Origin of the sequence: Pseudomonas sp. PA-6-3C (genome assembly GCF_021605825.1) — a bacterium.
In the GTDB taxonomy this organism is placed as follows: Bacteria; Pseudomonadota; Gammaproteobacteria; order Pseudomonadales; family Pseudomonadaceae; genus Aquipseudomonas; species Aquipseudomonas edaphica.
On record NZ_WKDV01000049.1, the window covers coordinates 1 to 49,502 of the forward strand.

The following is a 49,502-nucleotide window of genomic DNA, read 5'->3' on the forward strand; positions in this document are numbered from 1 at the left end:
AGTGTGGATCGAGTAGTGGGGGTCTCAGGCTGTTGATGATGGGCTGTGGTGTTTGCGGAGGCGACAATATCGTCTGCTTTGACTTGCCCATAAGTGCGGATCAGCAAGTTGGCTTTGCCGTCGCCCGTCAGGTCAATCGCCACGTTGCCCTTGCCGCTTTGTTCATCGTAGGTGAGCACCGTCTCACCTGCCTTGCCTGTCATCTCGCTGACGAAGGCCAGGGCGCCGACATTGGCGTTTTTCATGGCCACGGACACATTAATTTTGTCGGTGCCGCTGACAAAATCCATAAGCGTGTCGGGGTTTTCGGGCGTGGAGTCACTGGCACTGTTGTAGTCAAACGTATCCGCGCCGCCGCCTCCGCGCAGCCGGTCACCACCCGCGCCGCCGGTGAGCCGGTTATCGGCATCGTTGCCGATCAGCGCGTCATCGCCTGAGCCGCCGATGGCGTTTTCCATGACCACACCGCGAGCGATGGAAACATTGCCCCTGAGCCCGCCGACATCGGAGTACGAGCCAGCCTTGAGATTAATGGTCTGGTTGGAACGGTAGCCGGAAACGTCCAGAGTATCGTTGCCACCGCCGTCCCATATGCAGAACACGGCAGTGTCCCGGTTGGAATTGAGGGTGTAGTAGTCGCGCTGGCTGTTGGAATTGAACCCGTAGGTGGTGTTGTCCTGACGGATCTGGCGGTTGACGCCATAGAGCGCCTGGATGGCGGAAATATCATCCATCATGGCTGATGCTGGTTGGGCGCCGCCATGGCTTTTGCCGCTGAGTGCCGCCCCGAAATAGCTCATGACGCTATGAGCCTGGGAATCCTGTACGTGACTCCTTCGGTTCTCGTCATAGCCGCCATCGTAGTTGCCGGTATGCGACAACCCCAGGGCGTGACCCGTTTCATGAATCAAGTCGTGGCGCGTGACCCTGGTGGGGTTATACAGGGTGTTGCCTCCTTGGTAATGGTTGCTTGGGTAATAGCCTACGGCGGTGCCGACGGCGTTCGATATGCCAAATGACATTTTGCCCTCTGTGCGTGGCCCATTCTCTTCAAAGGAGAGATTGGACACATCGCTCCATGACTGCATGGCACGTCGTGCCATTTCTCTCTGGCGACCATCGAATTGCCAGGCGGCGCTGTTGAACGAGTAGGAAACAGAGACCTTGCCATCGGCATTTTTGTCGTGCCACTTAAGGTTTCCCCGAGTGAGATTGTTGGTTGCCTGGCGCTCATCGAAAGAGCGCACATTGAGGTTAGCCGCGTAGGGGTCGTTGGCGCGCAGAGTTGGATCTTTGCCGTCCCAGTAGCGTTTGGTGGCGGTGTCGAATGTCGTCGGGTTGGTTGTTGTGGTTGGATTAAATGGCCGCCGTGTGGGTGGCTGAATAGAGGGCTGTACGAACTTACGCACGAAGGGGTGTTTGAGAAATGGCTGCACGAAAGGTCTGAAGACCGGGTGGTTGAGATAGGGTTGGGCAAAAGGCTGAATAAGCGGGCGCAGAAAATGTTGGCTGTAGTTGGGTTGCTGGAAAACAGACGGGCGCAAGTCGATTCTCATAAGAGTAATCCATGTTCTTGTTGTTGGCCTATTCCTTGTGTAGGGAAGTGCATATCCGTGTGCTGGAAATACCTTCGCACCCTATAAGTTAATTTCCAATAGAGTATTTATTTCTAGTGTGTGTCAACAGGCCGGTATGACATGGTTTGCAACGGCTCTTATGTTTATTCGGTTTTTAAATTTCGTGTCAAAGAGTCGGGTTCCCCAAGCATTACGCGTCTTGTTGAAAGCTGATATGTCGTTTGTGTTTAACGTGTTTTTTTTGGAAATATAGAATTGCTTACAGTGTGAGTATTTTCGTTAAGAGCATTCTGGAGTTTCTCGGTAATCGTAAGTTGTTTCGGGCTCGGCATCGTTGAGTGACCTACAGGGCTCGATGCTTCCAGCTGACGCCCGATGGCTTGGTACTCTGTAGGGTAAGCGTGTTGTATGCGTAAATTCCGAGATTTAACCCGAACCCGAAGTGTTTTGCGTCTGAGCCTAGGAACGGATTATTTACTGTTGAGGTTCAACGCCATGTCACATGCTCGTTTAGTGCTGCGTCCCCTTGTCTGCAGCGTTGCGGTTGCCGTACTGGCTTCGCTGGCCGGCTGTGGGCTTTCATCGTCCAGAGAGGTGGCCAAGCCTCTCGCGCCCGCGCCCGCCGAGCCTCAGGCTGAGGGTGCCTTGAGCAAGCAGGCAGCGATGCCTGTGCTGATGGCCGCGCCAATGGCCATGCGCGACGCCGCGGCTTTGGCCTATCGGGCCGAGCCTCACGAACGCTACCAGAACCTGCCCGACAACCCGGTCTACAGCGTTGCACAAACCCCGGTCTCGACCTTCAGCGCCGACGTCGACACCGGCAGCTACGCCAATGTGAGACGTTTCCTCAACCAAGGGCGGCTGCCACCTGACGGCGCCGTTCGACTCGAGGAAATGCTCAATTATTTCCCCTATGACTACGCGCTGCCCACTGATGGCTCGCCCTTTGGCGTGACCACCGAAGTCGCCGCCACACCGTGGAACCCGCACACGCGATTGCTGCGCATCGGCATCAAAGCGTCCGACCGTGCGGTGGCAGACCTTGCGCCGGCCAACCTGGTGTTCCTGGTGGATGTGTCGGGCTCCATGGACCGCCGTGAAGGTTTGCCGCTGGTGAAAAGCACGCTGAAATTGCTGGTGGACCAGCTGCGTGATCAAGACCGTGTGTCGCTGGTGGTCTACGCCGGTGAGTCGCGTGTGGTGCTTGAACCCACCAGCGGGCGCGACAAAACCAAGATCCGCAACGCCATCGACCAACTCACCGCCGGCGGCTCAACGGCAGGCGCCTCCGGCATCGAGCTGGCTTACCAGATGGCCCGTGCCGGCTTTATAGAGAAGGGCATCAACCGCATCCTGCTGGCCACCGACGGTGACTTCAATGTGGGCGTCAGCGACTTCGACAGCCTCAAGCAGATGGCCGTCGACCAGCGCAAAAGCGGCGTGTCCTTGACCACCCTGGGTTTCGGTGTGGACAACTACAACGAGCACCTGATGGAGCAGCTTGCCGACGCCGGCGACGGCAACTACGCCTACATCGACAACCTGCGCGAAGCCCGCAAAGTGTTGGTAGACCAGCTCAGCTCGACCCTGGCGGTGGTGGCGCGGGATGTAAAGTTGCAGGTGGAATTCAACCCCGCCCAGGTCAGCGAATACCGCTTGTTGGGTTATGAAAACCGCGCACTCAAACGTGAGGATTTCAACAACGACAAGGTCGACGCCGGTGAAATTGGCGCCGGGCACACCGTAACCGCGCTGTACGAAATTGTGCCCAAGGGCGAGAAGGGCTGGTTGGAGCCGTTGCGTTACGCCGCCGCGCCTGCGGCCGAAAACACCTCCGCTGAGTTGGCCATGCTGCGCGTGCGCTACAAACCGGCGGCGGGCGGTGCCAGCCAACTGATTGAACGGCCCATCCGCAACGAAACCACCCCGGCCAGCGAAGACTTGCGCTTCGCGGCAGCGGTGGCCGCCTTCGCCCAACAGCTCAAGGGCGATGGCCGCTACACTGGCAGCATGAGCTTAAAGGACACCGCCGCACTGGCGCGCTCTGCTCGCGGCGATGACCCATTCGGGTTGCGCAACGAGTTCGTGCAACTGGTGGAAGTGGCGCAGAGCCTCAAACACTGATCCCGAACATGGCAACAACCAACTGTGGGAGCTGGCAAGCCAGCCCCCACAGTCAATGTGCATCGATCCATCAAAAGGAGTTCGCGACCTACATGGCCGTCCCCGATGACTCACCCAGCGACGAATCGCTGCTGGCCCGCTACCGAACCGGCGACGCTGCCGCGTTCGAAGTGTTGTACGCGCGGCACCGCCAAGGCCTTTACCGGTTTTTGGTGTCACTGAGCAACAAGGCCGAACTGGCTGAAGAGGTGTATCAGGAAACCTGGCTCAGCCTGATCCGCAGCACCACCCAGCCACAGGGCCGGGCGAGTTTTCGTACATGGCTGTTCCAGATAGCCCGCAACCGCCTGATCGACCACTGGCGCAAGCACGGCATCCACAACCCGCTGCACGATAGCTACGACGAACAACTGCACGCCCAGGCCGACGACAGCGCCGGCCCTGAGCAGCAACTGAGCCTGAGCCGCGACCAGGCGCGCCTCGACGCCGCTTTGCAAGACCTGCCCGAAGACCAGCGCGAAGTCTTCCTGCTACGCCTGCACGGCGACCTCGAAGTGCCGCAAATCGCCGCCCTCACCGGCGCCCCGCTGGAAACCGTAAAAAGCCGCCTGCGTTACGCCCAGCAGAAACTGCGCCGCCTGCTGGCCGAGGAGATACTCGTATGAACCACTCCCCACACACACCTGACGACGAGCTGATCCAGCATTTTCGTCAACACGGCACCGGCGAACCGCCTGCGTCCCTCGACGCCTTCATCCTCGCCACCGCCCGCCGCGAAGCCCCGGCGCCGCAACCCAGCCTGTGGCAACGCTGGCTGCAAGCCTGCCGCCAACCGCGCTGGCAAATGGCATTCGCCACCGTCGCCGGTGTGGCCCTGATGATCGGCGTAGTGATGCGCGTGCCCGTGTCGCAACCGGAGATATCCCCTGCGACATTTTCCGCGGCGCCAGCCCCACAGATGTATGCCGCACCTGCGCCCGCACCCATGGCGCGGATGGCAGCAGCGCCGAAAGTTGAGCATGCGCTGGTTCAGTCTGAAGCCCTCGGTGCGTTTGTCGATCAGCCGGCAGAAAAACTCAGTAAGCGCGCACCGCTGGCGTTGCCTTCGTTGGAGGAAGGGCTGCAGGAGATTGTGAACCTGCGCATGGCGGGGCAAGCCAAAGCGGCGGATGAAAAGCTGTTGACGCTGCATGAGCGCTTTCCTGAGGAGGATTTGCCGGCGCGGTTGGAGGCGTTGCAGAAGCGATAAATGCCTTCAAAGAAAGCCCGCCACCGACTACTCGGTGGTGGGGTTTTTAATGGAATCTTGAAAGCAACTTGGCCAAAAATGTGGGAGCGGGCTTGCTCGCGAAAGCGGTGTATCAGTCATACCTGTATTGGCTGACACTCCGTCTTTGCGAGCAAGCCCGCTCCTACATTTTGAGCATCGTTCGCCTGGAAAGGCGCTGGGGGAAATGGGCAGAGATTTATTTACACCGCAGGTCGATTATTTGGAGGTTGAGGATACTTGAAACGCGAGGCATAAAAAAATTGCCCACGAAAAAGCCCTAGGTCTTTCGACTTGGGGCTTTTGTGTGTGTCTGGTGCCCCGGCGGGATTCGAACCCACGACCCCTGCCTTCGGAGTCCTAAAAGTCGACGTTTAGAATCAATACGTTAGCTCGGATTAGCTATAAAATCAAAGAGCTATCATAGCTAAGTGTAGCGGGATTTCGCCCAAGATAGCGGTGCGAGTGTGGCAAATTTGTGGCAAGCTCGGTTGATTCCAGTCCAGCCGAATGTTCCAAATGAACAATCATGTGCATTCGAGTTGATTCGCTGTCGATAATGGATCGACTATGAACGCCCTACAGCTGCCAGTGACGACAGGCAGAAACTTGCAGAAGCGCTCAGCCGCTATCAAACCATCGCGAGCACTAACGTTCAGCATCCAGCACCGCTCGCTGCCTGCTGAACGTTAGGCCCATCGCCATCGAGCCAGCACATCTGCTATTAAGAGTTTGCAGTCGACAACTCGGCTTGGCGCAATACGAGCTGCGTAGCTTTTTCGGATAGATCCGGCGGGTAGCCATACATCGCCAGCAATCGACGCACTTTGCGTCGCAGGTCTGCCCTAACGCTCTCCCGCTGAGTCCAGTCAAGCCGGGGCATCTTCCTGACCATTTCTGCCAGCTCACGAGCCATTAAGCGAAGCTTGTCGGACTTCATGGCCTCCTTGGCTGAACCGTTTTCCGTCAAGGCGTCGTAGAACGCCGCTTCCTCGTCACTTAGCCCGAGGTCTTGTCCATGCCGTTTCGCCTCGCGCACCCACTTCGCAAGCTCCAGCAACTGCATGATCATCTGGGCCGTGGTGATCTGCTTGTTCGTGTAGCTGAGCATCGCCCTCTCCAGTGCCTCGCGGAACTTCTGTGCTTGCACGAGGTTAGATCGTTCACTGAGCTTGATCTGGTCGGCCAGCAGCTTGCGCAGCGTCTCTAGTGCCAGGTTTTTCTGCTCTAGAGCAGACACCCGCTCCAGAAAATCGTCGCTAAGAATGTCCAGTCGTGCCGCGTCGAGCCCGGCGGCGGCGAACAGGTCGATCACTTCGCCCGCATCCACTGCGCCGCCGATCACTTGCCGCACTGCTGCGTCGATGTCGGAGGAGCCGTCGCTTCGACCCTCTGTTGTTTCGCGCTCGTCGGCGAGTCGCTTGCGGATCATTGCGGCTACACGTTGGAAGAATGCCAGGTGCGTCGCGATGTTCTGCGTTTCCTCACGTGGCACGGCGAGCGCAAATGCTGTTGCCAGCTGCTTCACCATACCGCCGAAGCGCTGCCAACCTGTTTCGTCGCCTGCGTTGTGCTTCACGTCCAGTATGTGATTGATTGCACCTAGGTACACACGCAACGCATTCGAAGGATCGGTCTCTAGCGCCGCCTCATAGTTGAATTCGTGGAAGAAGCTGCACAGTTGTTCGAACGCCGATTGCATGGCTGGAATCGCGTCATCCTGCAATTCTTTGACCGGCTTGTCCGTGTCACCCGTCGCGCTCGCATACGTCGACAGAGCGTCGGCCAACGGATCGGCGAGTCCGATCAGGTCTACTATTAACCCGCCCGGCTTTTCACCGTACACGCGGTTCACCCTAGCAATGGCCTGCATCAGGTTATGCCCGGCCAGTGGCTTGTCTAGATACATAGTATGTGCACTAGGCACATCGAATCCCGTCAGCCACATATCCACGACGATCGCCAGCCGAAAGTCGTCGGCCGGACCCTTGAACCGGTCCGCCAAAGATTTTCGCTGTGCTTTGCTCCGCGCGTGCCGCGCTAGGTGCGCGGGGTCGTCCGGGCCGCCGGTCATGATGACCTTCACCACACCCTTCGCATCATCATCATCGTGCCAAGACGGGCGGAGCTTGCAGATCTCGTCGTATAGCCGTGAGGCGATGTCGCGACTCATGGTTACGAGCATTGCCTTGCCTTCCATGGCAGCCCGGCGCTGCTCCCAATGCTCGACAACAAAATTCGCGACGCGCTCTAGCCGCTCGGAGGCGCCGTACAACTCGTGCAGCGGAATGCGAACGCTCTCCGGTGCCTCCTGTCCGTTCTCGTCGCACGTCGCGTACTGCGCGATCTGTGCTTCTGCCTCCTGCACACCCGCTTCGTCGATCGATAGTTTCACGATGCGCGACTCGAAGTAGATGGGCACTGTCGCGCCGTCGGCTACAGCTTGCCGAATATCATAGACGTCGGTGTACTCGCCGAAGACGTGCCGCGTGACCTTGTCGCCCGTCGTCAGCGGCGTACCAGTAAAGCCGACGAAAGTCGCGTTCGGCAGCGCCTTGCGCATCCAACGCGCCCCGCCCTCCACGAACCCGTACTGACTGCGGTGCGCCTCGTCCGCCATCACAACGACATTCGCTCGCTCACTGATCGTGCCGTGCGCTTCGGTAAACTTGTGGATCGTCGTAAACACGACACCGCCGCTAGCCCGGTCGAGAAGTTGCTGAAGATGCTCCCGGCTGTCGGCCTGCACGGGAGCCTGTCGCAGCAGCGCGCGCCCCATTGCAAAAGTATTGAAGAGCTGGTCGTCCAGGTCGTTTCGGTCGGTGACGATCACAACCGTAGGGTTGGCCATCTCAGTTGCTCGCACGAGCGTGCCGGCTAACATCAGCATCGTAAGGCTCTTGCCGCTACCCTGTGTGTGCCAGACCACACCGCCCTTGCCTACTTCCTTATCGTCGTTGCGGTCCTGCGTCTTGATCGCACCGATTACGCTCGCTCGCGCCTTACGTACTGCACGAAACTGGTGATACCCAGCTACCTTCTTGACGATATTCCCTCGCTCGTCCTCCTCGAACGCCACACAGGATTGCAAATAGTCCAGAAGCGCCGCGGGGCTCAGCAGTTCACGGATTAAGGCCTCCAGCGTCGGCATGCCACCATCGACCGGCCGCCAAGGCGTGAACCTCTGCCGGCCACTAGTGATGCTGCCCACCCGAGTCAACAACCCGTCGCTAACGATCAGCAGCAGATTTGGCACGAACAGATCAGGCGCGACTGTCCTGTATCGCACGAGTTGGTCAATCGCAACGTCAAGCGTCGCTGCCGTATTGGCTGGGTCCTTCAGCTCGATCAAGACCAGCGGCAGGCCGTTGACGTAAAGCGCTAAGTCGAGCCGTATGGTCTTGCCGTTCACCCCAGAGACCGTGAGCTGCCGCGCGAGAAGAAAGTCATTGTTGGCCGGATTGTCGAAGTCGATCATCCTGGCTCGCCCGCCTCGGGTCTCGCCTGTAGCCGCGTCCTTGTATTCGATCGGCACACCGTTTATGAGCAGGTCATGCAACCAGCGGTTGTTTTCTACGAGTGTTGAGTACGGCGGATGGGCGAGTAAGGCTAAGACCGTGTCGATCGCTTCAGACGGAATCTGTGGATTGAGTTTGTACGCGGTGACTCGGATGGAATTGGAAAGAGCTTCAGCACGCTGAAGCCCGATGTTTGCGATTGCGAATTGAGCAACTGCAGCATCTTCGATGCTGACCTCAGAGATTCGGGGGGTCATGCGCGGTCCTCCAGTTTCAGAAGGTCGTAAAATCTCGCCATCAAAGCCTCATGAGGGGTATCTAGATCCTCCACTGACTTCGATTCGCCGATGATTTCTAGATTCCACTTCCCATCTTTGTTGAACTTGAAGAAACCGATATGTGTTCGGCGGCCAGTGACATCCTCAAATGCGTAGAAAAATGGAGAGAGGTCAACAAGCCCACCGCCTAAGGAGGCGAGCACTCTGTCGTAAGTTCCAATGGGGGTTGCAGATATCGCAATCAAGCTGGAGGAAGCATCCAAGGGCAGCTCCTTCACTCGTCGGCCTTGAGCGTAACCTTGGAGGCGCTCAGCCTCTGCCTGAGGAGGCGAACCGAGCTTGATCGTCCGCAGCCGAAACAACTCCACCTGTTCCAGATCAGCAAGATCAACAAGTATTTCGCGAAGCAGCGGATAGGCGTCGGAGATGATCTCTTCTGCCTGCTTGTCAGACTTCACCGCCTCATGGGAAAACTCATTTCGAACGGCGTTCAGACGCCGTATTTCTTGTATTAGACCTCGTGAGATGATGCTTGCCATTGAAAGCGGTAGCCCAAGGGTTTGTGCTCGGTCAAGGGCACCCTCGATCAATCCAATACGTAGCGCCAGGCTGTTTGTTTTGAGATCCCCCTTGCTGCATATTTTCGGGGTGTTGGCTTCGCTGTTACGCACATGGAATCCACCGAATGCGGCGCCAGCAGACGCACACTCGGCCAACGTCAAGGCCGCCAGCAGGTGAATCAGGCCTTCCCACGCATCCTTCATATGGAGCATTCGCTTAAGTGGATCAAGTGAGCCGTGAAGAAATGAATTGAAAGGGACTGCGATCGGCGCAGGAAATCGTTCACAGACCTTGTCTTCCACGTCTGCTCTCCAACTAGCACGAACTTCGTCGCGCCCGCGGCGTGCTGCATCGGCTCTGCATGCATCAAGCACTTCTGCGGGGTGAATGATCTCGGGACCGACTTCGACCATGCCGAACGACTCTTCGCACCATCGACGATACCGTTGCTCGTCCTTCTCTCTACGCCATTCGGTAAGACTCTCTGCAGGCGTTAACGATAGGCTCTCTGCAGGATCGCTGAGCTCATTTGCACTCATGGCTTAACCCTTACAGCTCCGCAAAGCAGACGCGGTATCAGATAGTCTCGAAGATCCGTGAGACGATTAGACTGCCGCACATTTTCTTCGATTATGTCGAAAAGGCTCTGCGCGAAACGTTCGAACGCCTCCACCACTATGCGGTCGGGTACTACTGCAGGAATTGGACGAAATGCGGTTTTGCTGATTTCAGGAAACGTTGTGCCGCTTGCCCGTGACTTGATCTCCTCAAGCGCCGATCGCGTCCAGTGTAGGATGTAGTGCGGCGGAAGCGGACCGTCGCAGATCATTGCGATGAACCCTTGGTTGATCGCGACCGGCGTCTTCGCAAGGGCAATGTATCCGACGGGTGCACGTGATGACAGCAGCACCGTGTTCTTCGGCATCACGCCAGAACTGATGGAATCTGCACCTGCGTCGGTAATGCTGCGTCCCGTACTTAGCAGCACGGGGTCTTGCAACCCGGAAAGGTCTTTCGGTGTAGCCCAGAAGTGCTTGCCTCCCTCCCAGTACGCGGGAACTTTCGTACTTGGCGTACCCCCGCCTTTGACCGTAACAAGGTCGCCAATTGGGCGAACCGCCCACCCCTCTGGCACGAAGCCGATGGAGGAGTCGGTCAGGCGGTCTGCGAGGGCGGAAAAGACGGTGGGGGGCATGCCGGGGAAGCTAGATTGCCCGGCGGCCTTAGTCTTGACAGGTTCGAAGTCCACGAACCACGCTCTGAACGTCGCCTGCGCCAGCTCTTCCAACGCCCGGTTCGCCCGGCGGTTCTGCTCGATTTTGTCGTCCAAGGCGCCGAGGACGGAGGCAATGGCCCGTTGGTCTTCGATCGGTGGAATTGCTACTTCGAATTGGCGCTGCGCCGTGAGGCTAACGTAGTCAGCCATGTCAGTTTCGCCTTTACGCGACATCCACTGTTCAACGAAGTCGCGCGACTGCATGTAGTAATAGAGGAAGCGCCGGTCGAGCTGCGACTCGTCGAGCGTGCGCCAAAACGTTGTTTGCGGCGAACAAACAAAAGGCGGGGAATCGAGTGGAGCGACGGCTAGCTTCCCGACCGTACCTTTGTGTGAAAAGAGTACGTCGCCACCCTTGCCGATACCTTTGCGGATGCGTCGAAAGGCCATGTCATTGATCTTCTGCGCGGACTCGAAGAGCACTCGCCCGCCGTCCATATCGGCGGCGCGAATGAAAAAGCAATTGCCGCTCTCTGAGAACTCATCGTGTCGTGGGCGGATTTCGCCGTGATTACCATCTTCAACTAGTAGTAGACCTTCCTTCTGCAGTTCACCTACTGAGCCACGGCGCCATTCAGTTGTCATTGCTTGCCCCCGCCTTCCTCAACCAGAGCGAGTTGCAGGCGCAGGAGCGAAGAAAGCCGTTCACCTGCCGTCAAATGCTCCTCTAGCTCCGCTACCAGCCGTGGGTATTTTTCGGCAAAGGTTTCGGCGTCTTCCTCCTGCTCCTCCGCGCCGACATAGCGGCCAGGAGTAAGCACGTGGCCGTGCTTAGCAATCTCCTCAAGCGTCGCGGCCTTAGCGAAGCCCGGGATTGGTTCGAACGCCCACAGCCCGTATTCGGACTCGTCCCACCAATCCGGGGCAGGCTCGCCGCGCCAACGGCGGTAGGTATAGACGATCCGTCCGATATCGGATGTGGGTAGCGGGTCGCCCGTGCCTTGCACGCACTCTGCGTCCTCGACTCCTGTGAGCGTCCTCAGCACCCGGGTCTGCATCGTGCCGAGCTTGCGGGCGTCAATGAAGAGCGTTTCGCCCGACCTGCCGCCTGAGCGATTCGGAGTGCCGCGGCGGATGTTACGGCCAGTCTTGTCGCGGGTGAGGAACCACAGGCAAACCGGAATGCCGGTGGTGAAGAAGAGCTGTGCGGGCAGCGCGACGATGCAATCGACGAGGTCATCCTCGATGATCTTGCGGCGGATATCGCCCTCGCCGCTGGTATTGCTCGATAAGCTGCCGTTGGCCATCACAAACCCGGCTACGCCGCCGCCCTTGCCATTCGGGTAGGCGAGGTGCTGGATGAAGTGCTGAATCCAGGCGTAATTTGCGTTGCCCACTGGCGGGGCACCGTAAGTCCAGCGCTTGTCACCGCGTAGCAGTTGGCCGGACCAGTCGCTTACGTTGAAAGGCGGGTTGGCGAGCACGAAGTCGGCTTTGAGGTCGGGATGCTGGTCGCGCAGAAGCGTGTCAGCAGGCAACTCACCAAGCTTGGCCTCGATGCCGTGGATGGCGAGGTTCATGTGCGCCAGACGCCAGGTGGTAGGATTACTCTCCTGCCCGAAAATGGAGACGTCCGTGCGCTGGCCACCGTGCGACTCGACGAACTTTTCAGATTGAACGAACATACCGCCGCTGCCGCAGGCAGGGTCGTAGATTCGCCCTTCGTAGGGCTCCAGCATCTCTACCAGCACGCGCACGACGCTGCGGGGTGTATAGAATTCCCCACCTAGCTTGCCCTCGGCGGCGGCGAACTTGCCGAGGAAGTATTCGTAGACTCGGCCGAGCGTGTCACGAGCCTTGCCACGACTGCCCTTGAAGCCGATACCGGCGATCAAGTCGATCAGCCCCTTCATCTTGACTGGCTCGATGCCGCGGCGGGCGTAGTCGCGGGGGAGCTTGCCCTTCAGATTTGTGTTGTCCCGTTCGACGGCGAGGATCGCATCGTCGATCAGCGTCGCAATGTCGGGTCGCGTCGCTTGGTTCTGCAGGTTGGACCAGCGCGCCTCGGGCGGCACCCAGAAAACGCGCTCGGCGGTGTACTCGTCGCGCGATTCGAGCAGTCGTTCGAGCTGTTCGCCCTGAATTCCATCGCTCGTCAGCTCGGCTCGTAAGTCATCGCGACGGCTGTCGAAACTATCGGAGACGTATTTCAGGAAGAGCAAGCCCAGGACGACGTGCTTGTATTCCGCTGCATCCACTTGGCCACGTAGGGTGTCAGCAGCCTTCCAGAGTGTATCTGCGTAGTTAAAGTCGCTGGTGTTTGCTTCTGTACTCGCCATCAATGCTCCGTTTTGGTTTTTTTCATGGTGCTGCGTCCACCCAATTTTATTGGGCGCTACTCGGAAAATCCCACGTTTGGCTGAGGGATGGCCGAAAGCGCAGTTTTTGGACGTGTGGAGTGAGCGAAGCGAACGACTTGAGCCAATTGGATTGACCAGCCGAACACTGGAAAATGAATTAACGGCGAGCTTAACCTGCGGAACGCGGACGTGTCATTTAGGTTGGGGGGAATTTGTAGTGTGCATGCATGGATGAGCGCGTCAGTCGTGGTGGGGAATACTCGTTCGCTCAGCGGGCGCGGTAAATCCTTCGAGACGGTTCCGGCACTTGCGGCTTGGATTATTCCGAGTCAATGCCAAGCGAGGACAATAATTTTTTTGCCGAAACGTCGGAACCAGGCCTATTGAAAGCATCCGCCGCTGCATTGTTGGTCCGGAGTGTATTTATCATCAATATTATAGCCAAGGTGTTTCAGCACTCTTACCTTAAAGCCAAAGCCGTCCAGCCCGCCACCACCTATGTCCGCGAGTGCACCTTCAATTTCTATGTGGTTATGTAATTTGCCTTCAGTTCAATATAAGTCATTGGTATTGGCGTGTTCGAGCATCATTTTCCTGAGCGTACTTAGTTAATCAGGAACCAACGATAGATTGAAATAGTCCGTTTAGAGGCAGCTCTCTTAGCTGTTGAGTGCTGGAGTAGTCCTGTGCCGCACTCGTAAAGTATGCAGTAAAAACGGAGCGAACAGCGGTACGAGAAGCCTGAGTAAAAGCAAGTGGTGTAAACAGAGGTGCGACAACTTTTGACGCGTTCTATTTGGGTGTTTGTTACCTGTCGTATACTCCAAGTGTGACCCTAGCAGAGCTCCAAAAGGTTTGCCTCAATCCTCAATATGCCTAATGGCCTCCGTTATCTTTACTAATACCCTTGCGTACTCCTGGGAACGCACTCCGGTGCCTATCGTAAAGAGATGCTTATGACGTCCGCCTAAGTGCCGTAGTTCATTTATTACGTGTGAGTCAATTCGGCTTCTGGCCTGTCGTTTCACGCGGCTGACAGCATGAACTGACCAGCGCTCATTCCGCTGTCATGGGCCTTCTAACGCAGTTGTGCATCTACTTCCTCGAAACGACGAATTGCCGATAGCAACCTCGTGTCGGCGTTGCGTAATAAGGCTTATGTTTTTTCCTTTTCCAGGTGTTAGGGTGTCGGGGCTCGCCCTGAGCAGGGGAGGTAGGCAAAGCAGAGGGAGTGGAACGACTGGTGCACGCCGGTTGCGAGGCGCCAGGTACTGGCGGTATAGCAAACCCTACCTTGTCCTAGTCTTTCCTTTCCGTATTTAGATAAGTTTTGCATTAATCGTTTACAGCCGGGATGAAAGGGGGATTTGCATGGAGGGGACGCCATGGGTACGAAAAAAACACAAATTCAAAACGATTACATAAGCAAAAAGAACATCATCCATAAGCGCTGAGGATACGACGATTGGATGGTGAGAAAGACGGTAGAGCGACAGCTAGGATTTACCGAATTGCCTTTAGCCTTGAGTGACCTTCTGACACAGAGCTAGGAAACGAGTAGCGTGCGTGCTGGACGTTGATAAGTGTGAGACGATTTTTGGACGGTTGTGGTGATGCGGGAGCGCAAAGGCTAAGGTAACGAATCTAAGAGAGCTATTTGACACTGCCGTGTAGGTCTCCGATGATGCATCTCAAGATGCCTTGGAGGTTGTTATGGAACAATCCAGTGACGACGAAAGTAGCTTCGCCGAGATTATGCGTATGAAGCGCTCCAATCGTGAGCGGTTGATTCGTGCTATCCAGAATGCCTCCCCTGACGAACTTGAGATGTCTGCTCAGCGCATCGAGGACGCTCTGCGTGACTCTGCCGATCCTAGCCAGCGCCGACAGCGTATCGCTCCGCCAGCGTTCATGAGAGGCAAATAGCTCCTCACGTTTTAACGATTTTCGCGAGAAGCGGCATGCGGGTCGCCGTTTTCATCGCGGAGATCGTACGTTTCATAGAGTAGATCGAGGTCATAATCAGTTAATGATCAGGCTGCCCGCTATTGCCCAGGCTCTGCATGGGCGGTAGTAGGCAGCAGTTGTCCTTGGGATTCATTCCACTATGTTTTTTCCTCACAGGGATCATTGTTGACCGATGTGCATCAATTCACCTCGGATGATGTGCTCGAATGATTTATCGGGCTCATTTTGAGCGGCGCTCAAAGTATCAAACGTGCGATATAGCACTGTCGTGAGTTTTCAAATTTCGTGGGCTTCGCGCCTCCAGTGCCGATACTTGTATTGGCTGACCTGTAGGGTACTCCTTTGACAGCTACGCCCATTAGCCAAAGAATAGCGAGATGCAGCTATCTCATCCGGACATCGACCCAACAGAAGCCTTCCAGTTCGTCTTTCGCGAGATTAAGCGTCATGAGGACACGGGTAGGAAAAATTTCGTCGTCCGCGTGCCTGTGGATATGGTCGAGTACCTGTTCTCCGGTATTGCTCTGAGGTCGGGCATGTCCAAGGTCAAGCTGGAGCGATTGCTTACTGAGCTTGGGATTTATGGTTTTAGGGACGCCGACGGTCGAATCCTGCGACGTTATCTGAGCGGCCATTCGCGCATGGCTTGGGATACCTACCATCGGTTGTTGTTTTGGGCATTCGCGAAAGGGTGGATCTCTGAATGGGTTTTTCGCGATCTTCTACTCGGGGCATATCTGCGAGAGGCGGCCCAACTCAGCTCCCGCAAAATTCTGAACAGGCTGAAGCGTCAGATATCGGCGCCAAGCTTGACTCAGGAGCAGATTGTTGAGTGCTTTATCGAGGCGTATCTGGCCAAAGAGGAGGAGCGAGCACAAGCAGTCGCCAGCCGCTTACGGGTAGATTCAGAAGCGAGAGAGCTAGCAAGCTCATTAGGCCTCGAGGTAACGGATTGCTCCGAATAACATGCGACTTACTACATTTGCCCACGCTGGCAACCTTGCGAAAGGAATCCTGATGTCCGTTCCTACATACGACAAATTCATTGAGCCAATCTTGCGTTACCTAGTGGCTAATCCAGAAGGTGCGACAGCACGCGACGCGCATGAAGCTGCGGCCCGGGCTTTGAATTTATCCGAACCACAGCTTCAAGAGCTGATTGCGAGTGGGCAAGCGACCTATAAAAACCGCGCAGGATGGGCTCACGATCGTCTCAAGCGCGCAGGATTATCCTCCAGCGCCAAACGGGGCTACTGGAAGCTAACCGAAGCTGGCGCTGTTTATTCCAAACAGCACCCTTCACCGCTCACTATGGATCAGGTTGAACAACTTGCCATCGGCTTCATGGACGTGAAGCTTAGAAGCGGCTCCGATGCCGTCCCGCTAGATGGACGTGAGCAGGGGGCAGACACACCGCTATCAGCAACTGTGAGCCCAGACGATCGGTTGGAGCAGGCTCTGCGTGAGCTACGCAATGCGACAGCTGCAGATCTACTGGATAACCTGCTACAAGTCAGCCCCAACCGCTTTGAAGTCATTGTTCTCGACGTGTTGCACAGCCTTGGCTACGGGGCTAGCCGAAACGACTTGCAGCGTGTAGGTGGAAGCGGAGATGGCGGAATTGACGGGGTAATTTCGCTTGATAAGCTCGGACTGGAAAAAGTCTATGTCCAAGCAAAGCGCTGGCAAGGCACTGTGGGCCGTCCTGAGTTGCAAGCGTTCTATGGAGCACTTGCTGGGCAAAAGGCCAAGCGAGGGGTCTTTATCACTACTTCGGGTTTCACTGCCCAGGGCATCGACTTTGTTCGCTCAGTGGAAGGCATGGTGCTGGTGGATGGCATCCGCTTGGTCAACCTCATGATGGACCATGAGGTTGGGGTAACGTCTCGGCTCCTCAAACTGCCGAAATTGGATAGCGATTACTTCGACGAGGAATGAGGATTTTTGGCCTCGACATACGTTTCTCTCTGCCGGGGCAGGGCTAGTGCACGGGCGCCGGACACTAGCGCCCCTATGATCAAAAAACCATCACCAATCAGACTCCAGCTCGGTGCTTAGGTGGATACCCATCACCTTAGCTTTGCGGTATTTCAACGGCTCCGCATTTATCTCTAGGGCAACAAGTCGACTAGCAGCGGTGACCAAGCTGTTGAAACGATCATTGTGAACGGCGACATATGCGATAAGCCTACTACCCGTCGCCTGCATGGAGCCGATGCAGAGAGGAACCGACTTGTCGCTTAGGAGCAGTGGATCAACGTATAGGTAGCATTCTAGGGTCGGGTATTTGAATGTTTCGGGGTATCGAACGGAGCCGTAAAGCTTGATCACAGTATGCTCTGAGTAATGGTGGCCGATTGTTCTTGTATCGGACCGCGTGGCCATGCTGAGCGACCAGGACATATCCCAACCCCATATCCGAGCTTGGAGGATTATTCGCTCAACGGCGGTACGACTCCTTCTAGCCATGGCATTCATCCTCCCCGTTTGAGTCGGCTTCAGACAAACCTAGCTCACTTCGTTACCGCCATTCAGATTCTCGGCCAGATACAGAGTTAAGGCCATGGCGTTATGCGGCTTACCTGAAGCAGATTGGTAATTTTCCGCCATCGCGTTGACTACGAGTTGCGGCCTATGTCTAAGTTTTCCGCTTACCTTCGCCTTCACAAGCGCTCTGTGGACATCCGTCCGATGTTCAGGAGGGATTCCTGACATATCCAATTCGTAGGAGGTGGGCAAAGACGTTGGTGTTTTGGTTGAGAGTTTGGGTTGAGGTTTAGTGTTAGGTATGACCTTGGCTGATACGGTATCGATATGGCATCCGTGTGATATCGAGCCCTCCTCTACGTATCGCTTTGAGCGCGGCCGCAGGGATTCATCTATCCAATCCTGCTGGTCGTCGTTCAGTCTTTCTTTGAAGTCATTCAGAAAGTCGTCTAACCACTCGCTTGGGACACGGCGAATTTCTTCCAGCGCTCTGGCTCGTAGTTTTGGCCCTGTCACTTGAGTAGCAGAGTGGTGATCCCACCAGATTTTTACCCAAATGATGAGTCTCACGTTGTCATACCTGGCTAGGTCTTCATCCTGAAGGCGGTGGATGACCTGCAACCACTGATCCGCCGTCCATCCAATTTCTGCTCCGGCAATGCGTGGAACAAGTGGGTATACGCCCGTAATGTTGCTGTCAGGAGCAGTTAACAGGTGCAGCAAAGCAACTTTGTCCTCGGTGGTGCAATTCAGTAAGCGTGGGGAGCGCCAAAAATTCTGGTCCCGAATGGTTCGTTGTCTACTCATGCTCACTACTCCCGGTGCAAAGGAGATGAATCCAGCCAGGACAGGTCATTGTCGCGCCTCCACCTGTGCTTTCTTTGTGGGCCTCCCTGTGCGTTTCGGATGAGAAAAAGGTGCGATGACGGTGGCTGAATCTCGACTCTCGGTGTTGCCGGTGCGCATCCAGGTTCTCAGATCACCCAGTCTCCATCTCAACCTTGACAGTCCCGGTACAGGCTCAAGCCCCGGCAATTTGCGCTGACGGACCGTAAGCACGCTGAAGCCGGTCAGCGCTGCTACTTCAACCACGCCAATCAGAACATCATCGCCAAGCTTCTGTATTTTCTGGATAGTTTCATAATCTACTGTCATCGCTTTATCGCTCGATTGATCTGGTGAGGCCAGCTTTTGCCAATCAGCCGCTCAATCACTAGGACAGCTTTTTAACAGATGACATGTTTTCTGAATGAAGGGCGCCGCAACAACGGGCGATTGTTGACCCGGCAACAGGGCCCCGTGTACCTCTGCTGAGTTCGCGCGGGCGTGTTGCAAGATCAATGGTCAGCTCCAAGCTGACCATTGAGATGTAGCCATAGGTCTGATCAAGCCAGCTTTGCCGCGAGCTCTTCTGCGGTGATGTTGTAGTAACGCTTCAGCATGTTCACCTCTCGATGCCCCGTTACACTGGCAAGCTCGATCAGGTTTGGGAGCTTAGTCGCGAGTCGACAGGTGGCCTCGTGCCGCAGATCGTGAAAGCGTAGATTGATCAGGAAGTCTTCCTGAGGCGTTACCTGCGCCGCCCCACAATCCCCCACGTATTTCAGCCTCGCTCGCTCCAGGCCTCGCACAAAGGCCTTCTTGAGAGCGTCGGCGGTGGTGGGGAAGACTCGACCGCACAGCGAGCGCGGCAAGTCCTTCAGCAACTGAACAGCCTTCGGTGAAAGCGGGACGTTTCTGGGCAGTCCGTTCTTAGTCGCTGGAAGATGCGCAGTCCTGCGATCTAGGTTCACATGCTTCCAGCGCAGCTCGAAAATTTCGCCACGGCGCATGGCTGTCTCAATCGCCAGTTGGACGATGGGCCGTATCCATGGGTTGTGTGAGGCGTCGGCATAGGTGCCGTCAGCACGGCGCTCACGAAGCTCCAGAGCGTTGAGGATGTATTCCTCCTCAATTGGGTCGAGCCGCCGCGAGCGTTCGTCGTTGTAGCTGGGACGGCTGACCATCCTGACTGGGTTCTCGGCAAGATGAATTCCCCATTCGCGGCGAGCGACCTCAATCACGCATTGGAACAGTGCGAGTTCACGTTTCACCGTATTGCCCTTCCGAATCTTCAGGCGCTCGTCGCGGTAGCGTGCAAAATCTGAAGAGGTGAGGGTGGCAACGATGCGTGTCGCCAGCGGATGACGCTTGAGCGCTTCCAGACGTTTGGTTTCCGAATACGCGCCTTTGTGTTTCGGTGCGATCTCGGAAATGTATCGATCAATGAGTTGATGAAAGGCAGTGCGTTCAGCCTCGACCCGAGAGACAAAAATACCCCGGTCGATTTCACTTTCGATCATGCGTGCCCAGGCCTGGGCATCGGCTTTGGTTTCAAAGGTTTTGCGCTGGGCTGGATAGCCCTTACGGCGGATTTGCGCTTCCCACTGATACTCGCCGCGATTCCTGATTGTTGCCATTTCGACCATTCCCGCCACTTTTGAGTGTGGCAAATTTGTGGCAAAAACGACTTTCAGGACTAGGACAGGTTTCTGTCAGGAGCGCTATCCCCTTGTAATACAAGGGAAAGAAGATGGTGCACCCGGCGGGATTCGAACCCACGACCCCTGCCTTCGGAGGGCAGTACTCTATCCAGCTGAGCTACGGATGCTTGTGCGGGCGACATCATACCCATGTCGCCCTGATGCGTCCATTCCAGCGTTTTCGCCGGTAACTGTCGGCCGTTTCCCACCAAAAATGGCTAATCGCCACTCTCATTCACAACTCCCCGCGCCGCACGTCCCTTTGTTTGCTTTGCTCTTGTGGCTTTAAGCCGCTTCCAAGCCGCAATTCCCCAGGTGAACGCATGCATTCCAAAGGAACCGTGATGCTCGATCTCCCGTTGAGACAAACCCTGTTGGCCCGCTCCGATTTGTTTCGAGGTATGCCGGAGCACCTCTTGCGCTACGTTGCCACCCATATGGTGGAGCGCCTGCTGGATGATCGTGAACTGCTGTATTTCAAGGACGACAGCCTCGAATTTATTGCTTTGGTGGTTGAGGGCCGGATTTATTCGGTGGTGCATGGGCCGGACGGCCGGGAGCAGATTATCGGCAGTACCGGGGCCGGGCAGGTGGTGGGGGAGACGGCGTTGATCAAGGATCATGGGCGCGAGTCTTCCACCTTTGCCAGTGGCCCCACGCGGCTGTTGCAACTGGGTAGCCGGCATTTTGGTGTGCTGTTTGAGGAACCGGTGTTTTTGCGGCGCTTGTTGATGCTGATGATGCTGCGCTTGCTGCAGGCCATCGAGTTGCTGGAGTTGGTGTGCCTGCATCGGTTGGAGTCGCGGTTGGCGCGGTTTCTGTTGGCCAACCTGGGCGATATCGACCTGGCGCTGGCCATGCCGAGTGTCTCTTTGCCCGCCAGCCAGGGGGTGTTGGCGTCGATGCTTAACACCAGCCGTCCCAAGCTCAATGTGCAGCTGCAATTGTGGCGCCGCAGTGGGCTGATCAGCGGCAATCTGGAACGCATGGTGATCAACGATCTCGAGCATTTGCGGCGCAAGGCATTTGCCTTGAATTAGTCGTTGCAGTGTTCCGCAGGTAACAGCGCACCCCTGTCCCGCGCTTGCAGACTGGCCCTTCATCAAGGATGCACAGGAGTGCTGGCGATGGGGATGACTGTTCAGTTCAAGGATCAATGGGCCGCCGATGACCGTTTGTTCGAAGCGAGTTGGCGCGCCGTGCAGGGCGAACTCAAGCGGCGCGCGCTGCGGCGGGCCAAGGGCAATCTGGATCAGGGCCAGGAATGGTTGTCGGCCACGGCGATCAAGGCCCTGCTGTTCTTTCGGCGCTCGCCGGAGCGCATTCGCGACCCTCAGGGGTTTCTGTTTCTGGTACTCGACCATGTGTTTCTCGACAGTTTGCGACGCAGCAAGCGCGAGGAGCGGCTGCTCGATGATTCGGTGGACCTCGAGCACGATCACCTGGCCGCACTCGCCGCGCCCTGCGCTTCGGTGCTGGAGCGGGTGGAGTGTTACGAGCGCCTCGAGCTGATCGAGGCGCAGGTGGCGCGGTTGCCGGTGTTGCAGCAGCGCTTGTTTGAGATGCGCTTTGTGGATGACCTGCCGTATCCGCAGATCGCTGCCGCGTTGCAGGTCACGCTGCCGCTGGTGCGCAAGCGTGTGCAACTGCTGCGCAACGCCTTGCGCTGAATTTGATTCACACACGCCGGCGCGGGGCGTTCTAGTTGTATGAGCGCGTCCTGCCGCCACTACCCACGCCCAACCCTGGGTGAATGCCATCAAGGAGAGATGTATGACAGAGGTCAACAGCCAGATCACCGACGCGGTCACCCAAACCAACGTCAAAGTGGTGGCAGAAGCGCCGGCCCAGGCCATCGCGTCGCTGTATCAGGTGGCGAGCAGTGCGGCGGGCCTGTCGTTACAGAACGCGGTCAACAGCCAACAGGCGATGAACCAGATTTCGAATGCGGTGATCTCCAAGGCCGTGGCGCTGATCATGCAGATTGGCGAGAAGGGCTAAGCCCTCGGGAGATCGATTATGTCGTGGTTCAGTAGAAAGAAACCCGTCGCCCCGCAAGCAACGCCCGCCGCCGACCCACCTGCGCCGGCGCCCGCCGCACCGGCCTCGCGCTCGATCATGGCGCGCATGAACGAGCACCTGCTCAACCAGGCGAGCACGCCGTCGCCCGACAGCACCGCTGCCCTCAACAGCCAGATCGTGCAGGCGGTGCAGTTCACCAATTCGCAGAACTTTGCCTATGCGCCGGCGCAGATTGCGGTGCCGGCCGACATGATGATCAGCCAGGCGGCCGGCCTGGTGGCGCAGGCGGCGGCGGGGTATTTCGACGGGGTCAGCAAGATCGCCCTGGCGGCCCAGGCCGTGCTGCTCCAGCAAATGACCGAGAACATCGTCAAGGACAACCTGCCGGCCGCTGCCGAAGACGCCTTGGGCGCCTTGGCCACCGACTTGCTGGTGGGCGCCGCTGCGGCCGTGGCCGCCGCCGCGGGTGCCATGGAAGCCGAAGCCGCCAGCGTGGCCATCGACAAGATCGACCAGAGCATCGCCAAGTACGCCGACACCTTGGCCAACCGGGCTGCGCCAGCGGCCTGAACCGAGCACAACGTTCCAGGGTTCTTCTGGAACGGTGCAACAGCAACTTGAAAGCAACTTTTCTTAAGTGAGGAGCGACATCATGCAGCCTGGAGATATTATTTTTTCGGTGAAGCAAGAAGACGACAGCGCGACGCGCGCGTTCATTCGCGCGGGCCAGTTGGTCAAGGCCAAGGTGTTTTCCCAGGACACGACGTTCCTGAATGTGGTTCATCCGGCGATTGCGGTGAGCGACACCCAGGTGATTGAAAGCGTGGGTGAGGGGCTGTCGCTGACTGACCTCAGCCTTGAAAAGCCCCCGCGTTCGGCGATGGTCTTCTCTTGCGTGAGCAGTGAGTTGGGCGAAGCGGCAGTCGTGGCGGCCAAGCAGTTCTATTTCGACAAGATCAGCGGCGATATCCATGGCCGTTACAGCGTGTGGAACGCGATGATTTCTGCATTCCGGCGCTGGACCTCCAACACCAGCCTGGTCGAGCGCATCAACGAGTCGGTGGCGATTGGCAGCAGCTCGTTCTGTTCCCAGTTCGCGGCCAACTGCTATGAAGTCGGCAACCTCTATAACTCGGCCAACCTGCTGCCGCCGCCGGCGATTTTCGGCAACCAACCCAGCGCCATTACCCCTGCGGAGTTGGCGACGTTCTGTGATGCCTCGGCGTATTTCTACTTCTCGGGCTTCTGGCAGGACAACGTCGAGGTGCGGCTTTAGCGGCCCTTCAGCCAGCAACGTAGTACCCAAGGAGGCCGTCATGGCTCACCCAGCCACACCCTCAGTGCTGTCCAGCGATGATCGCCTGCGGCTGGAAGCGATGCTGCGCAACCCGCAGATCTTCGCCGGAACGCCCCAGGCCATCGTCGACGAAACCCTCAAGCGCGCCAGCCAGGTGCTTGAGCAGTCCAAGGCCAATGAGCAAGCGCTCAAGGCTGCCGCCGAGCAGCGTGAGGCGGCGCTACGCCAAGTGTTGGACGGCGCGGCCCCGGACAAGGACGCGCAACGCAAGGAAGTGCAGGCCCTGATCCAGGGTTTGATTACGCAGATTGAAGCGGCGCTGGGCCCAACTGCGAAACCTTGAGCTCGCGCGTTTCACAGCGCCTGTTTGGCAACGTTCATTCATGAACACGGAATGCACCGTGTACCCCTATAAGGAAATTGATCATGGCATTTGTTAACGAGCAAATTACCGACGCGGTCACCCAGACCAACGTCAAAGTGGTGGCCGAATCGCCGGCGATGGCGATGAGCACTATCTATCAATCCATGGCGCAGGCCACGGCGATTCTGTTCCAGAACGCTGTGTCGGCCCAACAGCAGCAAAACACCCTGGCCCAGGCGGCCACCAACCAGGGCGTCATGCAGATCTACAGCGTCGATACCACCGCCGGTGCGGCGGCCACCGAAAAAGTCGCCCAAGGCGGCGTCTCGGATAACCTCACCAGCCTGTTGACTGTGCTCAAGTCCTTCCAGCCTTAAGCACTCAGCGATAACGGATGTTGTTCTTTCTCACACCAGGAGTTTCAACCATGAGCACAGTCAGCCCGCAAATCACCGATGCCGTCACCCAGACCAACGTCAAGGTCGTTGCCGAATCGCCAGCGATGGCCATGAGCACGATCTATCAATCCATGGGCCAGGCCACGGCGATCCTGTTCCAGAACTCGGTCTCGGCCCAACAGCAACAAAACACCCTGGCCCAGGCCGCCACCAACCAAGGCGTAATGCAGATCTACAGCGTCGACACCACCGCTGGCGCTGCGGCCACCGAAAAAGTCGCCCAAGGTGGCGTGGCCGACAACTTGACCAGCCTGTTGGCCGTGCTCAAGTCGTTCCAACCGTAAGTTGCAAGGCCCAACAGCCCCGGCGCCCAGAAGGCACCGGGGCTGTTGTCGTTTGTGCGCTTGATCTGAAAGATGCATCAAATGCGCCGTTTTCGTTCTTTTTTTCGAACAGACTATTGCCCTGTACCCCCATTGATCCTAGGATTCGTTTGAGATTTCAAACGCTCTGTCTCCCGTGCGCTATTTCACTTATCTCGCGTGCTGGGGCTGATTTCCCTGACGGCAGCCCACAAGGCGCCTTTCAACAACTCTAATTCGCTCCGCGTGCGCGCGGTGCTGTTAAGGAAAGCCGACATGCAGCTCAAAGATACCCAGTTGTTCCGCCAACAAGCCTTTATCGATGGCGCTTGGGTCGATGCGGACAACGGTCAAACCATCAAGGTCAACAACCCGGCCACGGGCGAAATTCTCGGCACCGTGCCGAAGATGGGCGCGGCTGAAACCCGCCGCGCCATCGAAGCCGCCGACAAGGCCCTGCCGGCCTGGCGTGCACTCACCGCCAAGGACCGCGCCAACAAGCTGCGTCGCTGGTTTGAGCTGATCATCGAGAACCAGGACGACCTGGCGCGCCTGATGACCCTGGAGCAGGGCAAGCCGCTGGCCGAAGCCAAAGGCGAAATCGTCTACGCCGCTTCGTTTATCGAGTGGTTCGCCGAAGAGGCCAAGCGCATCTACGGTGATGTGATTCCTGGCCACCAGCCGGACAAGCGCCTGATCGTGATCAAACAACCGATCGGCGTTACCGCGGCCATCACGCCGTGGAACTTCCCGGCCGCGATGATCACCCGTAAAGCCGGCCCAGCGCTGGCCGCCGGTTGCACCATGGTGCTCAAGCCGGCCTCGCAAACCCCGTACTCGGCGTTCGCCCTGGCTGAACTGGCCCAGCGCGCGGGCATTCCAAAAGGCGTGTTCAGCGTGGTTTCCGGCAGCGCCGGTGATATCGGCAGCGAGCTGACCAGCAACCCGATCGTGCGTAAATTGTCCTTCACCGGCTCCACCGAAATCGGTCGCCAGCTGATGGCCGAATGCGCCAAGGACATCAAGAAAGTCTCGCTGGAGCTGGGCGGCAACGCGCCGTTTATCGTGTTCGACGACGCCGACCTCGATAAGGCCGTCGAAGGCGCGATCATCTCCAAGTACCGCAACAACGGCCAGACTTGCGTCTGCGCCAACCGCCTGTACATCCAGGATTCGGTGTACGACGCGTTCGCCGAAAAACTCAAAGTCGCCGTGGCCAAACTCAAGATCGGCAACGGTCTGGAAGAAGGCACCACCACTGGCCCGCTGATCGACGAAAAAGCCGTGGCGAAGGTTCAGGAGCACATTGCCGATGCCCTGAGCAAAGGTGCCAAGCTGTTGGCCGGTGGCAAAGTGATGGAAGGCAACTTCTTTGAGCCGACCATTCTGGTCAACGTGCCCAAAGACGCTGCTGTTGCCAAGGAAGAAACCTTCGGCCCACTGGCGCCGCTGTTCCGCTTCAAAGACGAAGCCGAAGTGATCGCGATGTCCAATGACACCGAGTTCGGCCTGGCTTCCTACTTCTACGCCCGCGACCTGGGCCGTGTGTTCCGTGTGGCCGAAGCCCTGGAATACGGCATGGTTGGCGTCAACACCGGGTTGATCTCCAACGAAGTGGCGCCGTTCGGCGGCATCAAGGCTTCGGGCCTGGGCCGTGAAGGCTCCAAGTACGGGATCGAGGATTACCTGGAAATCAAATACCTCTGCCTGGGCATCTAAGCTCGGCACGGGATTGCAGTAAACGCAGAGGGCACGAGAGCGCTGACCCTTTGCGTGTTTGAAGACGTTATTCGTAGTGGCCGGGAAAGCTGTGGCAGTCGATCATCGCATGCTGCCGTAGTTGCCTCCCCGCCACGTATTCCTTGGACCACGCCACCCGATGAGTGGCGAATGAGGACTTTATGAGCAAGACCAACGCATCCCTGATGAAACGCCGCGAAGCCGCTGTACCGCGCGGTGTTGGCCAGATTCACCCGATCTTCGCCGAATCCGCGAAGAACGCCACCGTGACCGACGTTGAAGGTCGCGAGTTCATCGACTTCGCTGGCGGTATCGCCGTGCTGAACACCGGCCACGTGCACCCGAAAATCATCGCGGCCGTGACCGAGCAACTGAACAAGCTGACTCACACCTGCTTCCAGGTGCTGGCTTATGAGCCTTACGTGGAGCTGTGCGAAAAGATCAACGCCAAGGTGCCAGGTGATTTCGCCAAGAAAACCCTGCTGGTCACCACCGGTTCCGAAGCGGTCGAAAACGCCGTGAAAATCGCCCGCGCCGCCACTGGCCGTGCTGGCGTAATCGCGTTTACCGGCGCTTACCACGGCCGCACCATGATGACCTTGGGCCTCACTGGTAAAGTCGTGCCGTACTCGGCCGGCATGGGCCTGATGCCAGGCGGCGTGTTCCGCGCACTGTTCCCGAACGAACTGCACGGCGTGAGCGATGATGACGCTATCGCCAGCATCGAACGCATCTTCAAAAACGATGCCGAGCCGCGTGATATCGCTGCCATCATCATCGAGCCGGTGCAGGGCGAAGGCGGTTTCTACGTCGCGCCTAAATCCTTCATGAAGCGCCTGCGCGAACTGTGCGACAAGCACGGCATCCTGCTGATCGCCGACGAAGTGCAAACCGGTGCCGGCCGTACCGGTACGTTCTTCGCCATGGAACAGATGGGCGTGGCTGCCGACCTGACCACCTTCGCCAAATCCATCGCTGGCGGCTTCCCGCTGGCCGGTGTGTGCGGCAAGGCTGAATACATGGACGCCATTGCGCCAGGCGGCCTGGGCGGCACTTATGCCGGTAGCCCGATTGCTTGCGCTGCTGCGCTGGCGGTGATGGAAGTGTTCGAAGAAGAGCACCTGCTGGACCGCTGCAAGGCGGTTGGCGAGCGCTTGGTGACGGGCCTCAAAGCCATTCAAGCCAAGTACCCGGTGATCGGCGAAGTGCGTGCCCTGGGCGCGATGATCGCGGTTGAGCTGTTCGAAGATGGCGACAGCCACAAGCCAAACGCCGCTGCCGTGGCTTCCGTGGTGGCCAAGGCGCGTGACAAGGGCCTGATCCTGCTGTCTTGCGGTACCTACGGCAACGTGTTGCGCGTACTGGTCCCGCTGACCTCGCCGGACGAGCAGTTGGACAAAGGCTTGGCGATCATCGAAGAGTGCTTCTCCGAGCTGTAAGCGGAGGCTGACTTGATCGACAGAAAAAACCCGCCTCGGCGGGTTTTTTTGTGCCCGCTGCAGCACATTCAGGCCATGTTCATTGTACGCAGGCGGCGTGATTGTCTAAGGTGCAAGTATTGCCGATGGAGCGTGCTGGATGACTGCTGTTGATTTACCCGCTGTACCCCGCGTGTTGATTGCCGAGGCGGACCCTTGGTCGCGGGACCTGCTCAAGCAAGTGTTGTTGAATGTGCGCTGCGACGCGCGGCTGGATGTGTGTGCCGATGGCCAGGAAGCGGCCACGCTGTTGCGAGACAAAACCTACGACCTGATCCTGGCGGATTGGGAACTGCCGGGCGTCGATGGCCTGAGCCTGCTGCGCAGCGTGCGCCAGAAGCGCCGTTCGCTGCCGTTTATTCTGCTGAGCAGTCGCAATGACAGCGCCAGCGTGCGCGAAGCCTTGCCCCTGGCGCCCACGGCGTATCTGACCAAACCCCTGAACATGGAAGGCCTGACCCAGCGCCTGCAAGACCTGCTGCTCGATGAAGGCGAAAGTGTGTATTGCGAGATACCGCCGCTGGCGCCCGGTATGGCCTTGCCAGTGTTCCTGGAACGCCGCCGCGACGTCTGTGATGGTGCGCCGCTGCGGGTCGATGTGAAAGCCGCCGTGCAACACAGCCTGGCGCCGGACGGCCTGGACCTCAAGCAACTGGAAGAACAGGTAAAAACCGACCCGCAAATCACCGCTGTGCTGATCGCCGCCGCCAACAGCGCCGGCCATCACGGCACGCCGGTGCAGACCCTGGCCGCTGCACTGCAAAAGCTCGCCGCCGGGCAGAGCATGAACCTGATCCTGGGCCTGGCGCTCAAGCACAACGTGGTGCTGGGTGACCCGGCGTTGGTGGCCTACGCCGAGCGCCACTGGCAGTTGTCCCAGGACACCGCCGACTACGGCCGCCGCCTGGCGCGCATGCTGGAACTGGACCACGAACGTTGCTACTGCGCGGGCATTCTGCATCGGCTGGGTGACTTGGCGTTGTTACGCTGCCTGGAAGACTGGCGCCTGGGTGGCGGGGCGCTGGATGACGAGGCAATCGGTGAGTCCCTCGACACCTTTGGCGCCGCCTATGGCTCGGCGTTGCGCACGCGCTGGCGCTTGCCGCTGGAGTTGCGGCAGTTGATTGCGGCGACCTATTCACTCGAGGGCGGGGTGTATTCGCGCGACGCGCTGGTGGTGAACCTGGCGGCGCAAATGGCGCGTCTGACCGAGCATGAGGGGTTGGAAGCGCTGGCCAAGAGCAAGACGGCCAGGTTACTCAAGGTGGGCTTGTCGGAGCTGACGCGGGTGCGCAAAACCTAGCGGGCAACGAAGTTCAGGTCTGGGAGCGGGCTTGTGTGGGAGCCGGGCTTGCCCGCGATAGCATCAACTCGGTACCCCTGATAGACCGAGGTGCCGGCATCGCAGGCAAGCCAGCTCCCACACAAGCCAGCTCCCAACCAGGCCGGTTCCCATTGGTTGATCGAGTTCTAGCCCTCTATGACGCGGTTCTTGCCTTGGCGCTTGGCCTCGTACATGGCGGCATCGGCCCGTGCGAACAGGCTGTCCAGGGTTGAGTCGTCTTCACGCAGGTTGGCCAGGCCTTGGCTGACGGTCACGGTAAACTCCCGGCCTTCATAGCTGAAACTCAGGGCCTGGATTTCCTTGCCGAGCCGTTCGGCTACCTGCAACGCCATGTGCGGCGCACAGCCAGGCAGTACCGCAGCGAACTCTTCGCCGCCAATGCGCCCGAACAGGTCGCCACGGCGTAGCACGCCGCGACCGCTCTCGGCGATACGCCGCAGCACTTGGTCGCCTTCCAGGTGGCCGTAGCTGTCGTTGACGTCTTTGAAGTCATCGATGTCCAGCAGCAGGAACGCCAGCGGGGCGCTTTGGGCGCAGGCGCTGTCGAACGCCTGGTTGGCGCATTCGAAAAAGTGCCTGCGGTTGCTGCTTTGGGTCAGCACATCAGTGGTGGCGAGTCGGTGCAGCTCCAACTCCATGTGCTTTTTTTCGGTGATGTCTTCGGCCATGCCGACCACAATCAACGGCTTGCCGGGTTCGACTTGTTGGTTGATATAGCACTTGTCGCTCAGCCAGCGAATCTGCCCGTCGGCGGTGATGATGCGGTACTCGCGGTCCTCCACGGCGCCGTCTTCCAGCACGCGGGCCAGGCTGTGTTCGGCGTAGTCGAGGTCTTCGGGGTGAATGCTGTTGCGCCATTCGCGGTGGTCGGCGAGCAGTAAACCTGCGGATCGGCCAAACACCCGCTCGTAGGCCGGGCTCACGTACAACACACGCCGGGTTTCCCAATCGATGGCCCACAGCACGGCATTCACGCTGACCAGCAGTGAACTGAGCAGTTGTTCACGCTCACTCAGCCGTTCGACTTCACCTTGGGCATGCATCAGCGCCAGCAGAGTGGCCGCCGCAGCCGGGCGTGGGTGCTCAGCGACGGGCGCATCGGTTGAATAAGGCTTTTCGGGAACCATCGGCACAACTCTCTCTGGGCTCGCCGCAGGATGGAGCAGCGGTCAGTGCAAGGGCCACCATGATGGCGAAGTGTTCCTTGAGAGAGGGGATTTGCGGTGAAGTTCCGTGAACGGGCTGACTAAGAAATGGCGTCAGAAACCAGTATGCAGAGCGCGGGCTTACTGTGGCGAGCAGGCTTGCCCCGCGTTGGGGCGCGCAGCGGCCCCAATAAAAACACCGCGTTCTGCCAGGCAGGGCGCGGTGTTTGGTTTCAGGGCTGCTTCGCAGCCCAACGCAGGGCAAGCCTGCTCGCCACAGCAAGCCCGCTCACCACGAGACCGTGTCAGACCGCTGCAGGGCGCAGCGAGTAGGTCTTCAGTTGGTGGGCAAAATCGCGCAGGGACTGAATACCGCTGGCCTCAGCCTCATGCACCCATTCCTTGATCGCGGCCAGCATGTCGTGGCCATTGGTGCTGGTCTTCAGCCAGATCTGCTGCAGCGCCAGGCGCTTCTCGTAGATCACGGTCAGCGCGTGGCTGTGTTCGAGCATGCTCTGGATGCGCACGTGGTGGCGGTCATCCAGCAGGCTGGTTTCACGTGACAACAGGCGCTTGGCGCGGTGGAACTGGTGGCGTACCGAATGATCGACCTTTTCCAGCTCCTGCTTGACCAGTGGGCCAATCACCAACTTGCGGTACTGGGCCATGATCTGGAAGCGGTTGTTGAGGATCGCCATGGCGGTGTCCATGTCCAGGTGGCCTTTGCCTTCCACGCGGTGCGCGATCGGCGCGACGCGCTGCACCTTGGCCAGCCGCAGGAAGCTGAACACTTTGATCCACGCCCAACCCAGGTCGAACTCCCACTTCTTCACCGACAGCTTGGCCGAGTTCGGGTAAGTGTGGTGGTTGTTGTGCAGCTCTTCGCCGCCAACAATGATGCCCCACGGCACCAGGTTGGTGGCGGCGTCACGGCACTCAAAGTTGCGATAACCGACCGCATGGCCAAGGCCGTTGATGACGCCGGCGGCCCAGAACGGGATCCACATCATCTGGATCGCCCAGATGGTGATGCCAATGGTGCCGAACAGCAGCAGGTCGATGACCCCCATGATCGCCACGCCCAGCAGCGGGTAAGGCGTATAGATTTTGCGTTCGATCCAGTCGTCCGGGCAGTTTTTGCCGTAGATGCGCAGGGTCTCGGGGTTCTCGGCCTCGGCGCGGTACAGCTCGGCGCCTTTGCGCAGTACGGTGGACAAACCCTTGATGACCGGGCTGTGCGGGTCGTCGACGGTTTCGCACTTGGCGTGGTGCTTGCGGTGGATGGCGGTCCACTCGCGGGTGTTCTGCGCCGTGGTCAGCCACAGCCAGAAGCGGAAGAAGTGTTTCAGGCCGGCATTGAGCTCCAGGGAGCGATGGGCTGAATAACGGTGCAGATAGACCGTGACCCCAACAATGGTCACGTGGGTCATCAACAGCGTGACTGCCACCAGTTGCCAGGCTGACAGGTCAAGAAAACCGTTGTACCACATAGGCTGTATGGCCCTCAGATAAAGAAAAAAACAGCTCACGCATTATCACTAAGCCTACAGAGAAAACCAGCCGCCCTTTCAGATAGGAGTGACTGGATGTTTCTTATTCTATAATCCGCAGCGTTTGTAGGGCGATTTTGTTTTTTGGGTAAGGATTACTGACCATATGCTGTTTTCGTACCGAGGTGCCCTGCGGGTGGGGCTGGTATACCTGCTGGTTTCCATTGTGTGGCTCCAGCTCAGCAACCACCTATTGATCAACTTTCTCGATGACCCGAGGCAGTTAGGACGTTGGTTGCAGGCGCGCGGTTATGTGTGGGTGGCCCTCAGCGCGTTGGCCATTTACCTGATCTGTGCCCGTTTTGCCCGCACCCATCGATTGCAGCAACCCTTGAAAGAAAACCATGAACGCCTGCAACAGGCCGCCGCCGTGTTCGATTGCACCCGTGAAGGCGTACTGGTCACCGACGCCCAGGGGCTGATCGTGCATGTGAATCGGGCCTTTATGGAGATCACCGGCTACAGCCGAGAGGACGTGATGGGCGAACGGCCGAGCCTGTTCAAGTCCGGACGCCATTCGTCGAATTTTTATCAACAGATGTTCCAGACCCTCGAACGCACCGGCGAGTGGAGCGGCGAAATCTGGAACCGGCGTAAAAGCGGTGAGATTTATCCACAGTGGCAAACCATCCGAGTTATCCACAATGACCAGGGCAAGGTCAGCCATTACGTCGCGGTGTTTTCCGACATCAGCGCCATCAAGGACTCCGAGCACGAACTGGCGCACCTGGCCCACCACGACCCGCTCACCGACTTGCCCAACCGCCTGCTCTTTACCGACCGCGCCGAGCAGGCGCTGGCCTCGGCGCAAGTGCACAAACGCGGCTGCGCGTTGCTGTTGATGGACCTGGACCACTTCAAGATCATCAACGACAGCCTCGGCCATAATGTCGGTGACCAGCTGCTCAAGGCCGTTGGCGAGCGGTTAAAGGGCCTGTTCGGCCCCGGCGTGACCCTGGCGCGCCTCGGTGGCGATGAGTTCGCCGTGCTGGCCGAAAGTTGTCCACAGGTGGTGCAGGCTGCCGCGCTGGCACAGCGCATGCTCGATGCGATGAAAGAGCCGTTTGTGTTCGACGGCAACCAGTTGTTTATCAGCGCGAGCATCGGCATCAGTCTGTTTCCCAGTGATGCCCTGAGCGCCGAACAACTGCTGCGCAATGCCGACTCCGCGCTGTTCAAAGCCAAGAGCGCCGGCCGCGAAGGTTATGCGCTGTACACCGAAGAACTGACGGCCCACGCCCAGCACCGCGTGGAAATCGCCAGCGAACTGCGCCGCGCCCTCGATCAGCAAGAGCTGCGTGTGTATTACCAGCCCGTGCACGACCTGCAAGACAGTCGTCTGGTCGGCGTCGAAGCCCTGGTGCGCTGGCAACACCCTGAGCGCGGCCTGGTGCCGCCGGGTGAATTTATCCCGATTGCCGAGCGCACCGGGCTGATCGCCGATATCGATGCCTGGGTGATGGACCAGGCCTGCCGCCAGATGGGCCAATGGCTGGCCGATGGCGCGCCGTTGAGCTTTATTGCGGTGAATGTTTCCAGCCGTTTGTTTGCCCGGCGTGAACTGTATGAGCAAGTCGCCCAGGTGCTGCACACCACCGGCCTTGACCCGGCTTATCTGGAGCTTGAGGTCACCGAAAGCGCCGTGATGGAAGACCCCGAAGTCGCCCTTGAGCAATTGCACCGCCTGCGCGAGCTGGGCCTGCGCCTGGCGATCGACGACTTTGGCACCGGTTATTCGTCACTGCTGCGCCTCAAACGCTTGCCGGTGCAGAAGCTCAAGATCGACCAGGGGTTTGTCGCCGGGCTGCCGTGGGATGAAGACGACGCGGCGATTGTGCGCGTGGTGATCGCCTTGGCAAAGAGCATGGGCATGCAGGTGCACGCCGAAGGCATTGAGCAGGTGGAGCAGGCGCGGTTCTTGTTGGAGCAAGAGTGTGATTTGGGCCAAGGGTATTGGTTTGGTCGGCCGGTGCCGGCGCAAGAAATGGATTGGGCCAGGTCACCCTCTATCCGCATGTGAAATACAGGCCAATGTGGGAGCCGGGCTTGCCCGCGATGAGGCACTATCAGTCGAAATATTCAGTGCCTGATGCACCGCCATCGCGGGCAAGCCCGGCTCCTACAGGGTTGCGCGGTGCCTGGGTATCAGTATTTTCACGGCCAAAACCTTCGCAACCCCACGTCCTGTCAGAAAATTCTTTCTGGTTATATAAACATTCTTAAATAGTATTTTTAAGAATATCCGCGCTTATCTACTATCGCCCTCACGCCGCAAGCAGTGCCGCCACTGCCAGGCACTATTCATTTCAGGAGCGAGACCATGAGCGCATCTCTACGTAGCGTCGACGGCCAGGACGAAGCAGCCATTTTGCGTGAGATCCAGAGCGCCTTGCGCGACCTGCGGTTTGGCGCGGTGGAAATCACTGTGCACAACGCCCAAGTGGTACAGATCGAACGCAAGGAAAAATTCCGTTTGCAGAACCCCGGTAACAAACCGAGCTAAGCAACAACGGCGATTCGCATGCTAGACCCGCAACTATAAGAAAAAGCCAACACCCAAGAATTATCAGGAGCTTCTATGTCGTCGATTCGCCGTTACGCCCTGGCCGCACTGGCCAGCGCCGTGTTTGCCGGTTCCGCCGTTGCCAAGGACTACGAGTTGCTCAACGTCTCGTATGACCCGACCCGTGAGCTGTACCAGGACTACAACGCTGAGTTCACCAGCTACTGGAAACAGTCCCACCCTGGCGACAACGTGAAGATCCAGCAATCCCACGGTGGCTCGGGCAAGCAAGGCCGTGCGGTGATCGACGGCTTGCGCGCCGACGTAGTGACCCTGGCCCTGGCTGGCGACATCGATGAAATCGCCAAACTGGGCAAGACCCTGCCGGAAAACTGGCAAACCCGCCTGCCGGATGCGAGCACTCCGTACACCTCGACCATCGTGTTCCTGGTGCGCAAGGGCAACCCTAAAGGCATCAAGGACTGGGGCGACCTGATCAAGAAAGACGTTTCCGTTATCACGCCTAACCCGAAAACCTCCGGCGGTGCGCGCTGGAACTTCCTCGCCGCGTGGGCCTACGGCCTTAAATCCGGCGGCAGCGAAGCCAAGGCGCAGGAATACGTAAAAGAGTTGTTCAAGCACGTGCCGATCCTCGACACCGGCGCTCGCGGTTCGACCATCACCTTCGTCAACAACGGTCAGGGTGACGTGTTGCTGGCGTGGGAAAACGAGGCGTTCCTGGCACTCAAAGAAGACGGCGGCGCCGACAAGTTCGATATCGTCGTGCCGTCCCTGTCGATCCTCGCGGAGCCGCCAGTGGCCGTGGTCGACAAAAACGCCGAGAAAAAGGGCAATACCGAGATCGCCACCGAATACCTCAAGCACCTGTACAGCCCGGCTGGCCAGGAGATTGCGGCGAAGAACTTCTACCGCCCACGCGATGCAAAAGTGGCCGCCAAATACGCCCAGCAGTTCCCGAAACTGGACCTGGTGACTATCGACAAAGACTTCGGCGGCTGGAAAACTGCCCAACCGAAATTCTTTAACGACGGTGGCGTGTTCGACCAGATCTACACGGCGCAGTAAGCCAAATTACCTGTAGGAGCCCGCCTTTCGGCGGGGGCCGGCTTGTGTGGGAGCTGGCTTGCCTGCGATAGCATCACCAAGGTGTGACTGACACACCGAGGTGCCTGCATCGCAGGCAAGCCAGCTCCCACAGAAAGGCAGTGGTGTTTACCCTTTAACCAAGGACTCTTATGTCGCGTCGTATTTCCCCCGTCATACCCGGCTTCGGGCTGACGCTGGGCTACACCGTGGTGTACCTCAGCCTGATCGTACTCATCCCCCTGGCGGCGATGTTTGTACACGCCGCTCAACTCACTTGGGATCAGTTCTGGGCCATCATTACCGCACCGCGGGTGCTGGCGGCGTTAAAACTGAGCTTCGGCACCGCGTTCGTCGCGGCGATCATCAACGGCGTGATCGGCACACTGCTGGCCTGGGTGCTGGTGCGTTACACCTTCCCTGGCCGCAAGGTCATCGATGCGATGATCGACTTGCCGTTTGCCCTGCCGACCGCAGTGGCCGGTATTGCCCTCACGGCGCTGTACGCACCGGCAGGCCTGGTCGGGCAGTTCGCGACCGACCTGGGCTTTAAAATCGCCTACACCCCAATCGGCATCACCCTGGCTTTGACCTTCGTCACCTTGCCCTTTGTGGTGCGTACGGTGCAGCCGGTACTGGCCGATATCCCGCGTGAAATCGAAGAAGCCGCCGCCTGCCTGGGCGCCAAACCCTTGCAGGTGTTCCGCTACATCCTCGTACCCGCATTGCTGCCCGCCTGGCTGACCGGCTTCGCGCTGGCCTTCGCCCGTGGCGTGGGTGAGTACGGTTCGGTGATCTTCATCGCCGGCAACATGCCGATGAAAACCGAGATTCTGCCGTTGCTGATCATGGTCAAGCTCGACCAATACGACTACACCGGCGCCACCGCCATCGGCGTGATGATGCTGGTGGTTTCCTTTGTCCTGCTGCTGCTGATCAACTTGCTGCAGCGGCGCATCGAAACCCCATAAGGAGGCGCGGAACATGTCCCAATCGTCTATTTCCGCTGCGTCCTCGGCCAACGCTGCCCGTCGTGGCAGCGCGGTGTCGCGTCGCATCCTGATCACACTTGGCTGGCTGGTGTTCGCGCTGTTCCTGCTGCTGCCGCTGTTTATCGTGGTGTCCCAGGGTTTGAAGAATGGCCTCGGCGCATTTTTCACGGCGATCCTTGAGCCGGACGCGCTGTCGGCACTCAAGCTCACAGTGATCGCCGTGGTGATTTCGGTGCCGCTCAACCTGGTGTTTGGCGTCAGCGCCGCGTGGTGTGTGAGCAAGTACTCGTTCCGTGGCAAGAGCATTCTGGTCACGCTGATCGACCTGCCGTTCTCGGTGTCGCCGGTGATCGCGGGCCTGGTCTACGTGCTGATGTTCGGCGCCCAGGGCTTCTTCGGCCCGTGGCTGCAAGACCATGACATCCAGATCGTGTTCGCCTTGCCGGGCATTGTGCTGGCGACCATCTTCGTGACGGTGCCGTTCGTGGCCCGTGAACTGATCCCGTTGATGCAGGAGCAGGGCACCCAGGAAGAAGAAGCCGCACGCCTGTTGGGCGCCAATGGCTGGCAGATGTTCTGGCATGTGACCGTGCCGAACATCAAGTGGGGCCTGATCTACGGCGTGGTGCTGTGTACCGCGCGGGCGATGGGTGAGTTCGGCGCGGTGTCGGTGGTGTCCGGTCACATTCGCGGCGTCACCAACACCCTGCCGCTGCACGTCGAGATCCTCTACAACGAATACAACCATGTCGCCGCGTTTGCCGTCGCGAGCCTGTTGCTGATCCTGGCGCTCTTCATCCTGCTGCTCAAGCAGTGGAGCGAGAACCGTATCAACCGCCTGCGCAACAGCGCCGGTGAGGAATAAGTCATGTCGATCGAAGTCCGTAATGTCAGCAAGAACTTCAACGCCTTCAAGGCCCTGAACAGCATCAATCTGGACATCCAGAGTGGCGAGCTGGTGGCGTTGCTTGGCCCGTCCGGCTGCGGCAAGACCACCTTGCTGCGCATCATTGCAGGCCTGGAAACCCCGGACGCCGGCAGCATCGTGTTCCATGGCGAAGACGTGTCCGGCCACGACGTGCGTGATCGCAACGTCGGCTTTGTGTTCCAGCACTACGCGCTGTTCCGCCACATGACCGTGTTCGACAACGTTGCCTTCGGCCTGCGCATGAAGCCGAAAAACCAGCGCCCGAGCGAAAGCCAGATTGCGGTCAAAGTGCATGAACTGCTGAATATGGTGCAGCTTGATTGGCTGTCGGATCGCTACCCGGAACAACTCTCCGGTGGCCAGCGTCAGCGTATCGCCCTGGCGCGCGCCCTGGCGGTAGAACCCAAGGTGCTGCTGCTGGATGAACCCTTCGGTGCCCTCGACGCCAAGGTGCGTAAAGAGCTGCGCCGCTGGCTGGCGCGCCTGCACGAAGATATCAACCTCACCTCGGTGTTCGTGACCCACGACCAGGAAGAGGCCATGGAAGTCGCCGACCGTATCGTGGTGATGAACAAGGGCGTGATCGAGCAGATCGGCTCACCGGGCGAAGTCTACGAAAACCCGGCCAGCGATTTTGTGTATCACTTCCTCGGTGATTCCAACCGTCTGCACTTGGGCGAAGACAAGCACGTGCTGTTCCGCCCGCATGAAGTGTCGCTGTCGCGCCATGAGCTGGAAGATCACCACGCGGCGCAAGTGCGCGATATTCGCCCGCTCGGCGCCACCACACGGGTGACGCTGAAGGTCGAAGGCCAAAGCGAGCTGATCGAGGCCGAAGTGGTCAAAGACCACGACAGCCTGACCGGATTGGCGCGTGGCGAGACCTTGTTCTTCAAACCCAAGGTCTGGCAAAAAGCCTGACCCTCAGATCGTTCACTCTGCGTGGGAACGATCATGTGGGAGCTGGCTTGCCTGCGATAGCATCACTACGGTGTGACTGATACACCGAGGTGCCTGTATCGCAGGCAAGCCAGCTCCCACATTCAGACCTTGCTTGGCTTCAGATCGCGGCGTTCTACCGGGCCGGACCGCGCCTCAATCTGCTCTTTAAGTTCCTGCCGCAACCCCAGCAAAAACGCCAGCTCCGCCACCACAAACAACGGCCCCACAATCAATCCCGACACATCATCCACAAACGCCGGCTTCCTGCCTTCGTAATAGTGCCCGACAAACTGAATCACCCAGCCCACCACAAACATACCGATGCCGCTGCTCAGCCATACCAGCGTGCTCTGTGCCGCCAGCGCATGCCCGGCCCATACCGACAAGCCCATCAACAGCGTCATCAGCAGGCCCAGCGCCAGTTCCAGGCGCAAGTAGAACCATGCCGAAAACAGCGCGAGTAGCACTGCCGGAGATATCCACAGGCTGCCGATTGCCCATTCAGGGCGCGACAGCAGCACCGCCACGGCGACCACAATCAACGGGATGCCGATAAAGTGGCTGGCGATATTGCGCGGGTCGCGGTGGTAGGCGGCGTATTGGCTGAGGTGGTCGACGAGGCTTTTCATTGTTGTTCCTCCTGTAGGATGCTTGATCATGCCCTGTCCGCCTGTGACTGACTGTCAGTTGGGCGACAATCTTCGGAGTGCTCATGGACACAGAGAAATGGCGTACTCGCTTGGCCTCTGGCCACTGGTTCAGCCACCTGCCTGAGCCTTTTCAGCATAGCCTGCTGGCCCACGCCCGGCAGCGGCAACTGGCGGCGGGGCAAACCCTGTTCAAGCGTGGCGACCCGCCCTGTGGCCTGTACGCGGTGCTCGACGGTGCCTTGCGCATCAGCGCGGTGAATGAACACGGCAAGGAAGCACTGTTGAGCCTGGTGGAATCACCCTTCTGGCTGGGTGAGATTTGCCTGTTCGACGGCCTGCCACGCACCCACGACGCCTGCGCCGTCGGGCCGTGCACGCTGCTGCAGGTGCCACAGCAGGCGCTGCTCAGTATCCTCAATGAAAGCCCGCAGTACTGGCGCGACTTGGCGTTGTTGATGAGCCAGAAGCTGCGCCTGAGTTTTATCAATATCGAGCAATTGAGCCTGATGCCGGCGTCGGTGCGCCTGGCCCATCGTCTGTTGATGATCGTCGAGGGTTACGGCGAGGCCGAGTCTTCAAAAAGCGTGCTGCAACTGCCCCAGGAAGACCTGGCCGCTATGTTGAGCCTGTCACGCCAGACCACCAACGCCTTGCTCAAGGACCTGCAGGCCCAAGGCATCGTGCGCCTGGGCTACGGCGAGATCGAAATCCTCGACGCCCGGCGACTGCGTGAGGCGGCGCACACCTGAGGGTGTTAGCCTGCAAGCCTGATTAATCGAGGTGTGTTATGCGCGTGCTGTTAGTGGAACATGAATCCGAAGAGGCACAGCGGATGGCCCAGGGCTTGAACGAGGCCAGTTACAGCGTCGAAGTCGCGGCCAATGGCATGGCGGCGTTGCGTTTCGTGGAAAGCACCGAGTACGACCTGGTGATCCTGGATGTGATGCTGCCGGGCCTGAATGCCTGGAAGTTGCAGCAGGCGATTCGGTTAAAGGGTGAGACACCCGTGCTGTTCCTGACTACGCCCGGTGGCATTGAAGACCGCTTGCGTGGGTTGGAACTGCATGAGGATGATTATTTGCTCAAGCCGTTTGATGCCAAGGTGCTGGTGGCGCGGGTGAAAAAACTCTTGCGGCGTGGCCGCTGAGCCACCGCTATCGCAGGCAAGCCAGCTCCCACAGTTGGAATGCATTGCCCTGTGGGAGCTGGCTTGCCTGCGATGAGGCCCGACCTAGCGCAACCCATCGCGAAACTGCCCCGGCGTCATCCCCGTCCAGCGCTTGAACGCTCGGCTGAAACTGCTGGTATCGGCAAACCCAAGCAAATAACTGATCTCGGCCAATGAGCAGTGCGGATCGCGCAGGTGCAGCAGCGCCAGGTTCTCGCGGCACTCATTGAGCAACGCATCAAATCGACAGCCTTCATCCGCCAAATGCCGCTGCAAGCTGCGCAGACTCAGGTGCAACGCCTGGGCGATGCGCTCGGCACTCGGCTCGCCCTCCGGCAATTGTTCCTCGATCGCCCTGCGCACCTTGCGTTCCCAGGTCAGCGGTTGCAGCTGGGCCAGGGTGCGCTTGAGCACGGTTTCATTGTGCTCGGCCAACTCGGGGTTGGCGTCGTCCAGGTGGCTGTCGAAGTCCTGGGCGGAAAATTCAAGACGGTCTTCCTCGGCATCGAAAAACACCGGTGCGCGAAACACCGTGTGCCAGGGTTTTGGATCCACCGGTTCCGGCCGCCGCAGGTACACCGCCAACGGCGCGTAATCACGGCCCAGGCGATTACGGCAGGTGCGCACATAGATCGCTGCAAACGCATCAATCGCTTCTGGCGCCGGTGCCGGACTGTCCGCAGGTTGCAGCAGACGAAAGCGGTAACGCTCACCCTCTCGGCTAAGCTCCAGCGTCAGGGCATCGCTGACCACTTGGTGATACCGCACGATGCGCTCGAACACCTCACGCAAGCTGCCGCTGGCCACCAGCGCATAACCCAGCGCATGAAAGGTGGTCGGGCTCACAAACCGCGACACGCGCAAGCCGATCGCCGGGTCGCCACTGGCCTGCACTGCCAGCGCCCACAGGCGTGTGGTGGCCGACAGCGGGTAGCGTGCGTTGGGGTCGTCCATCTGCTGCGGGTCGAGCCCGGCCTCGATGCACAGCGCGGCGCTGTCCAGGTTGAGGGCGTCGAGCTGCTTGCGCAGGGCGCGGGTCCAACTGGCGAGAGACGTGGGTTCAGTCATGGTGATTGGCGCTTGCGGTCAACAGGTTGGCGTCCGGGGCTAGCGTCCCGCCCGATCGCTTGGGGCAGGATGGACGTATCACTTAACAAGAGGATGGGAGCATGGACGGTACTTCTGCAAGTCCCCAACAGATGAATGCGCAACAGCGCTCGGCAAAAATCCGCGAAGTGGTGCTTGCCGAGGGTGTGCGGTTGCGCCAACAGCACCCCTGGCTGCTGCATCAGGACGCATTGGGCGCGGGCATCCTGGCCTTTGCCTTGCTCGGCATGCTCGGCTCGGCGGCGCTCTATATCACCGGCCATATGGCTTGGTGGGCGTGCCTGCTGCTCAATGCCTTCCTTGCTTCGCTGACCCACGAGCTGGAACACGACCTGATCCACAGCATGTACTTTCGCAAGCAACGTGTGCCGCACAACCTGATGATGGGCCTGGTGTGGCTGGCGCGGCCGAGCACCATCAACCCGTGGATACGCCGGCATTTGCACCTTAACCACCACAAGGTGTCCGGCACCGAAACCGATATGGAAGAGCGCGCCATTACCAATGGCGAGCCGTGGGGGTTCGCGCGGTTGCTGATGGTGGGCGATAACGTGATGTCGGCGTTTATCCGCATGCTGCGGGCCAAAACCTGGAGCCACAAACTCAAGATCCTCAAACGCTCGCTGCTGGTGTACGCACCGCTGGCGCTGCTGCATTGGGGCGCGTGGTATGTGTTCCTGGGCTTTCATGCCGCCAATGGCATCGCCAGCCTGATGGGCGCGCCAATCCAGTGGTCTGCCGGTACCTTGCAGATGATGCAGGTGATTGATATCGCCGCCGTGGTGATCATCGGTCCTAACGTGCTGCGCACCTTTTGCCTGCACTTTGTCAGCTCCAACATGCACTATTACGGCGATGTGGAACTGGGCAACGTGATCCAGCAAACCCAGGTGCTCAACCCGTGGTGGATGTGGCCGTTGCAGGCGTTTTGCTTCAACTTCGGCAGCACTCACGGCATCCACCATTTTGTGGTGAAGGAGCCGTTCTACATCCGCCAGATGACCGCCAAGGTGGCGCATAAGGTGATGCGCGAGATGGGTGTGCGCTTCAATGATATCGGCACGTTTACCCGCGCCAATCGGCTTGAGCGCCAGGAGGGACGGCTGAGCGAACTCAACCCGATGGAAACGACCACGCGCTGAGCAAGCGTCCCGGTCACCCTGGGGTGACCGGGTACGGTTTACTGAATGGCCTGGTAGAAGTTCACCTGTGCTTCATCGAGGTACGCGAGGATTTTCGCCGGCAGGCGCTCGGTGGGTTTCGCCGGGCCGAAGGCTTTGTAGAGCGTTTCGAAATGCGCGTGCAGGTCCGCGACGCTTTCCCACTGTTCGTTGAGAAAGAACCGGTTGGGGTTCTCTTCATCCTTATGCCATTGATAGACCACGGCCTTGTCGTGCTGATGGGTGAGTTTCTGTGAGACGGCCGCTACATCACGATAGAACTCGGCCTGCTTGCCTTCTTTGATGGTGCCGCTGAAAACCAGGTAGAGCATGTTGGAGTCCTCGGTTTGGGGAGATTGCAGAACATCTGCATCGCCAAACTAGCCTCAGTGAGCAGGCCCTTGTAGCCAGTCCGCCGCGAATTCAGAATTCGTAAAAGGCCTCGTTGCCCAGTCAGGCCAGGGGGGCGAGCCAGGCGCGCAAGGTGTCGGGATGCCTTGCCAGCCAATCGCTCGCGGCGGCATCTGCGGATTGCCCGCCACGGTTGAGCGCATCATCGAGTTCGGCAACGATGAGGTTGGAGAGGCGAATATTGTCCAGCACCTGGATTTCGGCAGCCGTGAGTAACACCAAGCGATCCTCGCGGGCCAGCAGCACTGCTCTGTCGACACTGCCGAGTAATCCCTTGGGGTCTTTCAGGTCGCGAATTCGATAACGGTGGTGCAGGAACTGAGGGTGCCACAGTGGCACGATGCCCCAGCGCCGCTGCTGATACAGCGCCTCGAACGCCTTAATACAATCGTCCTGGCTGCCCGTGCGGAACTGATATCCGGCGTTGTTCAACCCGTATTCGTCCATGATTTTCAGCGAGAAACGAGTAATGCCTGCACCCGGGCCGATCCCCTGGATCAGCGGGTTCATCCGGGCCCGGACGTCGGGCTTGAGCAGGTCCTCGATGGATTCCACGTCCTGCTCGCTGACGTAGTCCGGCACTCCCCACAAGGCATAAGGCTGGTAGTGCAAGCCCAGTTCGCGAGTGGGCGTCACTGCCTCCACCGCTTGCTTGTACAGCCCGTGGCTGAACGGAATCCAGGCGGAGACCAGCATGTCGACCGAGCCTTTGCGCAATTGCTCGAAGTTTTCCTCGTGCAGGGCATAGTGGCGCTCGACGGTCAGGCCCATGCGTTGCAAAACCAGCGCTACCACCGCAGCGGTAACCCGATGGAAAGACAGGTCCGTCACCCCTAGTCGAACGACGCGTGGGCCGCTCGCGAGATTTGTTTTGCCTGCAGCCTGGTGAGTTACCGTCATGATTTATTCCTATGCTAAAAATCGCCCTGGAACTCGGCGATCATGAACTCGACGAACGCCCGAGCCTTGGATGAGATCAACCGCGCGCTGGGATAGATCGCCCAGATATCCCGGGTTTGCTCCAACACACACCCCGGCATGATTTCCACCAACGCGCCGCTTTCCAGTGAGGCCCTGACGTTCCACTGTGAAACAGAGACAATGCCGAGCCCACCCTCGGCGGCAAGCCGCGCGCTTTCGCCGCAATTGACTCTGAGCGAACCACTGATTGCCGTTACTTCGTGTGACTGGGCGCCCACGAAACGCCAATGGTCCTCGTCGCCCAGCAGGATGCAGGAATGGTTGACCAGCTCCGCCGGTGAAGTCGGTTCGCCATGCGCCTGGAGGTAGGCGGGTGCCGCACACAGGATGCGCCGGTCGCAGCCGAGCTTGCGCGCCACCAGAGATGAGTCCTTCAGGGAGGCGATGCGGATTGCCACATCAATCCCGATCTCGGTCAGGTCCTGCATTTGATCCGACAGTATCAGGTCGATCTTCAGCTTCGGGTTGGCGTGCAAGAACCGGGTAATGGCCGGCATCAGGCACATCCGCGCGAAGGATCCGGGGGCGGACACTCTTAACACCCGCTTGGCCACGTCCTTGCCTTTCACCGCGACCAGATAGGCCTCATCCACGGCTGCCAGCACCCTGATTGCATGGGGCAGAAACAGCGCACCGTCTTCGGTCAGGCTGACCTGGCGGGTAGTGCGATGCAGCAGGCGCATGCCCAGGTATTCTTCAAGCTTCGCCAGCTTGTGGCTGGCCACCGAGGGCGCGAGTCCCAGCTCCCTGCCGGCTGCGGTGATATTGCCCAGTTCCGTTGATCGCATGAAAAGGTTCAACGCATCGATATTCATGCTTGTGCGCCGCTAGTGGGTGGGCGCCGGTGCGGCATCGATCTTCACTCGCAGCAGGCTGTAGGGTTTCTGGCGCAAGTCTTTGCCTGCGTGAAAGATGCCTTGGCGGTGCAACTGATTGGCGATGAAGTACAGGTAGCCGTCAGGACCGATTGACAGTGTGTCGGGCCAGAGCACGCGAGGATCATGGACGATGGTCTGCCATTGCCCGTTCGCCAGCCGTTTGCGCACGCTGTTGTTTTCGTAGTCACCGGCATAGACGGCCCCCGAGGCGTCGGCTTCAAGCCCGTCCGAGGCGCCTTTTTCCCCGAGGTCTTTGACCGCCATCTCTAGGCGCGCTTCGCTGACTGTCGTGTCTCGCAGCAGCGCCGTGGGGATGGAATACAGGTGCCGGCTCGACAGCGGGCAGAAGTACAAGGTCTGACCATCCGCCGACAGGGCGATGCCGTCCGAAGCCACGGCAAACGGTTGGGTGCCGCCTTTGGCATCCCGCACTTTCAGGACCTGGCCTTCGACCATGGGCACGAAGTTCGGGTCGACCGAGGTCGAGGGTGCACCACTGAGCCGGCGTATGGCCGTGCCACTGGCGATGTCCATGACGATGATCGCGCCCGGGCCGGTAAGGGAGGAGTCGGTGATATAGATCACGCCTTGGTCACCTACGCGAAAATCAAAGCGCATGTCGTTGACGTAGGTGCCGGGCAGCATGACGTTTTTCGGGAATACGAGGGTCTTGACCACTTTGTTGGTGGCGAGATCAACCGCGACGAGCTTGGCACCCCCCGGCTGTGGAGACGAGAAGCCAGGCGCTGCGGTGTCCAGTATCCAGAGGTGCCCGCGCCCGTCGGCCACCACGCTTTGTACGCTGATAAATCCTTTGGCCGGGTCTTTGGGGTTGGCCTGATTTATCGCCTGGTCAGGGTAGGGTACGACGTTGCCATCGCGCAGTTCTGCGACGGTAAACGGCACCTCGTCGCCCCAGCGAGGAAAGTTGACAAAGATGCGTCCGGTCTCGGTAACGCTCACGCCGGTGGGCATGGCATCGTGGAAGGCGTGCACCTGCTCGATGGCGCCAACGCTCTGATCGGCGGGCAGGTTCGCCGGCATGGAAGCCTGGGCGGCAGTGCCGGTGAGGGCCACTGCCAAGGCGAGGGCAGTCCAGCTGAGTGGGTATTTCAAGTACATGGCGGGGCTCCAGGTTTTTCTGTTCTGGAGCCAATGGTGTCGGTTCCCTGCAGACGAAAAAACCCGCTGATTGCCGATAACAGTTTCATTGAAATCAAGAGAATGGGTTGCCGCGCACGCCCGGTTTTTTAGCTGCGGGCGAGCAAGCTTGCTTCAGCAGAGGGGCTGTCCACGGTGACCAGGGTTTCGATCATCGCCTTCGCCGCCGGCGACAAGCGAAACCCGGTACGGCTGATGATCCCGCAGCGGTCGTTCAAACTGTCGAGGCTGTGAGGCACATTGCGCCAGTGCAGTACCGTCAGTGCGCCACGGGCAACGTCTTCGGCAAACGCATCCTCGGCGCCCAGGCCAATCGCATTGGACTGGTGCACGATGGCTGCCAGCGCCGCAAACTGCTCCAGCTCGATTGCGGGAGAAAAGTCGATACGCCCGCTCAGGTTGGCCAGCAGCTTGCGTACTCCGGGAGCGATCAGCGGTGTGGCCAGTGGGTAGTCAAACAAATCGTTGGTTGAGAGGCTGTCCTTGGCCAGTAACGGGTGCCCGGCGCGGCAGAAAAACACATTGCGCCTGGGTGTCAGGGCCTGGGTCTGAAAGTTCGGATCGGCCTCGAAGTGGCGCACATCGGCGATGAAGAATTCGATCTCCTCGCGGCTCAAGCTACGCCCGAGTTTTTCCCAGTTATCCACCTGCAAACCGCTGCGTACTCGGGGATGGGCGCCGACAAACCGCGCGATCGCCTCGGGCACCAGGTTCACTGCCGCCACGGCATCGCAGCCGAAGCGCAATTCGCCGGCGTCGAGCTTGGTCATGCGGGTGACTTCGTGGCTCAGCCGCGCCGCCCCCTGAACCAGCGACAAGGCATGTTGCAACACCACCTGGCCCTCGGGGGTGGGGCGCAGGTCTTTGTGGGCGCGGTCCACCAGCACACAGCCGAACTCCTGTTCCAGGCTCTGGATACTGCGGCTGAACGCCGGCTGGGTAATGCCCATGGCGTCGGCGGCGCGCACAAAACTGCGGTACTCGTTCAGAGCGATGAAGTAGCGCAGTTGGCGAAGGTCCATGGAGTTTTCCGGCGTCCTGAAGGAAGCCGGGATTTTAATCGCCTCGCTTATTCCTCCAAAGAAGCTTTATTTTTTTATCTAGACTCAAATTGCATATTCATAGAGCCGGCGCGGTAGGTGGCCGGGCTGAACACGCGGGTCACGATCAGCATCGCCACCACCGTCACCGTCAGCACCATCCAGGCGCTGACGAAACTACCGGTCAGTTCCCGCAGCCAGCCGGTCAGCCACGGCGAAATGGCGTTGATCAAAAAACCTACGCCTTGTACGAAAGCCGCCAGTTGCCCGGCTTGGCGCGGGTCGCGGTGGTGGTCGAGGGTCAGCAGCAGGCTGAGGGCGAAACACGCGCCCAGGCCAAACCCGCACAAGGCGACCCACAGGTGCGGGTACTCCAGCGGTGCGAGGATCAGGCCGAGGTAGCCGACTGTCTGTGCCAACAGGCTGATGCCGAGCAGCGGGCGACGGTCGATACCGCGCTGAGCCAGCACCGGCATCAACAGTGCAGCGATCACCTGGAAGATGGTCATGAACGCCAGCAACGAACCGCTCGGCAACACGCCCCAGCCCAGTTGCTGATAGTAGGCCGGCAGCCACGCCACCATGCTCATGTAGCCGCAATTCACCAGCCCGAAATACAGCGCCAGCAGCCAGGCCCGACGATTGCGCAGCCCCTTGAATGCCGGCGCGATTTGCAGGTTTCTCGCCGCGCCCAACGGCAGCCAGGCCCACAGCAGCAACGCCCCCAGCGCCGGCAACAGCCACACACCCAACCCCGCCTGCCATTGCTGAAAATGCGTGGCCACCAGTGGGCTGAGCAACGCTGCCAGCCCGCCGCCAGCCATCAACGAGGCTGAGTACACACCCATCGCCACCGGCACGCGGTGATGAAATTCGCGCTTGATCATTGCCGGCACCAATGCCTGGATCAGCGCCACACCGGCGCCGCCCAGCAACGCCGTAACGAGCAGCGCCGACGCCTGGCCCATCAACCAACGTGCCAGGCAGGCCAGCAGAATCATCATTAAGCCGAGCGCGATGCCGCGCCGCTCGCCCAGGCGCGCTTCCACGCGCACACCGACCAGCGCCACCAGGCCCATGCACACCACTGGCAGGCTGGTGAGCAGGGCGCTGCTTTGGAAGCTCAGCCCGGTGGCCTGACGAATCTCGCCGAGCAAGGGGCTGATGGAGCTGAGAATGGGGCGCAGGTTCAGGCCCAGTACGACCAAAAGGCCCCAGCCGGCCAATTTTCCTGCGAATGAATGGTTGAGCGTCATGCACGGCCTATCGTCTGCGCAAAAGAGGCGTGAAGTATGGCGAGCCGCCAGAGTATTCTGAAATTAAATATAACCATGCCAACCAGTGGCAAACGCAATGGTGAAAAACATGTTCGATCCCATGTTGCTGCGTAGTTTTATCGCCGTGGTGGATTGCGGCAATTTCACTCGCGCTGCCGAGCGCTTGCACCTGACCCAATCCACCGTGAGCCAGCAGATTCGTCGCCTGGAAGACGCCGTGGCATGCCAGTTGCTCGACCGCGATCAACGCCACGTGGTGCCCACCGCCGAGGGCGAGCGTTTGCTGGCCTACGCGCGGCGCATCCTCGCGCTGCATGAGGAGGCCGCCGATGTGTTGATCAACCAGCAAAGCGACGGCGTGTTGCGCCTCGGCGTGCCGGAGGACTTTGCCGCCGAGCGCCTGATGCCGTTGCTGTCGGCTTTTGTGGTGGCCTATCCGCGAGTGCGGCTGGAAGTCACCAGCGGTCTCGGTCCGGAACTGCAGCGGCAATACCGCGCCGGTGAGTTCGACGTGTTGCTGGTCAAGCAGATGGGCGACAGCGATGACTGCGTGGCCTCGTGGCCGGAACCGCTGTGTTGGGTAGACAGCCGCAGCATGCCGTCGATTGGGCGCGACCCGCTGCCCTTGGTAGCGTTTCCGGTAGGCGGTTTGTACCGCAATGAAATGCTCCACCACCTGGAAGTTGGCGGTTGGCGTTGGCGCATCGGCTATTCCAGCGCCAGCCTGGCCAGTGTGTGCTCGGCGGTGGCGGCGGGGTTGGGTATCAGCCTGTTGCCGCGACGGGTGGTGCAGCCAGGGCATGTGGTACTGGGTGACGACAGTGGTTTACCCATGGTCCAGGGCGTGCGCCTGGCGCTGTATGGCCGCAGTGGGTTGGGCGCGGCCGGGCAGACTTTGCAGCAGCAATTGTTCGCTCTATGCGCCAATAACCCATCTTGAAGCGTTCGACGAGCGTTTTTTTGTGGCGAGCGGGCTTGCCCCGCGTTGGGCTGCGCAGCGGCCCCTCTAAGGCAAGACGCGGCGCGCCAGGCATAGCGTGTTGGCAGGTTTTGGGTCTGCTACGCAGCCCAACGCGGGGCAAGCCCGCTCGCCACAATCCATGCGTTTACTGAATATTTTTTATGCCTTTAAAGCATTCAAAAACAACCCCTTCGCCACAGGCCACGGCCAACGTGGCTTTGGCGTTTCAGGATGTTTCGTTTATTCAATTTAGATCTATTTATAACTTTAAAGATTACTTTAAGAGATAAGCGTCTAGCCCCGATGATTCAGCCCTCGACGGCCGCTTTGGCAGGCCTGTCGGTTTTTTGGTGTGAAAACCGTAGGGAGTGAATCAATGGGCAATGTCCAGACCGCCGCCAGTGTCCCCGAGGCGCAGTGGCGCCAGGCACCGGGTGGTGAGTTGGTCGACCTTGGCCGGCCGCACCGCGCGCCGTTGGGGCAATTGCGTTTGCAGAAAACCCCGAAGCGTTTTTCGAGTCGTCGTGAAGGGATTCTGCTGGGGTTGCTGGTGTTGGCCTTGCACGGTGCGGTGATTTATTGGGTGAGCCAGAAGCCCACGCCGGTGTTGCCGATTGTGCCGCCGGAAATCCCGCCGATGACGATCGAATTTTCCCAACC

The 49,502-nt window shown here is 59.0% G+C and carries 45 protein-coding genes, 1 tRNA gene and 1 pseudogene; 28 read left to right on the top strand and 19 right to left on the bottom strand.

Going from position 1 to position 49,502, the window contains the following annotated elements:
- The coding region (locus GIW48_RS25405) for a M10 family metallopeptidase C-terminal domain-containing protein (protein ID WP_236490682.1) at positions 1 to 1,556 on the bottom strand (1,556 nt) is incomplete at its 3' end.
- Between the two features lie 516 nt (positions 1,557 to 2,072).
- Here GIW48_RS25405 and GIW48_RS25410 point away from each other — a divergent pair.
- The 3 genes from GIW48_RS25410 to GIW48_RS25420 all read left to right on the top strand — a co-directional run bounded on the left by GIW48_RS25410 (position 2,073) and on the right by GIW48_RS25420 (position 4,950).
- A complete protein-coding gene (locus GIW48_RS25410; RefSeq protein ID WP_236461041.1) occupies positions 2,073 to 3,701 on the top strand; it encodes a vWA domain-containing protein in 1,629 nt (542 codons plus the stop codon).
- Positions 3,702 to 3,793: 92 nt separating this feature from the next.
- Positions 3,794 to 4,366: an RNA polymerase sigma factor gene (locus tag GIW48_RS25415; protein ID WP_017136679.1), complete on the top strand. Its 573-nt coding sequence runs from the start codon at positions 3,794 to 3,796 to the stop codon at positions 4,364 to 4,366.
- The gene (locus tag GIW48_RS25420) at positions 4,363 to 4,950 is read left to right on the top strand and encodes a hypothetical protein (protein ID WP_236461043.1); all 588 of its coding nucleotides are present in this window, start codon (positions 4,363 to 4,365) and stop codon (positions 4,948 to 4,950) included. Before GIW48_RS25415 ends, GIW48_RS25420 begins: the two co-directional genes overlap by 4 nt.
- Before the next feature lie 742 nt (positions 4,951 to 5,692).
- Here GIW48_RS25420 and GIW48_RS25425 read toward each other — a convergent pair.
- From GIW48_RS25425 to GIW48_RS25440, 4 genes are read right to left on the bottom strand one after another with little or no spacing between them, the layout of a single operon-like run.
- Positions 5,693 to 8,743, bottom strand: coding sequence for a type I restriction endonuclease subunit R (locus GIW48_RS25425; protein WP_236461045.1), 3,051 nt, complete (start codon positions 8,741 to 8,743; stop codon positions 5,693 to 5,695).
- Entirely contained in the window at positions 8,740 to 9,864 is a 1,125-nt protein-coding gene (locus GIW48_RS25430; RefSeq protein WP_236461047.1) for a hypothetical protein, read from the bottom strand. The genes GIW48_RS25425 and GIW48_RS25430 overlap by 4 nt, the downstream gene beginning before the upstream one ends.
- Positions 9,861 to 11,186 (bottom strand): restriction endonuclease subunit S, encoded by a 1,326-nt coding sequence (locus GIW48_RS25435; protein ID WP_236461049.1) that lies wholly within the window; start codon positions 11,184 to 11,186, stop codon positions 9,861 to 9,863. Before GIW48_RS25435 ends, GIW48_RS25430 begins: the two co-directional genes overlap by 4 nt.
- The gene (locus GIW48_RS25440; protein WP_236461050.1) at positions 11,183 to 12,880 is read right to left on the bottom strand and encodes a type I restriction-modification system subunit M; all 1,698 of its coding nucleotides are present in this window, start codon (positions 12,878 to 12,880) and stop codon (positions 11,183 to 11,185) included. Before GIW48_RS25440 ends, GIW48_RS25435 begins: the two co-directional genes overlap by 4 nt.
- A gap of 1,734 nt (positions 12,881 to 14,614) precedes the next feature.
- On the opposite strand from GIW48_RS25440, the gene GIW48_RS25445 reads away from it, so the two are divergent.
- The 3 genes from GIW48_RS25445 to GIW48_RS25455 all read left to right on the top strand — a co-directional run bounded on the left by GIW48_RS25445 (position 14,615) and on the right by GIW48_RS25455 (position 16,807).
- Positions 14,615 to 14,827: a hypothetical protein gene (locus GIW48_RS25445; protein ID WP_236461052.1), complete on the top strand. Its 213-nt coding sequence runs from the start codon at positions 14,615 to 14,617 to the stop codon at positions 14,825 to 14,827.
- 419 nt (positions 14,828 to 15,246) lie between these two features.
- Positions 15,247 to 15,834, top strand: a complete 588-nt coding sequence (locus GIW48_RS25450; RefSeq protein ID WP_236461054.1) for a hypothetical protein — start codon at positions 15,247 to 15,249, stop codon at positions 15,832 to 15,834.
- A gap of 52 nt (positions 15,835 to 15,886) precedes the next feature.
- A complete protein-coding gene (locus GIW48_RS25455) occupies positions 15,887 to 16,807 on the top strand; it encodes a restriction endonuclease (protein WP_236461057.1) in 921 nt (306 codons plus the stop codon).
- A 570-nt stretch (positions 16,808 to 17,377) separates the two neighbouring features.
- Here GIW48_RS25455 and GIW48_RS25460 read toward each other — a convergent pair.
- The 4 genes from GIW48_RS25460 to GIW48_RS25475 form a co-directional block, all read right to left on the bottom strand.
- Positions 17,378 to 18,163, bottom strand: coding sequence for a hypothetical protein (locus GIW48_RS25460; RefSeq protein WP_236461059.1), 786 nt, complete (start codon positions 18,161 to 18,163; stop codon positions 17,378 to 17,380).
- 45 nt (positions 18,164 to 18,208) lie between these two features.
- Positions 18,209 to 18,511, bottom strand: coding sequence for a hypothetical protein (locus GIW48_RS25465; RefSeq protein ID WP_122774964.1), 303 nt, complete (start codon positions 18,509 to 18,511; stop codon positions 18,209 to 18,211).
- A gap of 230 nt (positions 18,512 to 18,741) precedes the next feature.
- Complete coding sequence (locus tag GIW48_RS25470; protein ID WP_236461062.1) at positions 18,742 to 19,824, bottom strand: site-specific integrase; 1,083 nt, start codon at positions 19,822 to 19,824, stop codon at positions 18,742 to 18,744.
- 105 nt (positions 19,825 to 19,929) lie between these two features.
- Positions 19,930 to 20,006: transfer RNA gene (locus tag GIW48_RS25475), tRNA-Arg, on the bottom strand.
- Between the two features lie 195 nt (positions 20,007 to 20,201).
- On the opposite strand from GIW48_RS25475, the gene GIW48_RS25480 reads away from it, so the two are divergent.
- From GIW48_RS25480 to GIW48_RS25530, 11 genes are all read left to right on the top strand, one after another.
- On the top strand, positions 20,202 to 20,918 hold the full coding sequence (locus GIW48_RS25480) for a Crp/Fnr family transcriptional regulator (RefSeq protein WP_099549558.1): 717 nt from the start codon (positions 20,202 to 20,204) through the stop codon (positions 20,916 to 20,918).
- An 87-nt stretch (positions 20,919 to 21,005) separates the two neighbouring features.
- Positions 21,006 to 21,548, top strand: a complete 543-nt coding sequence (locus tag GIW48_RS25485) for an RNA polymerase sigma factor (protein WP_017136685.1) — start codon at positions 21,006 to 21,008, stop codon at positions 21,546 to 21,548.
- 103 nt (positions 21,549 to 21,651) lie between these two features.
- The gene (locus GIW48_RS25490) at positions 21,652 to 21,879 is read left to right on the top strand and encodes a RebB family R body protein (protein WP_003187543.1); all 228 of its coding nucleotides are present in this window, start codon (positions 21,652 to 21,654) and stop codon (positions 21,877 to 21,879) included.
- 18 nt (positions 21,880 to 21,897) lie between these two features.
- Positions 21,898 to 22,470 carry a hypothetical protein gene (locus GIW48_RS25495; RefSeq protein ID WP_236461064.1) on the top strand — a complete coding sequence of 191 codons (573 nt, stop codon included), beginning with the start codon at positions 21,898 to 21,900 and terminating at the stop codon, positions 22,468 to 22,470.
- Between the two features lie 82 nt (positions 22,471 to 22,552).
- Entirely contained in the window at positions 22,553 to 23,176 is a 624-nt protein-coding gene (locus GIW48_RS25500) for a hypothetical protein (RefSeq protein WP_236461066.1), read from the top strand.
- A 40-nt stretch (positions 23,177 to 23,216) separates the two neighbouring features.
- Positions 23,217 to 23,540 carry a hypothetical protein gene (locus tag GIW48_RS25505; RefSeq protein WP_138451229.1) on the top strand — a complete coding sequence of 108 codons (324 nt, stop codon included), beginning with the start codon at positions 23,217 to 23,219 and terminating at the stop codon, positions 23,538 to 23,540.
- A gap of 83 nt (positions 23,541 to 23,623) precedes the next feature.
- Positions 23,624 to 23,938, top strand: coding sequence for a RebB family R body protein (locus GIW48_RS25510; RefSeq protein WP_005783676.1), 315 nt, complete (start codon positions 23,624 to 23,626; stop codon positions 23,936 to 23,938).
- Between the two features lie 50 nt (positions 23,939 to 23,988).
- On the top strand, positions 23,989 to 24,303 hold the full coding sequence (locus GIW48_RS25515) for a RebB family R body protein (protein ID WP_003187551.1): 315 nt from the start codon (positions 23,989 to 23,991) through the stop codon (positions 24,301 to 24,303).
- A 294-nt stretch (positions 24,304 to 24,597) separates the two neighbouring features.
- The gene (gene gabD / locus GIW48_RS25520) at positions 24,598 to 26,040 is read left to right on the top strand and encodes an NADP-dependent succinate-semialdehyde dehydrogenase (protein ID WP_169986709.1); all 1,443 of its coding nucleotides are present in this window, start codon (positions 24,598 to 24,600) and stop codon (positions 26,038 to 26,040) included.
- A 182-nt stretch (positions 26,041 to 26,222) separates the two neighbouring features.
- Complete coding sequence (gene gabT / locus GIW48_RS25525) at positions 26,223 to 27,500, top strand: 4-aminobutyrate--2-oxoglutarate transaminase (RefSeq protein WP_012721619.1); 1,278 nt, start codon at positions 26,223 to 26,225, stop codon at positions 27,498 to 27,500.
- Between the two features lie 139 nt (positions 27,501 to 27,639).
- A complete protein-coding gene (locus tag GIW48_RS25530; protein WP_236461069.1) occupies positions 27,640 to 28,842 on the top strand; it encodes an HDOD domain-containing protein in 1,203 nt (400 codons plus the stop codon).
- Positions 28,843 to 29,009: 167 nt separating this feature from the next.
- Here the strand turns inward: GIW48_RS25530 and GIW48_RS25535 are convergent, their stop codons facing one another.
- The gene (locus GIW48_RS25535; RefSeq protein ID WP_020372691.1) at positions 29,010 to 30,011 is read right to left on the bottom strand and encodes a sensor domain-containing diguanylate cyclase; all 1,002 of its coding nucleotides are present in this window, start codon (positions 30,009 to 30,011) and stop codon (positions 29,010 to 29,012) included.
- Positions 30,012 to 30,334: 323 nt separating this feature from the next.
- Positions 30,335 to 31,519: a delta-9 fatty acid desaturase DesA gene (gene desA, locus GIW48_RS25540; protein ID WP_017136693.1), complete on the bottom strand. Its 1,185-nt coding sequence runs from the start codon at positions 31,517 to 31,519 to the stop codon at positions 30,335 to 30,337.
- Positions 31,520 to 31,685: 166 nt separating this feature from the next.
- On the opposite strand from desA, the gene dibA reads away from it, so the two are divergent.
- From dibA to GIW48_RS25570, 6 genes are all read left to right on the top strand, one after another.
- Positions 31,686 to 33,599 carry a phosphodiesterase DibA gene (gene dibA, locus GIW48_RS25545; protein WP_236461071.1) on the top strand — a complete coding sequence of 638 codons (1,914 nt, stop codon included), beginning with the start codon at positions 31,686 to 31,688 and terminating at the stop codon, positions 33,597 to 33,599.
- Between the two features lie 300 nt (positions 33,600 to 33,899).
- The gene (oscA, locus tag GIW48_RS25550; protein WP_003170956.1) at positions 33,900 to 34,082 is read left to right on the top strand and encodes a sulfur starvation response protein OscA; all 183 of its coding nucleotides are present in this window, start codon (positions 33,900 to 33,902) and stop codon (positions 34,080 to 34,082) included.
- 75 nt (positions 34,083 to 34,157) lie between these two features.
- A complete protein-coding gene (locus GIW48_RS25555) occupies positions 34,158 to 35,168 on the top strand; it encodes a sulfate ABC transporter substrate-binding protein (RefSeq protein WP_003170959.1) in 1,011 nt (336 codons plus the stop codon).
- Between the two features lie 170 nt (positions 35,169 to 35,338).
- Complete coding sequence (gene cysT / locus GIW48_RS25560; protein WP_017136695.1) at positions 35,339 to 36,157, top strand: sulfate ABC transporter permease subunit CysT; 819 nt, start codon at positions 35,339 to 35,341, stop codon at positions 36,155 to 36,157.
- Positions 36,158 to 36,170: 13 nt separating this feature from the next.
- Positions 36,171 to 37,043, top strand: coding sequence for a sulfate ABC transporter permease subunit CysW (cysW, locus tag GIW48_RS25565; protein ID WP_017136696.1), 873 nt, complete (start codon positions 36,171 to 36,173; stop codon positions 37,041 to 37,043).
- A 3-nt stretch (positions 37,044 to 37,046) separates the two neighbouring features.
- Positions 37,047 to 38,027, top strand: coding sequence for a sulfate/molybdate ABC transporter ATP-binding protein (locus tag GIW48_RS25570; RefSeq protein ID WP_017136697.1), 981 nt, complete (start codon positions 37,047 to 37,049; stop codon positions 38,025 to 38,027).
- Positions 38,028 to 38,149: 122 nt separating this feature from the next.
- Here GIW48_RS25570 and GIW48_RS25575 read toward each other — a convergent pair whose 3' ends face one another.
- On the bottom strand, positions 38,150 to 38,677 hold the full coding sequence (locus tag GIW48_RS25575; protein WP_017136698.1) for an Mpo1 family 2-hydroxy fatty acid dioxygenase: 528 nt from the start codon (positions 38,675 to 38,677) through the stop codon (positions 38,150 to 38,152).
- Between the two features lie 83 nt (positions 38,678 to 38,760).
- On the opposite strand from GIW48_RS25575, the gene GIW48_RS25580 reads away from it, so the two are divergent.
- Both GIW48_RS25580 and GIW48_RS25585 read left to right on the top strand, forming a co-directional pair.
- The gene (locus tag GIW48_RS25580; protein ID WP_236461076.1) at positions 38,761 to 39,447 is read left to right on the top strand and encodes a Crp/Fnr family transcriptional regulator; all 687 of its coding nucleotides are present in this window, start codon (positions 38,761 to 38,763) and stop codon (positions 39,445 to 39,447) included.
- A gap of 38 nt (positions 39,448 to 39,485) precedes the next feature.
- Entirely contained in the window at positions 39,486 to 39,845 is a 360-nt protein-coding gene (locus GIW48_RS25585; protein ID WP_017136700.1) for a response regulator, read from the top strand.
- A gap of 84 nt (positions 39,846 to 39,929) precedes the next feature.
- On the opposite strand, the gene GIW48_RS25590 is transcribed toward GIW48_RS25585, so the two are convergent.
- Positions 39,930 to 40,934, bottom strand: coding sequence for an AraC family transcriptional regulator (locus GIW48_RS25590; protein WP_099549546.1), 1,005 nt, complete (start codon positions 40,932 to 40,934; stop codon positions 39,930 to 39,932).
- A 101-nt stretch (positions 40,935 to 41,035) separates the two neighbouring features.
- Here GIW48_RS25590 and GIW48_RS25595 point away from each other — a divergent pair, with 101 nt between their 5' ends.
- Complete coding sequence (locus tag GIW48_RS25595) at positions 41,036 to 42,115, top strand: fatty acid desaturase (RefSeq protein ID WP_170039449.1); 1,080 nt, start codon at positions 41,036 to 41,038, stop codon at positions 42,113 to 42,115.
- Between the two features lie 38 nt (positions 42,116 to 42,153).
- Here GIW48_RS25595 and GIW48_RS25600 read toward each other — a convergent pair whose 3' ends face one another.
- From GIW48_RS25600 to GIW48_RS25625, 6 genes are all read right to left on the bottom strand, one after another.
- Positions 42,154 to 42,465, bottom strand: a complete 312-nt coding sequence (locus GIW48_RS25600) for a putative quinol monooxygenase (RefSeq protein WP_003218128.1) — start codon at positions 42,463 to 42,465, stop codon at positions 42,154 to 42,156.
- Between the two features lie 121 nt (positions 42,466 to 42,586).
- Entirely contained in the window at positions 42,587 to 43,444 is an 858-nt protein-coding gene (locus GIW48_RS25605; RefSeq protein WP_170039451.1) for a glycine betaine ABC transporter substrate-binding protein, read from the bottom strand.
- 14 nt (positions 43,445 to 43,458) lie between these two features.
- The gene (locus GIW48_RS25610) at positions 43,459 to 44,340 is read right to left on the bottom strand and encodes a LysR family transcriptional regulator (RefSeq protein WP_170039453.1); all 882 of its coding nucleotides are present in this window, start codon (positions 44,338 to 44,340) and stop codon (positions 43,459 to 43,461) included.
- Between the two features lie 12 nt (positions 44,341 to 44,352).
- Positions 44,353 to 45,525 (bottom strand): L-dopachrome tautomerase-related protein, encoded by a 1,173-nt coding sequence (locus GIW48_RS25615; protein ID WP_186617872.1) that lies wholly within the window; start codon positions 45,523 to 45,525, stop codon positions 44,353 to 44,355.
- Between the two features lie 128 nt (positions 45,526 to 45,653).
- Positions 45,654 to 46,586: a LysR family transcriptional regulator gene (locus GIW48_RS25620; RefSeq protein WP_236461078.1), complete on the bottom strand. Its 933-nt coding sequence runs from the start codon at positions 46,584 to 46,586 to the stop codon at positions 45,654 to 45,656.
- Between the two features lie 74 nt (positions 46,587 to 46,660).
- The gene (locus tag GIW48_RS25625; RefSeq protein WP_170039460.1) at positions 46,661 to 47,860 is read right to left on the bottom strand and encodes a CynX/NimT family MFS transporter; all 1,200 of its coding nucleotides are present in this window, start codon (positions 47,858 to 47,860) and stop codon (positions 46,661 to 46,663) included.
- Positions 47,861 to 47,969: 109 nt separating this feature from the next.
- On the opposite strand from GIW48_RS25625, the gene GIW48_RS25630 reads away from it, so the two are divergent.
- Together GIW48_RS25630 and GIW48_RS25635 are read left to right on the top strand one after the other, a co-directional pair.
- Positions 47,970 to 48,821, top strand: a complete 852-nt coding sequence (locus GIW48_RS25630) for a LysR family transcriptional regulator (protein WP_170039463.1) — start codon at positions 47,970 to 47,972, stop codon at positions 48,819 to 48,821.
- Positions 48,822 to 49,218: 397 nt separating this feature from the next.
- Positions 49,219 to 49,502 (top strand): annotated as a pseudogene (locus GIW48_RS25635) (energy transducer TonB); the annotation flags it as partial.

What these genes read in the sequence shown, in the direction of transcription:
- GIW48_RS25410 (WP_236461041.1), top strand. Translation starts at nt 2,073, where the DNA reads ATGTCACATGCTCGTTTAGTGCTGCGTCCCCTTGTCTGCAGCGTTGCG.
- GIW48_RS25415 (WP_017136679.1), top strand. Translation starts at nt 3,794, where the DNA reads ATGGCCGTCCCCGATGACTCACCCAGCGACGAATCGCTGCTGGCCCGC.
- GIW48_RS25420 (WP_236461043.1), top strand. Translation starts at nt 4,363, where the DNA reads ATGAACCACTCCCCACACACACCTGACGACGAGCTGATCCAGCATTTT.
- GIW48_RS25425 (WP_236461045.1), bottom strand. Translation starts at nt 8,743, where the DNA reads ATGACCCCCCGAATCTCTGAGGTCAGCATCGAAGATGCTGCAGTTGCT.
- GIW48_RS25430 (WP_236461047.1), bottom strand. Translation starts at nt 9,864, where the DNA reads ATGAGTGCAAATGAGCTCAGCGATCCTGCAGAGAGCCTATCGTTAACG.
- GIW48_RS25435 (WP_236461049.1), bottom strand. Translation starts at nt 11,186, where the DNA reads ATGACAACTGAATGGCGCCGTGGCTCAGTAGGTGAACTGCAGAAGGAA.
- GIW48_RS25440 (WP_236461050.1), bottom strand. Translation starts at nt 12,880, where the DNA reads ATGGCGAGTACAGAAGCAAACACCAGCGACTTTAACTACGCAGATACA.
- GIW48_RS25445 (WP_236461052.1), top strand. Translation starts at nt 14,615, where the DNA reads ATGGAACAATCCAGTGACGACGAAAGTAGCTTCGCCGAGATTATGCGT.
- GIW48_RS25450 (WP_236461054.1), top strand. Translation starts at nt 15,247, where the DNA reads ATGCAGCTATCTCATCCGGACATCGACCCAACAGAAGCCTTCCAGTTC.
- GIW48_RS25455 (WP_236461057.1), top strand. Translation starts at nt 15,887, where the DNA reads ATGTCCGTTCCTACATACGACAAATTCATTGAGCCAATCTTGCGTTAC.
- GIW48_RS25460 (WP_236461059.1), bottom strand. Translation starts at nt 18,163, where the DNA reads ATGAGTAGACAACGAACCATTCGGGACCAGAATTTTTGGCGCTCCCCA.
- GIW48_RS25465 (WP_122774964.1), bottom strand. Translation starts at nt 18,511, where the DNA reads ATGACAGTAGATTATGAAACTATCCAGAAAATACAGAAGCTTGGCGAT.
- GIW48_RS25470 (WP_236461062.1), bottom strand. Translation starts at nt 19,824, where the DNA reads ATGGTCGAAATGGCAACAATCAGGAATCGCGGCGAGTATCAGTGGGAA.
- GIW48_RS25480 (WP_099549558.1), top strand. Translation starts at nt 20,202, where the DNA reads ATGCATTCCAAAGGAACCGTGATGCTCGATCTCCCGTTGAGACAAACC.
- GIW48_RS25485 (WP_017136685.1), top strand. Translation starts at nt 21,006, where the DNA reads ATGGGGATGACTGTTCAGTTCAAGGATCAATGGGCCGCCGATGACCGT.
- GIW48_RS25490 (WP_003187543.1), top strand. Translation starts at nt 21,652, where the DNA reads ATGACAGAGGTCAACAGCCAGATCACCGACGCGGTCACCCAAACCAAC.
- GIW48_RS25495 (WP_236461064.1), top strand. Translation starts at nt 21,898, where the DNA reads ATGTCGTGGTTCAGTAGAAAGAAACCCGTCGCCCCGCAAGCAACGCCC.
- GIW48_RS25500 (WP_236461066.1), top strand. Translation starts at nt 22,553, where the DNA reads ATGCAGCCTGGAGATATTATTTTTTCGGTGAAGCAAGAAGACGACAGC.
- GIW48_RS25505 (WP_138451229.1), top strand. Translation starts at nt 23,217, where the DNA reads ATGGCTCACCCAGCCACACCCTCAGTGCTGTCCAGCGATGATCGCCTG.
- GIW48_RS25510 (WP_005783676.1), top strand. Translation starts at nt 23,624, where the DNA reads ATGGCATTTGTTAACGAGCAAATTACCGACGCGGTCACCCAGACCAAC.
- GIW48_RS25515 (WP_003187551.1), top strand. Translation starts at nt 23,989, where the DNA reads ATGAGCACAGTCAGCCCGCAAATCACCGATGCCGTCACCCAGACCAAC.
- gabD (WP_169986709.1), top strand. Translation starts at nt 24,598, where the DNA reads ATGCAGCTCAAAGATACCCAGTTGTTCCGCCAACAAGCCTTTATCGAT.
- gabT (WP_012721619.1), top strand. Translation starts at nt 26,223, where the DNA reads ATGAGCAAGACCAACGCATCCCTGATGAAACGCCGCGAAGCCGCTGTA.
- GIW48_RS25530 (WP_236461069.1), top strand. Translation starts at nt 27,640, where the DNA reads ATGACTGCTGTTGATTTACCCGCTGTACCCCGCGTGTTGATTGCCGAG.
- GIW48_RS25535 (WP_020372691.1), bottom strand. Translation starts at nt 30,011, where the DNA reads ATGGTTCCCGAAAAGCCTTATTCAACCGATGCGCCCGTCGCTGAGCAC.
- desA (WP_017136693.1), bottom strand. Translation starts at nt 31,519, where the DNA reads ATGTGGTACAACGGTTTTCTTGACCTGTCAGCCTGGCAACTGGTGGCA.
- dibA (WP_236461071.1), top strand. Translation starts at nt 31,686, where the DNA reads ATGCTGTTTTCGTACCGAGGTGCCCTGCGGGTGGGGCTGGTATACCTG.
- oscA (WP_003170956.1), top strand. Translation starts at nt 33,900, where the DNA reads ATGAGCGCATCTCTACGTAGCGTCGACGGCCAGGACGAAGCAGCCATT.
- GIW48_RS25555 (WP_003170959.1), top strand. Translation starts at nt 34,158, where the DNA reads ATGTCGTCGATTCGCCGTTACGCCCTGGCCGCACTGGCCAGCGCCGTG.
- cysT (WP_017136695.1), top strand. Translation starts at nt 35,339, where the DNA reads ATGTCGCGTCGTATTTCCCCCGTCATACCCGGCTTCGGGCTGACGCTG.
- cysW (WP_017136696.1), top strand. Translation starts at nt 36,171, where the DNA reads ATGTCCCAATCGTCTATTTCCGCTGCGTCCTCGGCCAACGCTGCCCGT.
- GIW48_RS25570 (WP_017136697.1), top strand. Translation starts at nt 37,047, where the DNA reads ATGTCGATCGAAGTCCGTAATGTCAGCAAGAACTTCAACGCCTTCAAG.
- GIW48_RS25575 (WP_017136698.1), bottom strand. Translation starts at nt 38,677, where the DNA reads ATGAAAAGCCTCGTCGACCACCTCAGCCAATACGCCGCCTACCACCGC.
- GIW48_RS25580 (WP_236461076.1), top strand. Translation starts at nt 38,761, where the DNA reads ATGGACACAGAGAAATGGCGTACTCGCTTGGCCTCTGGCCACTGGTTC.
- GIW48_RS25585 (WP_017136700.1), top strand. Translation starts at nt 39,486, where the DNA reads ATGCGCGTGCTGTTAGTGGAACATGAATCCGAAGAGGCACAGCGGATG.
- GIW48_RS25590 (WP_099549546.1), bottom strand. Translation starts at nt 40,934, where the DNA reads ATGACTGAACCCACGTCTCTCGCCAGTTGGACCCGCGCCCTGCGCAAG.
- GIW48_RS25595 (WP_170039449.1), top strand. Translation starts at nt 41,036, where the DNA reads ATGGACGGTACTTCTGCAAGTCCCCAACAGATGAATGCGCAACAGCGC.
- GIW48_RS25600 (WP_003218128.1), bottom strand. Translation starts at nt 42,465, where the DNA reads ATGCTCTACCTGGTTTTCAGCGGCACCATCAAAGAAGGCAAGCAGGCC.
- GIW48_RS25605 (WP_170039451.1), bottom strand. Translation starts at nt 43,444, where the DNA reads ATGACGGTAACTCACCAGGCTGCAGGCAAAACAAATCTCGCGAGCGGC.
- GIW48_RS25610 (WP_170039453.1), bottom strand. Translation starts at nt 44,340, where the DNA reads ATGAATATCGATGCGTTGAACCTTTTCATGCGATCAACGGAACTGGGC.
- GIW48_RS25615 (WP_186617872.1), bottom strand. Translation starts at nt 45,525, where the DNA reads ATGTACTTGAAATACCCACTCAGCTGGACTGCCCTCGCCTTGGCAGTG.
- GIW48_RS25620 (WP_236461078.1), bottom strand. Translation starts at nt 46,586, where the DNA reads ATGGACCTTCGCCAACTGCGCTACTTCATCGCTCTGAACGAGTACCGC.
- GIW48_RS25625 (WP_170039460.1), bottom strand. Translation starts at nt 47,860, where the DNA reads ATGACGCTCAACCATTCATTCGCAGGAAAATTGGCCGGCTGGGGCCTT.
- GIW48_RS25630 (WP_170039463.1), top strand. Translation starts at nt 47,970, where the DNA reads ATGTTCGATCCCATGTTGCTGCGTAGTTTTATCGCCGTGGTGGATTGC.